This is a genomic window from Stenotrophomonas sp. TEPEL (genome assembly GCF_004348785.1).
Classification (GTDB): domain Bacteria; phylum Pseudomonadota; class Gammaproteobacteria; order Xanthomonadales; family Xanthomonadaceae; genus Stenotrophomonas; species Stenotrophomonas indicatrix.
Map to the genome: position 1 here is coordinate 2909071 of NZ_QQXJ01000001.1, position 48090 is coordinate 2957160.

Annotated in this window: 42 protein-coding genes; 28 read left to right on the forward strand and 14 right to left on the reverse strand. The window is 67.1% G+C overall.

Features of this window, described 5'->3' with window-relative positions; translation table 11 throughout:
* Nucleotides 1-242: 242 nt before the first annotated feature.
* The 3 genes from TEP_RS13215 to TEP_RS13225 all read left to right on the forward strand — a co-directional run bounded on the left by TEP_RS13215 (nt 243) and on the right by TEP_RS13225 (nt 3869).
* On the forward strand, nt 243-1721 hold the full coding sequence (locus tag TEP_RS13215) for a DNA-3-methyladenine glycosylase 2 (RefSeq protein WP_132825573.1): 1479 nt from the start codon (nt 243-245) through the stop codon (nt 1719-1721).
* The gene (locus TEP_RS13220; protein WP_088100443.1) at nt 1718-2209 is read left to right on the forward strand and encodes a methylated-DNA--[protein]-cysteine S-methyltransferase; all 492 of its coding nucleotides are present in this window, start codon (nt 1718-1720) and stop codon (nt 2207-2209) included. Before TEP_RS13215 ends, TEP_RS13220 begins: the two co-directional genes overlap by 4 nt.
* Nucleotides 2210-2603: 394 nt before the next feature.
* Complete coding sequence (locus tag TEP_RS13225) at nt 2604-3869, forward strand: ectonucleotide pyrophosphatase/phosphodiesterase (RefSeq protein ID WP_132825574.1); 1266 nt, start codon at nt 2604-2606, stop codon at nt 3867-3869.
* An 83-nt stretch (nt 3870-3952) separates the two neighbouring features.
* Here the strand turns inward: TEP_RS13225 and TEP_RS13230 are convergent, their stop codons facing one another.
* Nucleotides 3953-4135 carry a 30S ribosomal protein THX gene (locus tag TEP_RS13230; protein ID WP_025879339.1) on the reverse strand — a complete coding sequence of 61 codons (183 nt, stop codon included), beginning with the start codon at nt 4133-4135 and terminating at the stop codon, nt 3953-3955.
* A 110-nt stretch (nt 4136-4245) separates the two neighbouring features.
* Nucleotides 4246-4659, reverse strand: coding sequence for a MerC domain-containing protein (locus TEP_RS13235; RefSeq protein WP_025879338.1), 414 nt, complete (start codon nt 4657-4659; stop codon nt 4246-4248).
* Between the two features lie 133 nt (nt 4660-4792).
* Here TEP_RS13235 and TEP_RS13240 point away from each other — a divergent pair, with 133 nt between their 5' ends.
* From TEP_RS13240 to TEP_RS13255, 4 genes are all read left to right on the forward strand, one after another.
* Complete coding sequence (locus TEP_RS13240) at nt 4793-6991, forward strand: TonB-dependent receptor (protein ID WP_132825575.1); 2199 nt, start codon at nt 4793-4795, stop codon at nt 6989-6991.
* Between the two features lie 234 nt (nt 6992-7225).
* The gene (locus TEP_RS13245; RefSeq protein WP_025879336.1) at nt 7226-7792 is read left to right on the forward strand and encodes a TetR/AcrR family transcriptional regulator; all 567 of its coding nucleotides are present in this window, start codon (nt 7226-7228) and stop codon (nt 7790-7792) included.
* Nucleotides 7792-9465 (forward strand): MFS transporter, encoded by a 1674-nt coding sequence (locus TEP_RS13250; RefSeq protein ID WP_025879335.1) that lies wholly within the window; start codon nt 7792-7794, stop codon nt 9463-9465. The genes TEP_RS13245 and TEP_RS13250 overlap by 1 nt, the downstream gene beginning before the upstream one ends.
* Nucleotides 9466-9475: 10 nt before the next feature.
* Nucleotides 9476-10639, forward strand: a complete 1164-nt coding sequence (locus TEP_RS13255; RefSeq protein WP_132825576.1) for an HlyD family secretion protein — start codon at nt 9476-9478, stop codon at nt 10637-10639.
* 105 nt (nt 10640-10744) lie between these two features.
* Here TEP_RS13255 and TEP_RS13260 read toward each other — a convergent pair whose 3' ends face one another.
* From TEP_RS13260 to creB, 7 genes are all read right to left on the reverse strand, one after another.
* Entirely contained in the window at nt 10745-11230 is a 486-nt protein-coding gene (locus TEP_RS13260; RefSeq protein ID WP_025879333.1) for a Fur family transcriptional regulator, read from the reverse strand.
* A gap of 34 nt (nt 11231-11264) precedes the next feature.
* The gene (gene gltX / locus TEP_RS13265; RefSeq protein ID WP_132825577.1) at nt 11265-12668 is read right to left on the reverse strand and encodes a glutamate--tRNA ligase; all 1404 of its coding nucleotides are present in this window, start codon (nt 12666-12668) and stop codon (nt 11265-11267) included.
* Nucleotides 12669-12721: 53 nt separating this feature from the next.
* Nucleotides 12722-14278 carry a M20/M25/M40 family metallo-hydrolase gene (locus TEP_RS13270; RefSeq protein ID WP_132826537.1) on the reverse strand — a complete coding sequence of 519 codons (1557 nt, stop codon included), beginning with the start codon at nt 14276-14278 and terminating at the stop codon, nt 12722-12724.
* Between the two features lie 257 nt (nt 14279-14535).
* A complete protein-coding gene (locus TEP_RS13275) occupies nt 14536-14946 on the reverse strand; it encodes a hypothetical protein (protein WP_132825578.1) in 411 nt (136 codons plus the stop codon).
* A gap of 10 nt (nt 14947-14956) precedes the next feature.
* Nucleotides 14957-16270, reverse strand: coding sequence for a cell envelope integrity protein CreD (creD, locus tag TEP_RS13280; protein WP_132825579.1), 1314 nt, complete (start codon nt 16268-16270; stop codon nt 14957-14959).
* An 81-nt stretch (nt 16271-16351) separates the two neighbouring features.
* The gene (gene creC, locus TEP_RS13285; RefSeq protein WP_132825580.1) at nt 16352-17812 is read right to left on the reverse strand and encodes a two-component system sensor histidine kinase CreC; all 1461 of its coding nucleotides are present in this window, start codon (nt 17810-17812) and stop codon (nt 16352-16354) included.
* Nucleotides 17813-17815: 3 nt separating this feature from the next.
* On the reverse strand, nt 17816-18541 hold the full coding sequence (creB, locus tag TEP_RS13290; protein ID WP_132825581.1) for a two-component system response regulator CreB: 726 nt from the start codon (nt 18539-18541) through the stop codon (nt 17816-17818).
* Nucleotides 18542-18576: 35 nt separating this feature from the next.
* Between creB and rlmJ the strand changes: the two genes are divergently transcribed.
* The 6 genes from rlmJ to TEP_RS13320 all read left to right on the forward strand — a co-directional run bounded on the left by rlmJ (nt 18577) and on the right by TEP_RS13320 (nt 25714).
* A complete protein-coding gene (gene rlmJ / locus TEP_RS13295; protein ID WP_132825582.1) occupies nt 18577-19434 on the forward strand; it encodes a 23S rRNA (adenine(2030)-N(6))-methyltransferase RlmJ in 858 nt (285 codons plus the stop codon).
* Between the two features lie 95 nt (nt 19435-19529).
* Nucleotides 19530-20075 carry a GNAT family N-acetyltransferase gene (locus TEP_RS13300; RefSeq protein WP_025879325.1) on the forward strand — a complete coding sequence of 182 codons (546 nt, stop codon included), beginning with the start codon at nt 19530-19532 and terminating at the stop codon, nt 20073-20075.
* 126 nt (nt 20076-20201) lie between these two features.
* Nucleotides 20202-23666 (forward strand): transcription-repair coupling factor, encoded by a 3465-nt coding sequence (mfd, locus tag TEP_RS13305; RefSeq protein WP_132825583.1) that lies wholly within the window; start codon nt 20202-20204, stop codon nt 23664-23666.
* Between the two features lie 149 nt (nt 23667-23815).
* Complete coding sequence (locus TEP_RS13310) at nt 23816-24265, forward strand: hypothetical protein (protein ID WP_132825584.1); 450 nt, start codon at nt 23816-23818, stop codon at nt 24263-24265.
* 184 nt (nt 24266-24449) lie between these two features.
* Complete coding sequence (locus tag TEP_RS13315) at nt 24450-25055, forward strand: HD domain-containing phosphohydrolase (RefSeq protein ID WP_132825585.1); 606 nt, start codon at nt 24450-24452, stop codon at nt 25053-25055.
* Between the two features lie 98 nt (nt 25056-25153).
* Entirely contained in the window at nt 25154-25714 is a 561-nt protein-coding gene (locus TEP_RS13320) for a hypothetical protein (protein ID WP_132825586.1), read from the forward strand.
* Nucleotides 25715-25795: 81 nt separating this feature from the next.
* Here the strand turns inward: TEP_RS13320 and TEP_RS13325 are convergent, their stop codons facing one another.
* Complete coding sequence (locus TEP_RS13325) at nt 25796-27886, reverse strand: M13 family metallopeptidase (protein ID WP_132825587.1); 2091 nt, start codon at nt 27884-27886, stop codon at nt 25796-25798.
* A 158-nt stretch (nt 27887-28044) separates the two neighbouring features.
* The gene (gene gpmA / locus TEP_RS13330) at nt 28045-28794 is read right to left on the reverse strand and encodes a 2,3-diphosphoglycerate-dependent phosphoglycerate mutase (protein ID WP_132825588.1); all 750 of its coding nucleotides are present in this window, start codon (nt 28792-28794) and stop codon (nt 28045-28047) included.
* Nucleotides 28795-28888: 94 nt separating this feature from the next.
* Between gpmA and nfi the strand changes: the two genes are divergently transcribed.
* Nucleotides 28889-29569, forward strand: a complete 681-nt coding sequence (nfi, locus tag TEP_RS13335; RefSeq protein WP_132825589.1) for a deoxyribonuclease V — start codon at nt 28889-28891, stop codon at nt 29567-29569.
* A gap of 27 nt (nt 29570-29596) precedes the next feature.
* On the opposite strand, the gene TEP_RS13340 is transcribed toward nfi, so the two are convergent.
* Nucleotides 29597-30571 carry a cation diffusion facilitator family transporter gene (locus tag TEP_RS13340; RefSeq protein WP_025873771.1) on the reverse strand — a complete coding sequence of 325 codons (975 nt, stop codon included), beginning with the start codon at nt 30569-30571 and terminating at the stop codon, nt 29597-29599.
* Nucleotides 30572-30792: 221 nt separating this feature from the next.
* Between TEP_RS13340 and TEP_RS13345 the strand changes: the two genes are divergently transcribed.
* Nucleotides 30793-31719, forward strand: coding sequence for a hypothetical protein (locus tag TEP_RS13345; RefSeq protein ID WP_132825590.1), 927 nt, complete (start codon nt 30793-30795; stop codon nt 31717-31719).
* A 45-nt stretch (nt 31720-31764) separates the two neighbouring features.
* On the opposite strand, the gene TEP_RS13350 is transcribed toward TEP_RS13345, so the two are convergent.
* Entirely contained in the window at nt 31765-34011 is a 2247-nt protein-coding gene (locus TEP_RS13350) for a TonB-dependent siderophore receptor (RefSeq protein ID WP_132825591.1), read from the reverse strand.
* Between the two features lie 287 nt (nt 34012-34298).
* Between TEP_RS13350 and TEP_RS13355 the strand changes: the two genes are divergently transcribed.
* Nucleotides 34299-35714, forward strand: a complete 1416-nt coding sequence (locus tag TEP_RS13355) for a GGDEF domain-containing protein (protein ID WP_132825592.1) — start codon at nt 34299-34301, stop codon at nt 35712-35714.
* Nucleotides 35715-35754: 40 nt separating this feature from the next.
* On the opposite strand, the gene TEP_RS13360 is transcribed toward TEP_RS13355, so the two are convergent.
* Nucleotides 35755-36936, reverse strand: coding sequence for an MFS transporter (locus TEP_RS13360; protein ID WP_132825593.1), 1182 nt, complete (start codon nt 36934-36936; stop codon nt 35755-35757).
* Nucleotides 36937-37015: 79 nt separating this feature from the next.
* Between TEP_RS13360 and TEP_RS13365 the strand changes: the two genes are divergently transcribed.
* From TEP_RS13365 to TEP_RS13420, 12 genes are all read left to right on the forward strand, one after another.
* Nucleotides 37016-37465, forward strand: a complete 450-nt coding sequence (locus tag TEP_RS13365) for a helix-turn-helix domain-containing protein (RefSeq protein ID WP_032976028.1) — start codon at nt 37016-37018, stop codon at nt 37463-37465.
* Between the two features lie 74 nt (nt 37466-37539).
* Complete coding sequence (locus TEP_RS13370) at nt 37540-38664, forward strand: metallophosphoesterase (RefSeq protein ID WP_132825594.1); 1125 nt, start codon at nt 37540-37542, stop codon at nt 38662-38664.
* Nucleotides 38665-38795: 131 nt separating this feature from the next.
* Nucleotides 38796-39467 carry a response regulator gene (locus TEP_RS13375; RefSeq protein ID WP_025873777.1) on the forward strand — a complete coding sequence of 224 codons (672 nt, stop codon included), beginning with the start codon at nt 38796-38798 and terminating at the stop codon, nt 39465-39467.
* Entirely contained in the window at nt 39464-40843 is a 1380-nt protein-coding gene (locus tag TEP_RS13380) for a sensor histidine kinase (protein ID WP_132825595.1), read from the forward strand. Before TEP_RS13375 ends, TEP_RS13380 begins: the two co-directional genes overlap by 4 nt.
* A 79-nt stretch (nt 40844-40922) precedes the next feature.
* The gene (locus TEP_RS13385) at nt 40923-41759 is read left to right on the forward strand and encodes an alpha/beta fold hydrolase (protein ID WP_132825596.1); all 837 of its coding nucleotides are present in this window, start codon (nt 40923-40925) and stop codon (nt 41757-41759) included.
* 1 nt (nt 41760) lies between these two features.
* Nucleotides 41761-42120, forward strand: a complete 360-nt coding sequence (locus tag TEP_RS13390; RefSeq protein WP_025873780.1) for an EamA family transporter — start codon at nt 41761-41763, stop codon at nt 42118-42120.
* Entirely contained in the window at nt 42117-42515 is a 399-nt protein-coding gene (locus TEP_RS13395) for a DMT family transporter (protein ID WP_025873781.1), read from the forward strand. Before TEP_RS13390 ends, TEP_RS13395 begins: the two co-directional genes overlap by 4 nt.
* Nucleotides 42512-43714, forward strand: a complete 1203-nt coding sequence (locus TEP_RS13400) for a DegT/DnrJ/EryC1/StrS family aminotransferase (RefSeq protein WP_132825597.1) — start codon at nt 42512-42514, stop codon at nt 43712-43714. Before TEP_RS13395 ends, TEP_RS13400 begins: the two co-directional genes overlap by 4 nt.
* A 162-nt stretch (nt 43715-43876) precedes the next feature.
* Nucleotides 43877-44563, forward strand: coding sequence for an MtnX-like HAD-IB family phosphatase (locus tag TEP_RS13405; protein WP_132825598.1), 687 nt, complete (start codon nt 43877-43879; stop codon nt 44561-44563).
* A gap of 48 nt (nt 44564-44611) precedes the next feature.
* On the forward strand, nt 44612-46012 hold the full coding sequence (locus TEP_RS13410; RefSeq protein WP_132825599.1) for an aminotransferase class III-fold pyridoxal phosphate-dependent enzyme: 1401 nt from the start codon (nt 44612-44614) through the stop codon (nt 46010-46012).
* A gap of 32 nt (nt 46013-46044) precedes the next feature.
* The gene (locus tag TEP_RS13415) at nt 46045-47109 is read left to right on the forward strand and encodes a GNAT family N-acetyltransferase (protein ID WP_132825600.1); all 1065 of its coding nucleotides are present in this window, start codon (nt 46045-46047) and stop codon (nt 47107-47109) included.
* A gap of 3 nt (nt 47110-47112) precedes the next feature.
* Complete coding sequence (locus TEP_RS13420; RefSeq protein WP_132825601.1) at nt 47113-47997, forward strand: arginase family protein; 885 nt, start codon at nt 47113-47115, stop codon at nt 47995-47997.
* Nucleotides 47998-48090: the final 93 nt, after the last annotated feature.

A 48090-nucleotide genomic window follows, 5' to 3' on the forward strand; every position in this document is an offset into this window, starting at 1 on the left:
GTTGCAGGGGCGTGAGCGCCATGGATGGCGCGACCGAGCTTACAGGGACGTACTTGCAGCGTCCCCTGCAACCGGACCCACCCCGCCATCCCACGGATAGCCCGCTGTTGCCGTTGCCGTTGCTGTTGCTGTTGCTGTTGCTGTTGCCGCTGAGGGTGCCGGGCGCAGCCCGGCCAGGCCCCTCCAGCATCCATGTCCGAATATGGCGAGTACTACCGCCCGCAGGCGCCTAGACTGGCGACATGGATACCGCACTCGCCCTCGACACTGCCGCCTGTGATCGCGCCCGCCTGGCCCGTGATGCGCGCTTCGACGGCGTATTCTTCACCGCCGTGCGCAGCACCGGCATCTATTGCCGGCCGGTGTGCCCAGCGCCGCCACCGAAGCCACGCAACATCACCTATTTCCCCACGGCTGCTGCCGCTGCATCCGCCGGCTATCGCCCCTGCCTGCGCTGCCGCCCCGAGCTGGCCCCGCTGGCACAACAGGCGCTGGCCGGACAGGCCGTGCAGCGGGCCCTGGCGCTGATCCATGCCGGCTTCCTGCAGGACCAGCCGGTGGCCGAGCTGGCAGGAAAGATCGGCCTCAGCGCACGCCAGCTGCAACGCCTGTTCGTCGAACGGCTGGGCGCAACGCCAGGGCAGATCCACGCAACCCATCGCCTGCTGCTGGCCAAGCAGCTGCTGACCGAAACCACGCTGCCGGTGACCGACGTGGCACTGGCCGCTGGTTACAACAGCCTGCGCCGCTTCAATACGGCATTCCTGCAGGGCTGCGGAATGGCGCCTACCGTACTGCGCCGCCAACACCATCCCCTGGCCGCCGACGATGGCGGGCTGGTGCTGCGCCTGGGCTACCGACCGCCACTGGATTTCCCCCGCATGCTGGCCTTCCTGCGCAAGCGCAGCCTGCCCGGCATCGAGCTGATCGGGGAAGACAGTTACCAGCGCGTGTTGGGCACCGCCGAGCGCCCCGCCCTGCTGCGCGTCACCGCCGACCCGAAGCGGCCCGAGCTGCGCCTGCAACTGGGCGCGGTCGACCCACGCCTGATCCCGGACATCGTGCGCCGCGTGCGCCGCGTGTTCGACCTGGACGCCGACCTGCAGCAGGTGCACGCAGCGCTGGGCGATGAACCGCTGTTGGCGCGCGGCATCGCCGAGCGCCCTGGCCTGCGCGTACCTGGCGGGTGGGACGGCTTCGAGGTGGGCGTGCGCGCGGTGCTGGGCCAGCAGGTCAGCGTGGCCGCGGCCACCACGTTCGCGCGCCGGCTGGTCGATGCCTACGGTGCGCACCTGCCCGGCATGCCGTCCGAATTCGACCGTCAGTTTCCTGCGCCGGACGTACTGGCCGACGCGTCGCTGGAATCGATCGGCCTGCCACGCAGCCGCGCCGCCACCGTGCGCGCCCTCGCCGCAGCCTGCGCCAGCGGCCAGCTGGACTTCGGGCCGGGCCAGGCACTGGAGGAATTCGTCGCCCGCTGCGTGGCCCTGCCCGGCATCGGCCCGTGGACGGCGCAGTACATTGCCCTGCGCGGGCTCGGCCAGCCTGATGCCTTCCCCGGCGGTGACCTGGTGCTGCAGCAGGTGCTGGGCCACGCGCAGGGCCAGCGCCTCAGCGAACGCGCCACCGAGGCCCGTTCGCAATCATGGCGCCCGTGGCGCGCCTATGCCGTGCTGCATCTGTGGCACCTGTCCGGCACGTTCGTTGGAGAACCCTCATGAACCTGTTGTTCGATCGCTTCGATACACCGATCGGTGAACTGACCATCGCCGGGGACGAGAATGGCCTGGCCCACGTTCTGTTCCCGGAAAACCGCCATCCTGCGCGCGGCCGCGAGCACTGGCATTACGCGCCAGGCGCATTGCCGGAGGCGCGCGAGCAGTTGCTGCAGTACCTGCACGGTGAGCGCAGCGGTTTCGACTTGGTGCTGGCACCGCATGGCACGCCGTTCCAACTGCGCGTCTGGCATGCGCTGGCGTTGATTCCCTTCGGCCAGACCTGGAGCTACCTGCAGCTGGCGCAGCAATTGGGTCAGCCGACGGCGACCCGTGCGGTCGGCGCGGCCAATGGCCGTAATCCGTTGCCGATCGTGCTGCCGTGCCATCGCGTGATCGGCAGCAACGGTACGTTGACGGGCTTCGGTGGCGGCCTGGAAACCAAGGCAGCGTTGTTGCGGCTGGAGCAGCGACAGGCACCGCTGTTTGCATGAGGGTTGGAGGCAGGGCTGCGCCCTGCACCCGCTGAAGCCGGAGCAACAGCAAAAGCCGAAGCAACAGCCGGCTCGGGATTGACTGTGGGTTTGGCGGGGTGGATGAATCTGCGGGGGACGCCGCAAGTACGTCCCTGTAGGCTCGATCGCGCCATCCATGGCGCTCACGCCCCCACAGATTCATTCACCCCGCCTTCGACACCTTCCCGGTGACGGTAGATCCACGCCATGCGTGGATGGAAGCATCCGTAATCTGTCTGGAGAAGAGCCCCCTTGTTGTTCAAGGGGGCGCGCCAAAGGCGCGGGGATAAGGTGAAATGCGCGGACACGCCAGCACGCCACAGGCGCGATGGCGTGTCTTGGGTACGTCATTGCTGCGGATTATCATGGCCGGATGACTTCCGTACGCCTGACCTGCACGCTGGCGCTGCTGCTGCCCCTGGCCGCCTGCACCACCACGCCTTCGCCTTCGACAACCATCGCTGCACCTGCCGCGGGAGCGAATACGCCGCCCGCCAGCCCGCCGAAACTGTTGCTGATCTCCATCGACGGGCTGCGCGCCGATGCGCTGGATCGCGGGCTTACCCCGAACCTGCAACGAATCATCGATGGCGGCGTGCGTGCGCGCTGGATGACGCCCTCCTATCCCTCGCTCACCTTCCCCAACCACTACACACTGGTCACCGGCCTGCGTCCGGACCACCACGGCATCATCAACAACAGCATGGACGATGCCGCGCTCGGTCGCTTCGCGCTGCACGACCGCACTGCGGTGACCACCAGCGGATGGTGGGGCGGTGAACCGATCTGGGTGGGTGCCGAAAAGGTCGGTGTGCGCACCGCCACCACCTCATGGCCGGGCAGCGAAGCCGAGATCCAGGGCACACGGCCCAGCCAGTGGCGTATTTACGATGCCAAGGAACCGCTGGAGCAGCGTGCGCAGACAGTGCTCGACTGGCTGTCGCAGACCGATGCCGATGCGCCGCGCCTGACCACGCTGTACATGGAGCACGTGGACAAGGCCGGCCACAACTTTGGCCCCGAATCCAGGCAGTACACCGAGGCCATCGTGCGTGCCGACCAGATCATCGGCCAGGTGCTCGATGGCCTGCAGCAGCACGGCCTGGCCGACAGCACCAACGTGATCGTGGTCTCCGATCACGGCATGGCGTCGGTACCGGAGGGCCAGGTGATCGCCCTCGAATCGATGGTTGACCCTGCCATCGCGCGCAACGTCAGCGCAGGCCAGTCGGTCGGCTTCGCGCCGGAGCTGGGACGCGAAGCAGAGGCCGAGCGTGCCCTGCTCGGTCGCCACGCACACTACGAATGCTGGAAGAAGGAGAACCTGCCGGCCCGCTGGCATTACGGCACCCATCCGCGCGTGCCCGCCATCGTCTGCCAGATGGATGAAGGCTGGGACGCGCTGACGCGCGAGAAGATCGCCAAGCGCGAGCACGCCGATCGCGGCTCGCATGGTTACGACAACGCGTTGCCGTCGATGCGCGCAGTATTCGTCGCCCGGGGACCTTCATTCCGGCAAGGCCTGGTGATCGACGGTTTCGACAATGTCGACGTCTACCCGCTGCTGGCGCACCTGCTGCAGGTGCCGGAAGCAGCCAACGATGGCAACGCGCAGACGCTGCAGAAAACCCTGCGCTGATCGCGGCGCCATGCCCTGGCCATGGTCAAAAAAAAACGCGGCGCCGAGCGCCGCGTTTTTCTTTGGACCGGTCGGTCGGCGGATCAGCCGGCCTTGGCCACTGCCTTCTTGGCCACAGCCTTCTTCGCCGGAGCCTTGGCCACGGTCTTCTTGGCAACCGGGGCGGCGGCGCCTACGGCGACCTTGCTCGCGGTGTGCGAACGGGCGTTGCCGTAGCTGGCGTTGTAGCGCTTGCCCTTGGCGGTCTTGCGGTCACCCTTACCCATGTCTTCAACTCCTCAAATGTGAAATCTGGTTACCCCGTACTGACACGGGTTCGGCGGGGCCGCCTTGCTGGGCGCCCCCGCGCACGATCGGAAAGCCTACCACGGAGCGCCTAGTGCGCGCAGCTGGCGTCATGCACGTGGCCGTGGTTCAGGCGCAGGTTGACCAGGTGCGCGATGCCGACCAGCAGCCCGCCCAAGGTCATCACCACCGCATGCGGCACCGCGTTGTGGTGCAGCGGGTCGTACAGCACGCCGGCCCACAACGCGACCAGGCCGGGAATCAGGAATGCCAGCGCACGCAGCGCGCCGTGCCGCCGGTAACCCCAGACCAGGCTGAACAAGCCCAGCAGGGTCACGAACACCACCAGCGCCTTCTCCACGCCATCGCTGAGCCAGAAGGACAGGCCAAGCGAGGGGGCAGCGGCCAGCAGCAGCGGAATGACCGCGCAGTGCACCGCGCACAGCATCGAACCGGTGGCGCCGAAGCGATCGAGCAGGTGGCGCAGGCGTGAGGGCAAAGGCATGACTTCCAGCAGGGCGACGAATCGTTATGGAATAATATAACATCGTTTCCCGACCCGCACGGTTCCCTTCCCCCTGTCCCGCCGACGGGATTCGTGCGCCACCCAATTGATACAATGTAACAAAGGACCGCCCATGCCCTCCCGTCACCCTCGCCTCAAGCCGCATTCCCTGGCCCTGGCGCTCGCTGCGCTGCTGCCCTCGGTCGCCTTTGCGGCCTCCGACGATGATTCGCATCGTGACCGCCACCTGACCGAGCTGTCCGCGGTGCAGGTCACTGCGTCGCCGCTGCAGGGTGATGCCGAATCGTTGGCGCGCCCGGTTGACGTGCTGGCCGGTGAGCGCCTGGACGAGCAGAAGGCCGGCACCCTCGGTGACACCGTCGCCAAGCTGCCCGGCGTGCAGAGCACCTTCTTCGGCCCCGGCGTAGGCCGCCCGATCATCCGTGGCCAGGAAGGTCCGCGCGTGGCCGTGCTGTCCAACGGCATGGGCAACATGGACGCCTCCACCGTCAGCGCCGACCATGCCACCAGCATCGAGCCGTTCCTGGCCGACCAGATCGAAGTACTGAAAGGCCCGGCAACGCTGCTGTTCGGCAGCGGCGCGATCGGCGGCGCGGTGAACGTGGTCGATGGGCGCATTGCGCGCGAACTGCCGGACCGTCCGCTCAGCGGCCGCGCCGAACTGCGTGGCAATTCGGTCAACGACGAACGCAGCGGCATGTTCCGCCTGGACGGCGTGAGCGGCAATGTCGTGCTGCACGTGGATGGCCTGGTGCGCAATGGCGATGATTTCCGCATTCCCGGCTACGCGGTGATCGACGGCCTGGAGGACCACCACGATGACCACGACCACGCGGGCGAGGAAGGCGAAGAGCCGCGTCGCGGCCGCCTGGACAACAGTTCCATCCGCACCCGCGCCGGTGGCGTCGGCGCCACCTGGCTGGGCGAAGGCGGCTACTTCGGCGCCTCGGCCAGCACCTACCGCACCAACTACGGCATCCCCAACGGCGCCCACGTGCATGCCGACGGCGATGGCCACGACCATGATCACGACCACGACCATGGCGAGGAGGAGGAAGGTGAAGAGCACGACGTGCGCATCGACATGGTGCAGAACCGTTTCGAGACCAAGGCCGGCATCTACAACCCGGTATCGTTCCTGAAGAACGTCAACGCGCGCGTGGCCTACACCGACTACGAACACGTGGAGCTGGAAGCCGGCACGCCGTCCACCCGCTTCACCAACCGCGGCATCGAAGGCCGCCTGGAAGCGGTGCAGCAGCAGATCGGCGGCTGGGACGGCGCCTTCGGCCTGCAGTTCGGCAACAGCGATTTCGGCGCCAAGGGCGAAGAAGCGTTCGTGCCCGATACCGGAACCAGGAACATCGGCCTGTTCGTTCTGCAGGAAAAGCAGTTCGGCCCGTTCAAGCTGGAACTGGGCGGTCGCCACGACCAGGTCAAGCTGGACCCGACCGGCGACTACCGCCGCCGCAAGTTCGACGCCACCAACCTGTCTGCCGCCGGCATCTGGAAGCTCAACGATGCGGTCGACCTGCGCATCGGCGTGGACAGCTCCGAGCGTGCACCGACCAACGAGGAGCTGTACGCCGCCGGTGCGCACATCGCCACCCGTTCGCTGGAAATCGGTGATGCCAACCTGAAGACCGAGCGCGGCCAGCGCATCGAACTGGGCATCCACACCCACAGCGAGCGCCTGGACTTCTCTGCCGCGATCTACCAGACCAGATTCAAGGACTTCATCTACCTGGCCGACACCGGCATCACCGAGAGCCTGCCGGTGCGCACCTGGACCCAGCAGGACGCGGTGTTCAAGGGCGCCGAGGCCGAAGCGCTGGTGCACCTGTTCGAAGGCGGCGCCGGTGATTGGGACCTGCGCGTGTTCGGCGACTACGTGCAGGCCAAGCTGGACGGCAACGGCAGCCGTACCCTGGACATCGCCGTGCCGCACGGTGACCACAACCACAACTACAGCGTAGAACTGGCCAACACCGGTTACCTGCCGCGCATCGCCCCGGCCCGTGTCGGCGCCGACCTGCGCTGGGCGAAGGATGGCTGGCGTGCCTCGGTGGGCGCGGTGCGTTACAGCCGGCAGAAGGACGTTGCGCAGAACGAGGAGCCGAGCAACGGCTACACCCTGGTCGATGCGCACCTGGCCTACCGCTGGGACCGCAGCGACAGCAACAGCTACGAGTTGTTCCTGGATGGCAGCAACCTGACCAACCGCGAAGTGCGTCCGCATACCTCGCTGCTGAAGGATTACTCGCCGCTGCCGGGTCGTGGTGTCGCCTTCGGGATCCGCGCGTTCTTCTGATGAGGCATCCACGCATGGCGTGGATCTACTGAAGTGCATCCACGCATGGCGTGGATCTACTGAAGTGCATCCACGCAGGGCGTGGATCTACGGGGGGCCGCGTGGCCTCCCGTTTTTTTTGCGCCCCATCCGCCATCACGCATCCGTCACAAAGATGTGCGTACGACAACAAGCGGACAATCCCGTCGCCATCTGTCTCTCGCCATCCGGACATTTGTGTCCGAAAATAAAGCCATGACCACCCAACGTGCCGATGCCGCTGCCCGCCGAGCCCTCATCCTCGATGCTGCCGACCATGTGTTCGGCCAACACGGCGTCACCGCGCCGCTGGACCTGGTGGTCGAGCGCGCCGAAGTCGGCCGCGCCACCCTGTATCGGAACTTCCCTGACCGCACCGCGCTGATCCAGGCGCTGCTGCAGCGCACGGTCGACCGCATCCGCCGCCAGGTCGAGCAGCTTGGCGACCGCGACGACGCCCTGTTCGAGGTGTTCGAAGGCATGGCCCAGCGCATCGTCGATTCGCCGGCTCTGGCCGATTACTGGCGCGCGGTCGATTCGGACGTGCCGGCCATGCGCACCGCACGCGAGACCGTGCGCGACCTGCTGGAAGCCCCCATTGCCCGCGCCAAGGCCGCTGGCCTGTGCCGGCCCGACCTGGAGAAGACGGATATTTCACTGATCTCGGGCATGCTGGGGGCGGCCCTGCGCGGCAAGACCCGCGATGAGCGCGCCCAGCTGGCCGGGCGTGCCCTGCAGCTGCTGCGCGGGGGACTCCAGGGAGCAGCCAGCGGGGAACGCTGATGGTGCAGCCGTACCTCAAGCCAGTTCCGGATTGGGAGGAGCACGAAAAGCCGACCATGCCCGGTTCGGCGTCGATGCCCTGGCACCCGCCTTATCGGCGTGCAGCCTATGCACTGGTGTCGCTGCTGGTGGCCATCACCGGTGGCCTCGGCAATGCGCTGGTGACGGCCAACCTGCCCTTCCTGCAGGGCCAACTGGCGCTCACCCCCACCCAGGGCAGCTGGCTGGTGGCTGCCTACGCCATGGTCAACGTGACCGCCAACCTGCTGGCCTTCAAGTTCCGCCAGCAGTACGGCATCCGCCTGTTCGCCGAGATCGGCCTGGGGCTGTATGCGGCGCTGGCGGTGCTGCACCTGTTCGTCGGCAGTTTCGAGACCACCATGCTGACCCGCGCCGCCAGCGGTTTCGCCGGCGCGGCCTGTTCGACGCTGGGGACGCTGTACATGCTGCAGGCGCTGCCGCGGCGATTCACCGGCAACCTGCTGGTGATCGGCGTCGGCCTGTCGCAGCTGGCGGTGCCGATTGCCTGGATCGTCTCGCCCGGCCTGGTCGATACCGGCCAATGGCACCAGCTGTACTCGTTCGAAGCAGGGCTGGCGCTGTGCGCGTTTGCCGCCGTGGTCGTGCTGAAGCTGCCGCCAGGCATCCAGGTCAAAGCCTTCGAACCGCTGGATTTCCTCACCTTCGCCCTGCTCGCGCCCGCCGTCGCCCTGCTGGTGGTGGTGCTGGCCCAGGGCTACACGCGCTGGTGGTTGAACACGCCGTGGCTGGGCTGGGCGCTGATCGCCTCCATCGTGCTGACCACCACCGCACTGATCATCGAACACTACCGGCGCAACCCGCTGCTGCAGATCCGTTGGCTGTCGACCCTGCCGGTGATGCACTTCATCGTCGGCGCCTTCCTGATCCGCTTCCTGACCACTGAACAGTCCTACGGCGTGGTCAACCTGATGCGCACGCTGGGCATGGGACCGGACCAGATGCGGCCGCTGTTCGTGGTGATCCTGGCCGGCGTGGTCACCGGCATCGCCGGTGCGTCACTGACCTTCGGCCCGAAGCGCCTGATTGCGCAGTTGCTGATGGCGATCCTGCTGCTGGGTGCCGCCGCGTTCTTCGACCAGCACCGCACCAGCCTGGATCGCCCGCACGACTTCTACATCAGCCAGTTCCTGGCGTCGGTGGGCGCCGGCATGTTCATGGGCCCGCTGATCATGCTCGGCATTTCCGCAGCGTTGAAACAGGGCGTGGACCACATGATCACCTTCCTGGTGACATTGTCGATCACGCAGACGCTGGGCGGACTGGCCGGCTCGGCCGTGCTGGGAACGTTCCAGCTGCATCGCGAGCAGCTGTATTCCAGCGCGCTGACCAGCCAGCTCGATCCAGCCGACCCGGTGGTGGCACAGCGCCTGCGCATCCAGCAGCAGTTGTACGCAGCGCAGATCACCGACCCGGTGCTGCGCAGTGCCCAGGGCAGCGCGCAGCTGGCACAGACCACCCGCCGCGAAGCCAACGTGCGAGGCTTCAACGATGTGTTCACCCTGAGCGGCTGGCTGGCAATCGGTTTCCTGTGCTGGTTGCTGCTGCTGTCGCTGCGTACCGCCGTACGCAAACAATGGCGCAAGCGCCATCCTTCCTCCCCCGCTGCGGCTGCCACCGCGGCACCGCGCTGAGTCCACCGTCATGCCTCCCGTCCCGCCCCGTCCAGACGACACCGACGCTGCCGAGAACGTCACCCCGCCGCCGCCCACCGATGCGGCGCCGGCGGCGACGCCGGCCGCGCCCGCCGCCGCGCCGAAGTACCTCAAGCCGAGTTCGCGCAGCGTGGTGGTGATGGTGGTGGTGGCCCTGCTGGGCATCGCGCTGATCCTGCGCGCCTGGCACCTGTGGCCGTTCACCAGCAGCGTGATGGTGACCGACAACGCCTACGTGCGCGGTCAGATCACGGTGATGGCGCCGCAGGTGAACGGCTATGTGACCGACGTGCTGGTGAAGGACTTCCAGCACGTGAAACAGGGCGAGCCGCTGCTGCGCATCGACGACCGCATCTACGCGCAGCGGGTGGCGCAGGCGCAGGCCACGCTGGACAGCGCGCGCGCGGCCCTGGCCAATTCGGACCAGTCGCAGGCGCAGAACCGCGCGCAGATCGCTGCGGCACAGGCCGCGCTGTCGGCCGGCCAGGCCGAGCTGCAGCGCTCGCGCAGCGAGGCCAAGCGCTACGAGGAACTGGCGGCGCAGCAGCTGGTGTCGATCAACGACCGCGACAAGTTCCGCACCAGCCAGGCCTCGGCGCAGGCCAGCGTGCAGCAGTCGCAGGCGCAGATCCGCATCGCCGAAGAAACCCTGGTCTCGACCCAGGTCTCGCGCAAGAGCCTGGAAGCGCAGGTGGAAAGCGCGCAGGCACAGCTTGAGCTGGCCCGCATCGACCTGGCCAATACGGTGATCCATGCGCCGCGCGATGGACAGATCAGCGAAGCCAGCGTGCGCGTGGGACAGTACGTAGCCGCCGGTTCGCAGCTGCTGTTCCTGGTGCCCGATGCATTGTGGGTGGTGGCCAACTACAAGGAAGGCCAGACCTGGCAGATGAAGATCGGGCAGCCCGCCTCGTTCTCGGTGGATGCGTTCCAGGGCCAGGTGCTGCGCGGACGCGTGGAGCAGATCGCGCCGGCCACCGGATCGGAGTTCAGCGTGCTGCGCCCGGACAATGCCAGCGGCAATTTCACCAAGGTGGTGCAGCGGCTGCCGGTGCGGATCTCGATCAACGGGGACCAGGAACTGGCGGCGCGGTTGCGGCCGGGCATGTCGGTGATCGTGCGGGTGGATACCGCGACCAAGCCGATGGACTAGGGCGCCGGCCCGGTGGAGTCGAGCCATGCTCGGCTGCATTGTTGTGAAATGGGGCCAGATCCCTTTGCCACTGGCAAAGGGATCTGACCCCAATCCCGCCCTTCCTCAGCCTGCGCAGCGGGCGCAGAGCCCGTGCACTTCCAATGTCTGTGCCTGCGGCTGGAAGCCGAGCTCCTTCGCCCGCTTTTCCAGCTGGGTCACGATCTCGCGGTCTTCCAGTTCCACCGCGCTGTGGCAGCTGTTGCAGATCAGGAACGGCACCGAATGGGCCGCACTGCTGGGGTGGTGGCAGGCCACGAAGGCGTTGACCGATTCCAGCTTGTGCACGAAGCCATTGGCCATGAGGAAGTCGAGCGCGCGGTACACGGTGGGCGGGGCGTCAGCGCCCACCCCCTTGCCGTTGCGCACCCACTCCAGCAGCTCGTAGGCCTTGACCGGCTTGCCGGCCTCGGCGATCAGCTTGAGCACGTTGGCGCGGATGGGGGTCAGGCGCAGCCCGCGCTCGCGCGAGACACGCTCGACCACCGCCACGAAATCCGAAGCGTCGTGGACATGGTGGTGCGGGGCCGTACAGGCGGTTTTGGCGGACATGCGCGTTCTCCAGTTCGGGCGTGGGCCGCAGGGCTCAGGCCGTTGCTACCTTGGTGATGGCCACATCGATGCGTTTCAAGGCCTGCTCGCGGCCGGCCAGGTACACGGTATGGGAAATGTCAGGGCTGACCTGGGTGCCGGTGATGGCCACGCGCAGCGGCTGGGCGACCTTGCCCATGCCCATTTCCAGCGCGGCGGCTGCATCGTGCAGGGCCACGCCAACGGCCTCGGCGGTCCACTCCGGCAGGGCTGCCAGCAGCTCGCGGGCCTTGCCCAGCGGCAGTTCCGCGCCGGCCTTGAAGTGCTTGGCCACGGCCGCTTCATCGTATTCGTTCAGCGGCTGGTACCAGACCACAGCCTTCTCGGCCATTTCCTTCAGGGTCTGCACGCGCTCGCGCAGGGCGATCACCACGTCCACCGGCGCCGGGCCGGCGGACACGTCCAGGCCCAGCTTCTGCAGCTGGTAGACCAGGTGCGGTGCGATCGCGGCCGGCTCCTCGGTCTTCAGGAAGTGCTGGTTGACCCAGCCCAGCTTGGCCATGTCCAGGCGCGAGGCCTTGGAATTGCAGTCCTTCACATCGAACAGGTCGATCAGTTCCTGCCGGCTGAACAGTTCCTGGTCGCCGTGCGACCAGCCCAGCCGGGCCAGGTAGCTCAGCAGCGCATCAGGCAGGTAGCCGGCGTCCTTGTACTGCATCACGTCGGCCGCGCCGGTGCGCTTGGACAGCTTGGCGCCCTGCTCGTCCAGGATCATCGGCATGTGGCCGAACTTCGGCACCGGTGCGCCGATGCCTTCGTACAGGTTGATCTGGCGCGGAGTGTTGTTGATGTGGTCGTCGCCACGGATGACTTCGGAGATCTTCATGTCCCAGTCGTCCACCACCACCGCGAAGTTGTAGGTGGGGTAGCCGTCCGGACGGAAGATCACCATGTCATCCAGCTCGCTGTTGGCGATCTCGATGCGGCCCTTGATCAGATCATCGAACACCACCGTGCCTTCCAGCGGATTCTTGAAGCGGATGACGCGGTTCGGGTCGTCCCTGTACGGCAGGCCCAGATCGCGCGCGGCGCCGTTGTAGCGCGGCTTTTCCTGCCTGGCCATGGCGGCCTCGCGCATGGCATCCAGCTCCTCGCGGGTCTCGTAGGCGTAGTACGCCTTGCCCTCGGCGATCAGCTGCTCGGCCACTTCCCGGTAACGGGCGACACGGTCGGTCTGGTAGACCGGGCCTTCGTCGTAGTCCAGGCCCAGCCACTCCATCGCTTCCAGGATCGCGTCGATCGCGCCCTGGGTGCTGCGTTCGCGGTCGGTGTCCTCGATGCGCAGCACGAACTCGCCGCCACGATGGCGGGCCTCCAGCCAGCAGTACAGCGCGGTGCGGGCGCCACCGATATGCAGGTAGCCGGTGGGACTGGGGGCGAAGCGGGTGCGGCAGGTCATGGAGGACTCGAGGAACGGGTATCCCCCGATTTTACCAGCCCTCCGTCCCCTTTTCAGGGCTCGGGCTTGCGCGGGAACGGCTGCTCGCGCATGGCGGCGTGGTAGGCGAAGGAGGCGACGATGGCGGCGGCCTGCTTCAGGTCTTCCGGTTCGGCGTGGTCCCAGGTGTCCAGGTGGCTGTGGTGGACGTTGCTGAAGTAGTCCAGTCGGTCCTGGATGAACTGGAAGCCCGGCAGGCCGATGCGGTCGAAGCTGATGTGGTCGGTGCTGCCGGTGTTGCGGGTGGCCACGGTGGTTGCACCCACGTCATGGAACGGGGCGAGCCAGGCTTCGAAGATCGGCATCGCCACCAGGTTTTCCTGTGCGTAGATGCCACGGAAGCGGCCCGAGCCGTTGTCCATGTTGAAGTAGACCTGGAACTTGCCGTAGTCACGGGTCTTCTGCAGGGCACCGGTCGGTTCGCGCAGCGAGGCCGGCAGCGCCTTCTGCGCCGGGTCGGTGGGCTCGGGGAATCGACCGAAGTGCTTGGCCACGTAAGCCTGCGAACCGATCAGTCCCTGTTCCTCGCCACTCCACAGCGCAACCCGGATGGTGCGCTTGGGCTTGGCACCGCTGGCCTTGAGGATGCGCATGGCCTCCATCATCACCGCCACGCCGGCCGCGTTGTCGGCCGCGCCGGTGCCGCTGTGCCAGGAATCCAGGTGCGCGCCGATCATCACCACCTCGTCCGGCCTGCTGCTGCCACGGATCTCGGCCAGGGTGTTGTAGCCGGGCTGGTCGGCTTCGTCGGTGAAGCGTGCGGCCACATCCACGCGCAGGCGCACGCTCTGCTTGGCTTCCAGCGCGCGTACCAGCGGATTGAAGTGCTCGGCGATCATCGCCAGTTCGGGAATGCCGACCGCTTCACCGGCCTTGCGCGAACCGCCACTGGCCACGCGGATGATGCCGTTGTCCCAGCTGCTGATGCTGATCGAGGCCAGCGCGCCTTCTTCAACGAAGAATGCGTTGACCTTCGCCGCCAGCGCCTGCTTCTCCTGGTATTCCTTGACCCGCTTTGCGCGGTCGGCGGCCACGTCCTTGTCCTTGGGCAGGGTGAATTCCTGCAGGCCTTCCAGCGAGGTGGCGTCGTGCCGGTGCGAATCGGCGTCGGTGCCGCGCTTGTATTCGCGTGCCTCGCCCAGCAGCAGGATCTTTCCACGCAGCTTGCCGCGATATTTCTCGATGTCCTCGGGCTTCTTGATGTCCACCTGCAGCAGGTCGCCCTCGACCGGACCGTTGGTACCCGGCGTCCACGCCTTGGGCAGCGCATGCAGTGGCTGCACGCGATCGCCCAGCATTTCCACGCTGGCCGAGGTGAATTCCCAGCCACGGCCGAATTCGTCGAAGGCTTCGTCATGGACATTGTCCAGCTTCCATTCGCTGAACTTGCCGCGGGTCCAGGCGTTGGCCCGCCCCATCGCCGGCGAGTTGGTCAGGCGCGGCCCGATGCGTTCGGTGAGGTAGCTGAAGGTATCCATCACCTGCGACTTGTGGAACGCCTGCTGGCGGATCCTGCCGACCATGTCCAGGTCCACCGGCTCGCGCTGCTGCGCCACCGCATTGCCACCCATCGCCAGCGCTACTGCCAGCACGCCCCACTTCAGCCCGCTCCACGTCAACACGCCGCACCCCTGCCCTTCGGCTCGATCATCATCCGCTCGAGTCTAGCCAGCCGGGGCGCCCGGCCCCCGTCCCATCGGTCATGGGCATCGGGTAGATCCACGCCACGCGTGGATGGCGCCTTCCCACCGAAGAGCGGTGCGGACCAAGGTCCGCACCCACCGGAGGCCCCGTAGATCCACGCCACGCGTGGATGGGCCTTCCGCTGTCACCCCGTCCACCCCAGCCACAGCTGCGCGCGTTCGGGCAACAGCAGCAGCCAATGCCGCTGGTCGATGCTGCTGCAACCAAACACCGCCGCATGTTCCGGCCAGTCTGCCGGCAGCCCCTCGATGCCGATCTCCGACAACGCCGCCGCCCCGGCCTTCCATGGCCGGTAACGGGGCACCTTGCCGGCGAGCGCGCCGCGTCCGTGCCGCGCCTCCCGCAACCCGTCCAGCCCGCGCCGCTGCAATCCTTCGCAGGTGATGGCGGCCAGCTGGAAGCGGACCAGGCCGGGCGCGATCCGTGCCCCCGGCAAGGCCGCCAGTACCCCATGGGCCTGCAGCAGTGCATCCACCTCCAACAGCGCGGGAATGCCCTGTCGTGCCCGTTGCTGCAATCCTTGGCGCCAGCCCATGGCGTGCTCCTTACTTCTGTTCGGCCAGGGCGTACCAGTCAACCCGACGCGTCACCCACATCGCCAGCGCGAGGATCACGAACAGCAGCAACGAGCCCATCAGCAGTGCATTGTTTTCCGACACCAGCAACCCGTACAGCGCTCCGTACAGCACCGTCAGCATCGCGGCGAAGCCCAGGCCCCGCTTCCAGTGACCCAGCACATTGGCCAGGTACACCGCCTGCAGGCTGATGCAGGCCAGCGCGGAAACCAGGTAGGCCTGCCAGAAGGCGATGTGCTCGGACAGGCTGATCAGCAGCAGGAAAAAGATCGCCAGCGCCAGGCCGACCATCAGGTACTGCAGCGGATGGATGCGCAGCGACTTGATCAGTTCGAACAGGATGAAGCCAACGAACGTCAGCACCACGAACAGCACGCCGTACTTGGACGCGCGGTCGGCCTGGGTATAGGTATCGACCGGGTCGACCAGCGAAACCTGCACTGCCTGCGCATCCAGGTCATCGCCCTCGCGCAGTCGCTGCTGTGCGTCCGATGCCAGCGAGGACACCGCCCAGCGTGCATCGAAGCCTTGCGCATCCACACGCCGCTCGTTCGGCAGGAACGCACCGGCAAACGACGGGTGCGGCCAGCTGGACCGCAGCGCGATCTGGTTGTCATCGCCCACCGGCACCACCGACAGCGAGCGGCTGCCATCGAGCTGCAGCTCCAGTTCCACGCTGCTGGCCGCCAGGGTGCCTCCGGCGCGGGCGATGCCGGCGATCGGTGCATGCAGCCCACGGCCCAGTGCGGATGCGCCGGCCACGCCCGGCAGCAGCTTGACCTGCTTTCCATCAACCCGCAGGTTCGGCGTACCGACCAGGCCACGCGCATCGGACACGCCCAGCGCGATGTAGGCCTCGCCATAGGTCATGCCATCGTGCTCCGGGTAGTCGTCCTCGCTGAAGGTCGCCTTGAGCTGGCCATTCCAGCTGTACACCGGCACCTTGAACAGGCCGACCGAGCGCTGGCTGGGCAGCAGCTCGCCGCTGATCTGCAGGGTGGCCGGCGGCTGCAACCAGTAACCCTGGGTGGTCTGCAGCTCGGTCTTCTTGTTGCCCTGCGCATCGACCACTTCCACCTGCTCGCGCTTGGACCACGGCACCACGCGCACCGGTCCGACCACGCGCTGGGTACCGGCGCGGCTTTCGGCCACCCGCGAGTAGGCCTCTTCGCGATAGGCGCTGCGCTCGGTGATGACGCTGCGGATCAGGAACAGCGGGATCAGCAGCAGCAGGATCAGGCCGCCGACAATGGCGAACCGCAGCAGCATCTTCAGGGATTTCATCGTCCGTCCTCGTTGGAGAGGACTGCAGGATGGACGGCTGCGGTGAGCGGGGTTTGTGGCGAATTTGAAGCGGGTGTGAAGTCAGCGCCGCAGACGCTGGCCCGGTATCGCCAGCGGCAGCCACAGGCTGGCCACGGTGCCGCCGCCTTCGCGTGGCTGCAGGCTGGCGCGGCCGTCATGCAGGCGCACGACTTCCTGCACGAAGGGCAGGCCGAGGCCGGAACTGCGGCGGCCGGTGCCGGGCCGGGCCAGCGAATAGAAGCGTTCGAACACGCGCTCGCGTGCGTAATCGGGAATGCCCGCGCCACGGTCGGCAACCTGCAGGCGTACGCCCTGCCCGTCCAGCTGGGCATCCAGCTGCACCTGTGCCCCGGGTGGCGAGAACGCAACGGCGTTGTCGATCAGGTTGTGCAGTGCCTGTCGCAGCAGATAACCATCGCCCTGCACGCGCAGATCCGGCACCTGCTCGATATGCAGCTCGACACCCGCGGCCTGCGCGCGTACCTGCGCCGCCGCCGCGGCTTCCTGCAGCAGCACCGGCAAGGCGATCGGATCACGGGTCTGCAACCAGCCGTGCTGCTCGACCTCGGCCAGCGCCAGCAGCTTGTCGATGGTTTCGGTCAGCCGTTCCTGCTGGTCGACGATGCTGCGTGCGAAATGCGCGCGGTCGGCGTCGGCCATCGGCTCCTGCAGCAGTTCGGCGGCACCGCGGATCGCCGCCAACGGGCTTTTCATCTCGTGGGTCAGCGATTGCACGTACTGCTCGACGTACGCTTTGCCTTCCAGCTTGCGCCGCATGGTCTCCAGCGCCTGGCCAAGATCGCCGATCTCGTCGCTGCGCCGCTTCGGCGGCGGCACCGGTTCACCGGCGCTGACCGCACGCGCATAGCGGCTGAGCTGGCCCAGGCCGTTGGTCAGCCACATCGTCACCAGCACGCCCACCAGCGCCGACAGGCCGATCAGCCACGCACCGCGTTCGATGATGGCGCGCTGGCTGGCGGCGATGAACGGATCGATGCTGCGGTTGGGCTGGGCCAGGCTGAGCACGCCGATCAGCGTGCTGCCATCAGCCGGGTCGTACACCGGCGCGGCCACGTGCATCACCGTGTTGCTGTCATCGCCCGGCGTTTCCGGGCTGGAGCGCGCACCGTATTCGCCGCGCAGGGTGCGATAGACATCGTTCCAGCGCGAATTGTCGCGGCCCACGTCGCGGCCCAGCGAATCGTAGATCACGATGCCCTTGGCGTCGGTGATCGTCACCCGGTAGTCCAGTGCACGCTTGGGGAAGCGCCAGACCATCGCCTTCAGGTCGCGCTGCCGGGCCTTGGCCAGGTTGCGGGTGAAGGTGCCATTGCGGATTGTGCCGGCCTTGACATCGGCGGCGGCAATTTCCGCCAGCACGTTGGCCGCATCCACCAAGGTCGATTCCATCGCCTGGCGCACGCCCGGCTTCACTTCGTTGACGAACACGCGCATCACGAAGAACGCGGCGATGCCAACGATCAGGAAGAACCCCAGGAACAGTTTCAGGACCAGACGCACGCGTCAGACCTCCAGGGCGTAGCCGAGGCCGCGATGGGTGCGGATCGGCTCACCGCTGGCGCCGGCCGCACGCAGCTTGGCGCGCAGCGTCTTGACGTGGGTGTCGACGGTGCGGTCGGCGCTGTCGGCGGCGCTGTCCCAGCCACGGTCCATCAACTGGGCACGGCTGAGGATCGCGCCGGGGCGCTGCAGCAGCGCCTCCAGCAACGCATATTCGTAGCGGGTCAGGTCCAGCGCATGGCCCTGGAAGCGGATGCGGCGGCCATCGCGATCGATGGCGAAGGCACCGTGTTCCAGCCAGCCGCTCTCGACGGACGGCGCCACCGCAGCGGGCGTGGCACGCCGCAGCCGGGCACGCACCCGCGCCACCAGCTCGCGCGGCGAGAACGGCTTGGCCATGTAGTCGTCCGCCCCCAGCTCCAGGCCCAGTACGCGGTCGAGTTCGTCGTTGCGGGCGGTCAGGAAGATCACCGGCACCTGCGCCACCGGCCCCGGCAGGGCCCGCAGCCGGCGGCAGACCTCGAAACCACTGAGGTCCGGCAGGCCGACATCCAGCACCACCAGGTCGATATCGCCGGCCTGCAGCTGCTGCAGCGCCTGCCCGCCCAGCAGGCAATGGCTGGCAGCGTAGCCTTCGCTGCGCAGCGCATAGAGCACGGTTTCGGCGATGGCCGCTTCGTCTTCGACCACCAGGACATGGGTAACAGGGGCTGTCATGGCGCGCAGCATAGCCGCTGCGGCCCTTGCCCCGTACACTGCCGCCCATGAACTATCGCCACGCCTTCCACGCCGGCAACCACGCCGATGTCCTCAAGCACATCGTGCAGCTGGCCCTGATCGACAGCTTCAAGCGCAAGGACAGCCCGTTCTTCGTGCTCGACACCCACGGCGGTGCCGGCCGTTACCTGCTGGCCAGCGAAGAAAGCCGCAAGACCCTGGAAGCCGAATCCGGGGTCATGCGGCTGATGGCCCAGCCCAAGCTGCCCGAGGTGGTCGAGCGCTACCTCAAGGCGGTGCAGGCCGACAATCCAGTCGGCGCGATGATCGCCTACCCCGGCTCGCCGCTGCTCAGCGCGCAGGCCATGCGCCCGCAGGACCGCATGGCGGTGTGCGAACTGCAGGAGGATGAGGCCGCTTCGCTGAAGACCCTGTTCGCCCATGACAGCCGCGTCGGCGTGCACCCCGGTGACGGCTACGCGCTGCTGCGCTCGCTGCTGCCGCCCAAGGCCAACGGTGCCAAGATCGGCCGCGGCCTGGTCCTGATCGACCCGCCCTACGAAGCCCAGGACGCCGAGTACCAGGCGATCCTTGCCGCGCTGGCCGAGACCCTGGCGCGCTGGCCGCAGGCCACCTGTGCGGTCTGGTTCCCGATCAAGCAGCGCCGCACCATCCTGCATTTCCTGCGCAAGGCCACCGCACTGCCGGTGAAGTCGGCGATGACCATCGAGTTCCTGGTCCGCCCGGACGACTCCCCGCTGCGCCTCAACGGCAGCGGCATGCTGGTGCTCAATGCCCCCTGGCAGTTCGACCGCGTGGTCGGCCCGGCCCTGCCGGCCCTGCGCCAGCATCTGGGCGAACCCGGTGCCAGCACCCGCCTGGACTGGCTGAAGACGGCCGAATAGGGGCCTTCACGAGGCTGTACGACCGTGAGCCTTTCGTTCACGGAATGCAGCCCCGGTGATGACACAATCGATGGACCACCAAGGAATCACCCGGTATGGCCACTCGCAACCGCATGCCGCCCTGGCATGAGATCTTCAAGGCTCCCAGCGGCCACGAGCTGCTGATCCGCCCCATCCGCCCCGAAGATGGCGCGCCGCTGCAGGCCGCCTTCAGCCTGTTCGGGCCGGAAGAAATCCGCGACCGTTTCCTGCAATCGGTGACCGAGCTGTCACCGGAAACCACCCAGCGCCTGACCCATCCCAACCCGAAGACCGAGATCACCCTGGTCGCCGCCGAGTCGCTGCCGGCCGGTGAGGCCGTGGTCGGCGCGGTGGCCCGTGCCTCGATCATCCCCGGCACCCGCGAAGCCGAGTACGCGATCCTGATCAGCCGCTTCCTGATCGGCCAGGGCCTGGGCCGCCAGCTGATGCGCAAGCTGGTGAAATGGGGCCGCGGCAAGTACCTGGACCGCCTGTATGGCGATGTCGCCGCCGAGAACGAGCCGATGAAGCAGCTGGCCGCCTCGCTGGGCTTCAAGCCGGTCCCCCATCCGAACGGGGCCGAAGGCCTGGTGCGGATGGTGCTGGAACTGGACAACTGACGGCAGCGCCGGGCCCTGCCCGGCGATGTTGATCCGACCGCTGCGCTCGCCGGGCACGGCCCGGCGCTACCCCGGTCACGTAACGATCATGGGCCAGGCGGGGGCTTCTGCTAAAATCCGCGGTTCATGTCGCGTACTCAATACCCCGCCCCGCCGCTGCCACGTGCCGGCCAGCTTCGCGCCTGGTGGCGCGCCCCCGCCTCGCCCACTGCCCTGGCCTGGTATCTGGCCCAGGCAGCGCGCACGCATGACGCACCGCTGCTGGTGGTGGCCCGTGACAACCACGGTGCCAACCAGATCGAAGCGGATCTGCATACCCTGCTGGGAGGCGATCCAAGCCTGCCGGTGGTGGCGTTCCCAGACTGGGAGACGCTGCCCTACGATCGCTTCAGCCCGCACCCGGACATCATTTCGCAGCGCCTGTCGGCCCTGCATCGCCTGCCCACGCTGAAGCGCGGCCTGGTGGTGGTGCCGGTGCAGACCCTGCTGCAGCAGCTGGCTCCCCGCAGCTATGTCATCGGCGGCAGCTTCAATCTTGAAGTCGGCCAGCGCCTGGACCTGGAAGCGGAGAAGCGTCGCCTGGAAAGCGCCGGCTACCGCAACGTGCCGCAGGTGATGGACCCGGGTGATTTCGCCGTGCGTGGCGGCCTGCTTGACGTCTACCCGATGGGCGCCGACGAGCCGCTGCGGGTGGAACTGCTGGACGAGGACATCGATTCAATCCGCGCGTTCGATCCGGAAAGCCAGCGCTCGCTGGACAAGGTCGAAGCGGTGCACATGCTGCCCGGCCGCGAAGTACCGATGGACGACGCCAGCATCGCCCGGGTGCTGGCGACCCTGCGCGAGCGCTTCGACGTCGATACCCGGCGCAGTTCGCTGTACCAGGACCTGAAATCGGGCCTGGCCCCGGCCGGCATCGAGTACTACCTGCCGCTGTTCTTCGAGCGCACCGCCACCCTGTTCGACTACCTGCCTGCCGGCAGCCTGCCGGTGGTCTGCGTCGGTGCCACTGAAGCGGCAGAGACGTTCTGGACGCAGACCGGCGAGCGCTACGAGCAACGCCGCCATGACGTTGAACGACCGCTGCTGCCACCGTCGGCGCTGTACCTGTCGCCGGACCTGCTGCGCGAACGTCTGAACGACGCACCGCGCATCGAGGTATGGGCTGCCGATCACGCGCGCATCGCCGAGGCGCATGCGCTGGGCGACCGGCCGCTGCCGCCGCTGCCGGTGGCCGCGCGCGAGGCACCGGCCGGTGATGCGCTGAAATCCTTCCTTGGTCATTACCCTGGCCGCGTGCTGATCGCCGCCGATTCGCCCGGCCGTCGCGAGGCCCTGCTGGAAGTGCTGCAGGCTGCCGCGCTGAAGCCGCCGGTGGTGGCCGACCTGCTGTCCTTCCTGGCCAGCGACGAACGCTTCGCCATTGCCGTAGCGCCGCTGGAAGACGGCTTCGCCCTGGATGCGCCGCACATTGCGGTGCTGACCGAGCGCCAGCTGTTCCCCGAGCGCGCCGGCAGCACCCGCCGCACGCGCCGCGCCGGACGAGAGCCGGAAGCAATCATCCGCGATCTGGGCGAGCTGACCGAAGGCGCGCCGATCGTGCACGAGGACCATGGCGTCGGCCGCTACCGCGGACTGATCGCGATGGACGTCGGCGGCATGCCCGGCGAGTTCCTCGAAATCGAGTACGCCAAGGGCGACCGCCTGTACGTGCCGGTCGCACAGCTGCACCTGATCAGCCGCTATTCCGGCGCCTCCGCCGAAACCGCGCCGCTGCATTCACTGGGTGGCGAGCAGTGGAGCAAGGCCAAGCGCAAGGCCGCCGAGAAGGTGCGCGATGTGGCCGCAGAATTGCTGGAGATCCAGGCCCGCCGCCAGGCGCGTGCCGGACTGGCACTGCAGGTGGACCGCGCGATGTACGAGCCGTTCGCCGCCGGTTTCCCGTTCGAGGAAACCCCAGACCAGCTGGCCGCCATCGACGCCACCCTGCGTGACCTGGCCAGCAGCCAGCCGATGGACCGCGTAGTCTGCGGCGACGTGGGCTTCGGCAAGACCGAAGTCGCCGTGCGCGCTGCGTTCGCTGCGGCCAGTGCCGGCAAGCAGGTGGCAGTGCTGGTACCGACCACGCTGCTGGCCGAACAGCATTACCGCAATTTCCGCGACCGCTTCGCCGACTATCCGATGAAGGTCGAAGTATTGTCGCGCTTCAAGAGCACCAAGGAGATCAAGGCCGAGCTGGAAAAGGTCGCCGCCGGCACCATCGACGTCATCGTCGGTACTCATCGCCTGCTGCAGCCGGACGTGAAGTTCAAGGACCTGGGCATGGTCGTCGTCGACGAGGAGCAGCGCTTCGGCGTGCGCCAGAAGGAGGCGCTGAAGGCGCTGCGCGCCAACGTGCACCTGCTGACCCTGACCGCCACGCCGATCCCGCGCACGCTGAACATGGCCATGGCCGGCCTGCGCGACCTGTCGATCATCGCCACCCCGCCGCCGAACCGGCTGGCGGTGCAGACCTTCATCACCCAGTGGGACAACGCGCTGCTGCGCGAAGCGTTCCAGCGCGAACTGGCACGCGGTGGCCAGCTGTATTTCCTGCACAACGACGTGGAGAGCATCGGCCGCATGCAGCGCGAGCTGTCCGAGCTGGTGCCCGAAGCGCGCATCGGCATCGCCCATGGGCAGATGCCCGAGCGCGAGCTGGAAAAGGTGATGCTGGACTTCCAGAAGCAGCGCTTCAACGTGCTGCTGTCGACCACGATCATCGAATCGGGCATCGACATCCCCAACGCCAACACCATCATCATCAACCGTGCCGACCGCTTCGGCCTGGCCCAGCTGCACCAGCTGCGTGGCCGCGTCGGTCGTTCGCATCACCGCGCCTACGCCTATCTGGTCGTGCCCGACCGTCGTTCGATCACGCCGGATGCGGAAAAGCGCCTGGAAGCGATCGCCTCGATGGACGAACTGGGCGCCGGCTTCACCCTGGCCACGCACGATCTGGAAATCCGCGGCGCCGGCGAACTGCTCGGCGAGGACCAGAGCGGGCAGATGGCCGAAGTGGGCTTCAGCCTGTACACCGAGCTGCTGGAACGCGCAGTGCGCAGCATCCGTCAGGGCAAACTGCCCGACCTGGATGCCGGTGAAGAAGTGCGCGGCGCCGAGGTCGAGCTGCACGTGCCGGCGCTGATTCCGGACGACTACCTGCCGGACGTGCACACCCGCCTGACGCTGTACAAGCGCATTTCCAGCGCGCGCGACAACGATGCGCTGCGCGAGCTGCAGGTGGAGATGATCGACCGCTTCGGCCTGCTGCCGGATGCGGCCAAGAACCTGTTCGCCATCGCCGAACTGAAGCTGCAGGCCAATACGCTGGGCATCCGCAAGCTGGACCTGGGCGAGAACGGCGGCCGCATCGTGTTCGAATCCAAGCCGAACATCGACCCGATGGCGGTGATCCAGCTGATCCAGAAACAACCGAACCTCTATGCCATGGACGGCCCGGACAAGCTGCGCGTCAAGCATCCGCTGCCGCTGCCCGAGGACCGCTTCAATGCCGCGCGGGCACTGCTGTTGACCCTGGCCCTGCGCTGATCGATCTGCAGGGTGCCGGTCCGCCGCGGGCGGCAGGCCGGCACCCTTTCCGTTTCCTGCGCCCGCGACAAGGAGTGTTGCCGTGAATCGTTTCGCCCCCCCTTCTGCTCGCCACCAGCCTGGGCCTGCTGGCGGCCTGCCACAGCGGCATGAGCAACCGCGATTACCTGCATGAGAATGTCGCCAGCTGGAACGGCACGGTCAGCATGGTCGAGCAATGGACCAACGGCCCGAACGGCCAGTCCTTCCATGCCTCGCTGCAGGACGGCAAGAGCATGCAGCAGCATCGCTTCGGCCTGAAGAACGCGCACAAGGAAATCGCCGACCGGCTGGTCTTCGTCCAACAGTTCACTCATGGCAAGGACGCCGATGCACTGCACCAGAACCTGCTCGATTCCTTGAAGAGCACCGAACACATGTTCGCCGTGATGGAACAGCTTGCCGCCCTGCCCGATGGCTACAGCGAAGAACAGGTCACCCCGCTGCTGCAGACGCTGGATGAGGCCGTGACCAGAATGGGCGAAGACATGCAGACCCTGAGCGACGCGCAGGACGCCTTCGCCAAAGCCCATCGCATCCACCTGCAGACCAGCGGCTGATCCGCGCAGCCCCGGTCGCCGATGCGGCCGGGGCCAAAATACTGCATGCGACTGAACGCACAGCCCCGCGCGGGGCCATCGATGCCCCCCGCGTGACACCGATGCGGGTACCCTATGCGCCGCCCCGGCCCGCTCTCGCGGGCCTTTCCGTTTTCTGCGCAGCTTCGCCGCGCCTCCAGTTCCGATGCCCCAGCCCAGACCTCCCGACCTCCTGCACGCGCAGGCCTGCCTGATCGACGCCCTGTCGATGTCGCTGCAGATGCGTGATGCCTATACCCGCCACCACTGTGACCGCGTGGGCCTTCTTGCGCAGCACCTTGCCCTGCACTGCGACCTGGATGAGGACGCCTGTGCGCAGGTCGGCCTGGCCGCGCGCTTCCACGACATCGGCAAGATCGGCATCCCCGACGAGGTACTGCTGAGCCCGCGCCGGCACGGCGACGAAGAGCGCGCGATCATGCGCGAGCACCCGGTGCGCGGCGAGCACATTTTCCTGGCCACCGGCCGCAGTGATGCCGCGCCGGTCGCGCGACTGATCCGTGCCCATCATGAAGCGTTCGATGGCAGCGGCTATCCCGATGGCCTGCACGGCGAGGCCATTCCGCTCGGCGCCCGCATCGTCACCATTGCCGATGCCTACGATGCAATGACCAGCGTGCGCCCTTACCGCGCGGCGATGGAGCACGAGACGGTGCTGCGCATCCTCGATGAGCAGGCCGGTGGCCTGGTCGATCCCTACGTGCTGCAGCGTTTCCACGGCATGCTCAGGAACGAGCCGGCGCTGGCCTGAGCCTTCACCGGCTGGACGGCGCCTCGCTTGCGCAGCCGCGGCGATCCCCGCAAGCTGAGGATCGCCGCAGACGGCCCTGCTTACGAGGAGCATCACCCATGAAAGGAAACACCCGTATCGCCGCACCGCTGGGCCCGTTGCTGTTGGCCCTGGCGCCATTCGCGCAGGCCCAGCCGGATGGCACCGCGCCAGCCGCCGCATGCCTGTCGCGCAACCAGGTCACCGCTGGCACCTCACCTGCCACCCTGATGAATGCCCTGCCCCGCTGCGTGCAGGATGGACGCATGCAGGACGCCATCGATCTCTACAACATCGCCAGCGTGTTCGCCCATTTCGATCGCCAGCGCGTCGCAGACGAGACGGGACACGGTGCCTACAACGCGCTCAAGGCGATGGCCGGTTCGGCCATGGGCGAGGACAATCTCGGCCGCTTCGACAGCGCATTGAAGGCGCAGCTGAGCCCCGACAAGGCACCAGCCTACGTCGCTGGCATCTGCACCGTCAGCAAGCGCATGGGGCCGCCCTCGTACACCCCGACCTACATGCTGGCCCATGGCATGTCCAATTTCACCGGCAAGGGCGGTGGCCTGGTGCCAGGCTTCGACCCGGCCAGCGCATGGCAGGCCACATTGTCTCAGTACCTGAAATGCCCGGGCTGATCTGCTGCCTGTTTCAGCCGACTGCAACGAGAAGGCCCGGCATTCGCCGGGCCTTCTGCTTCACGCGTTAGCGGCGACCGCTTACCAGATCACCACGCGCTTGTCGTCCGCACGGACCATCGCATCACCGGCCTTGCACTGGAACGCGGCGGCATAGGACGGCATGTTCGACGGCGCGCCGTTGGCACGGAAATTCGCCGGTGCATGCGGATCGGTGTTCAGGCGCACGCGCAGCTCACCGTCGGTGAAGTTGCGACGCCACACGGTGGCCCAGTTCATGAAGAAGCGCTGGTCCTGGCTGTGACCGTCCACCTCGACGTTCGCCTTCGGGTTCTCCTTCAGCGCCATCTGCAGGGCATCGTAGGCCACGGTCAGGCCACCCAGATCACCAATGTTCTCGCCCAGGGTCAGCTTGCCCTTCACGAACACACCCGGCACCGATTCATAGCCGTCGAACTGCGCGACCAGCTGGTCGGTGCGTTCGGTGAAGGCCTTGCGGTCGCTGTCGGTCCACCAGTTGTCGAAGTTGCCGTTGGCGGCGAACTGGCTGCCCGAGTCGTCGTAGCCGTGCATCATCTCGTGGCCGATGACCGCACCGATGCCACCGTAGTTCAGCGCCGGATCGGCCTTGGCATCGAAGAACGGTGCCTGCAGGATCGCCGCCGGGAACACGATCTCGTTCTTGGTGGCGTTGTAGTAGGCATTGACGGTCTGCGGAGTCATGCCCCACTCGGTCTTGTCCACCGGCTTGCCGATCTTGTCCAGCATGTAGCGGTAGTTGAACGCGCGCGCTGCCTGCATGTTGCCCAGGTAGCTGTCACCGTTGGTCTGCAGGCCCGTCCACTCACGCCACTTGTCCGGGTAGCCGATCTTCGGGGTGAAGCTGGCCCACTTTTCCAGTGCCTTCTTCCTGGTTTCCTCGCCCATCCACGGCAGCTGCTCCAGGCGCGCCTTCAGCGCCACCGACAGGTTCTGCACCAGGTGCTGCATGGCCTCCTTCGATTCGGCCGGGAACACCGCGTCCACGTACAGCTGGCCGAGGGCTTCGCCCATGCCACCGTTGACCGACTCCAGCACGCGCTTCCAGCGCGGCTGCATTTCCTGCTGGCCGCGCAGGGTCTTGCCGTAGAACTCGAAGTTGGCCTTCTCGAACTGGCTGCTCAGGTACGGCGAGGCGTCGTCGATGGTGTGGAAGCGCAGGTAGGACTGCCAGGTGGCGGCCGGTACGTCGGCCAGCATCTTGTCCATTTCGCTGAAGAAGCCCGGCTGGGCCAGCGAGAACTTCTGCGCAGCCGGCACCTTCAGGGTGTCAAACAGCGCGGTCCAGCTGAAGTTCGGGGTCAGCTTGTCCGCGTCGGCGGCGCTGAGCGGGTTGTAGCGCTTGGCCGGGTCACGCATTTCGATGCGCGACATCGAAGCCTTGGCCAGGCGGGTCTCGAACGCCATCACCGCCTTGGCCTGTTCGGCAGCCTGCGCCGCGTCCACGCCGGACAGGGTCAGCACCTGCGCGATGTAGGCCACGTAGGCGTCGCGGATCTTGGCCTGCGCGTCGTCGAAGTAATAGCCCTTCTCCGGCAGGCCCAGGCCGCCCTGGCCGACGTAGGCAATGACGTTGGCCGAATCCTTGTAATCGGCATTGGCGAACAGCGAGAACAGCACGCCCTGGCCCTGCGCCTGGCTGTCGCGCAGGTACTGGGTGATGGCGGCGGTGTCGTTGAGCGCAGTGATCTTGTCCAGCGTCGGCTGCAGCGGCGCCAGGCCGGCGGTCTCGATCTTCGCTTCGTCGTTGCCGGTCTTCCAGATGTCACCGATCTTGGCTTCCACCGAGCCGGCCTTGGCCTGGCTGGCCGCGGCCTGCTGCACCAGCGCGTGCTGCACTTCCAGCGAGCGCTCGCGCAGGATCTCGAAGCTGCCCCAGGTGGTCTGGTCGCCCGGCACCGGGTTGGCCTTCAGCCACTTGCTGTTGACGAAGCCATTGAGGTCGGTACAGGCCGAAATGGCCGGATCGAGGTCGGCGCTGTTGAGGCTGATCAGCGCGGTCTTGATCTGCGACTGGTCGAACGCCGGCTTGGCGGCGTCGGCAGCGGGCGCGGTCTCGTTCTTGCCACAGGCGGCGAGCGAAGCGGCGATGGCGATGGTCAGGCCCAGCGGGACCAGATTGCGGACGTTCATGGCATGTCTCCAACGGCGAATCGTCCAGCGTAGCCGCTGCGGCGATGGTGGGGACCGGCCAAAGGTCACAGGGGGAAACGCCCGTGGTCGCAACCGGTCAGGTGCGGACCGTTGGTCCGCACCTACCCAGCAGGGGAATACCCACCAACGGTGGGTATCTACCGCGCCTTGCCCTGGTTGGCCACGGCTTCGGCGGCCTTGCGTGCCGCTTCAGGATCACCCAGGTAACGGAACGACTTCACGGTGAGGTCGTCGTTCAACTCGAACAGCAGCGGAATGCCGGTCGGGATGTTCAGCTCGAGGATTTCCTCGCGCGAGACGTTGTTGAGGTACTTGTACAGCGCGCGCAGCGAGTTGCCGTGGGCGGTGACCAGCACGGTCTTGCCCTCCTTCAACTGCGGCGCGATGGCGTCGTGCCAGTACGGCAGCACGCGGTCGAGCGTCGTGGCCAGCGATTCGGTGCCCGGCAGCGCGTTGCGATCCAGCCCGGCATAGCGGCGGTCGTGGATCGGGTGGCCCGGATCTTCCAGGTCCATCGCCGGCGGCGGGATGTCGTACGAACGGCGCCACACCTTGACCTGGTCTTCGCCGTGCTTGGCGGCGGTCTCGGCCTTGTCCAGGCCCTGCAGGCCGCCGTAGTGGCGCTCGTTGAGGCGCCAGGACTTGTTCACCGGCAGCCAGTCCTGCTCCAGCTCGGCCAGCGCCCCCTGCAGGGTGTGGATGGCGCGCTTGAGCACGGAGGTGTGGGCGACGTCGAACTGCAGGCCTTCCTCGCGCATCAGGCGGCCGGCGGCAGCCGCTTCCCGGCGCCCCTGCTCGGTCAGGTCGACATCGACCCAGCCGGTGAAGCGGTTGTCCAGGTTCCACTGGCTCTGGCCATGGCGCAACAGTACGAGTTTACGGGTCACTGCAGGGTCTCCAACGCGAGGAAAGGCAGGTGGCCATTGTAGCCCCGGCGCCCGCTCACCGCGCCGTGGCGGTATGGATGTCATCCTGCGGCCGATGAATACACTGATCGACCCCGGGCGCTGGGAAGGCAGCGTCAGCGCCGCCCGCGAACAGCAGAAGCAGCTGGCCACCCGCGTGCAGCGGCAGGACCGGCTGCCCGCTACCGTGCGCTGGCTGGCCGGGCTGGATGTCGGCTTCGAGGAAGACGGCGCGATCACCCGCGCTGCGGCCGTGTTGCTCGACGCGGACACCCTGCAGCCGGTGGCGCAGAAAATCGCCCGCATCCCCACCGTGATGCCCTATATCCCGGGCCTGCTCAGCTTCCGCGAACTGCCGGCGCTGCTGGCTGCGTTGGCGTTGCTGCCGCGCGCACCGGACCTGGTGTTCGTCGATGGCCATGGCATCAGCCATCCGCGCCGGCTGGGCATTGCCGCACACCTGGGCGTGGTGACCGACCTGCCGAGCATCGGCGTGGCCAAATCGAAGCTGGTGGGCCGCTTCATCGAGCCTGACCCCGAGGCCGGCGCGCACGCGCCGTTGCTGGACGGCGGCGAGCAGCTCGGCTGGGTGTTGCGCAGCAAGCTGCGCTGCAAGCCGCTGTTTGTCGCCGGTGGGCATCGGGTCAGTGCCGATACCGCGCTGGCCTGGGTACAGCGCACGCTGCGCGGCTATCGCCTGCCCGAGCCGACCCGGCTGGCGGATCGGCTGGCCTCGCGGCGCGACGAACGGAGGTAGCGCCGGGCACCGGCCGCCACACCCGCTTCAGCGATGCACGTGACCGCGATGGCCCTGCGCATCGGCAGCGGCATGGTCGTGCCCGGCGTGATCGTCGTCCTTGCCCGCCGACGGCTGGCCACAGGCTTCGCCGCAGTGGTCGGCTTCGATCTGCAGGGTCACGTGTTCGATACCGAAATCATCGTGCAGGCGATCACCGAGTTCGCGCCGCAGGCGGTCGGCGTCGTCGCCTTCGCGCATCACGATGTGCGCGGTCAGTGCCGGCGTGCTGGACGCCAGCGCCCACACGTGCAGGTCATGCACGTCCAGCACTGCGTCGTGGTCGGACAGGCGGTCGCGGACCCTGGCCACGTCCATGCCCTTGGGCACGCCTTCCAGCAGCACGTTGATGGCCTCGCGCATCAGCACATACGTGCGTGGCAGCACCCACAAACCGATCAGAACGGCCAGGATCGGGTCGATCGGCTTCCAGCCGGTCCATTGGATCAACAGCGCGCCGGCGATCACCGCCACCGAGCCGAGCATGTCGGCCCACACTTCCAGGTAGGCGCCCTTCACGTTGAGGCTCTCGCCGCTGCCGGCCTGCAGCAGGCGCATGGAGATCATGTTGATCACCAGGCCGACCGCGGCAATCACCAGCATGCCGGTGGAGGCGATCTCCTGCGGTTGGCGGAAGCGACCGATGGCTTCCCACAGGATGTAGCCCGCAACCACGAACAGCATTGCGCCGTTGATCATCGCGCCCAGTGCTTCAAGACGTGCATAACCGTAGGTGCGGCGCGCGTCCGGCGGGCGCCGGCTCAGCCGCACGGCCACCAGCGCGATCATCAGCGCCAGGGTGTCGGTAGCCATGTGCGCGGCATCGGACAGCAACGCCAGACTGTTGGTCCAGAACGCACCGACCACCTCCACCACAAGGAAGGTGGAGGTCAGGCCGAGCGCCCACCACAAGGGTTTCTCGTGGCGGATCTCGGATGGCAGGTGATCGTGGTCGTGCCCCATGGCAACAGCTCCTTGGTGATGGGAGTCAGGCTACGCCGGCGGGTGTCGGGAAACTATCACGCTGTTTATAACATTGCAGAATCCGCGACGCGGGTCGCTGCGGCTTGCGCCCGTGCCGCGTCACACTATGATGGCCGCATCCCCTCTGGACGGGGACGGGCAGCCGGATCGCCTCGGCGCCGCTGCCCGCAATGGACATACAAGCACAAGGAATCCGGAACATGTGGACTACCAAGACTCCCTGGGTCGCCGTCGCCGTGGCCTGTGCGCTGGGCATGGCCGCAAGCGCCTCGGCAAAGACGTGCCAGCAGAATTTCCGCTCGGTAGGTGACCCCCGCAACGGCCAGTTCTTTACCTCCGAGGTCACTCTTCCCGGCCTGAAGCCGCGCAGTGCGCTGGGCCAGCTGCGCAAGGCGGCACTTGATGAGGGCAACAATTTCGTCAGCGGTGACGTCATCACCGAGACGGAAGGCCAGATGTACGTGCTGCAGACCGACACGAAGGTGCCGCTGGTCAGCGTCATCACCGCCTCCAATGGCGGCAACGTAGCGGTCGGCACCAAACTGTCGCGGGGGCAGACCGCCAAGGAAGAGGACGCACGCAGCGCGCTGTGTGGCTGGCTGGACAAGCTCAAGACCGGCCCCGAGGGCGAGGCGATCGCCGAAGCCGTGCGTATCTCCAGTGGCTTCGACAAGCCGATCCAGGCCACTGCGGTCGGCATGTCCACCGAAATGGGCAAGGACTCCAAGCGGCTGCAGCGGGAAATCAACACCGCACCGCTCAAGGCGCTGTTCTCCGGCGCCAGCACCCCGCCCGACACGGAAGCAATGTACCAGCCATTGCTGATCAAGTATTTCGGCCGTCGTTTCATCATCGATGGCCAGGTCTACACCGCCCAGCCCAACCGCTTTAGCAACACCATCGAGGTGGGCTATCTGGTCACCAAGATGAAGGGCATCGGTGGCATCGGCGGCCGCCAGTCGAATGACAGCAACAACGCCAATTTCACCGTGAGCTGTGCGTTGGCCCCGGATCAGATGGCGCTGGGCGCCACCCTGCGCGAGAACGACTGGGTGAAGCTGGAAGGCGTGGTCGACAGGATGGACACCGGTGGTGTCCACCTTCGCGATTGCCGCCAGGTAAAGTAAGCCACCAGGCTGCGCCGGAACCGTCCCGGCGCAGCGCTCATCGGGTCAGAAGCCGAAACGCAGGCTGGCCCAGTACGCGCGGCCGGGCTCGTTGTAGGTCGCCGCACCGGCGTCACTGCTGTTGGCCTCGCGGAACAGGCGCTTGTCGGCCAGGTTGTTGACGCCGAAGCCCACGCTGACCGTGTCGGTCACCTTGTAGCGCGCGCTCACGCCCCAGACGTTGTACGCGCCGCGGGTCTGCAGCACGGTGGACGCATCGCAGTTGGCGGTGCAGCGCGGATCGTTGTTGATGTTGGCCGTGGCCGGTTCCTGCTTGCCGTAGAAGGTGCCGGTCAGCAGCAGCGACAGCTGCTCGGTGGCCTGCCAGTCCAGCATGGTGTTGACGGTGTACTTGGGAATCACCGACAGCGGCTGGCCGGTGCTCTTGTTTTCGTTCTCCACCATGTAGGTGAAGTTGTTGCTCCACTTCAGGCGGTCGCCCTGCTCGCCCAGCAGCGGGATCACCAGGTTGCCCTCGAGCCCCTGCACGATGGCCTTGGGTGCATTTTCCCAGCGGAAGATGCGGCCCTTGCGGTCGGCCGTCAGGCCGATCTGGGTGTAACCGGCCTGGATCTTGTCCTTGTAGTCATTGTGGAAATAGGTCAACGAGGCCTGCCAGCCGCTCTGCGGTGCCCACTCCACGCCCAGTTCCTTGTTGAGGCTGGTCTCTGCTCTGAGATCCGCATTGCCCTGCATGTAGCAGCCGGCGCCCAGGCTCGGCAACGCGTTCGGGCAGCCGTTGCCACGGGTGTAATACAGATAGTCCGGGTTGGACTGGTAAAGGTTCGGCGCCTTGAACGCGCGCGCGATGCCGCCCTTCACCACCCAATCGCCGTTGAGCCGGAACTGCGCGTTGAGGCTCGGACTGGTGTTGTTGCCGAACTGGCTGTGATGGTCGAAACGCAGGCCCGGGGTCACGATCCAGCGCTCACCGAGGTAGATGTTGTCTTCCACGTAGACGGCGGTGGTCTGTGCATCGGCCTTGCCGCGTGCGCGATCGGCCGAAAGGCCCGGAATGCCCCCTCCGCTGCTGCTGGACTGGCTCATCGAATAGGGATCGGTCAACCGGCTGTCGAGGTATTCGAAGCCCAGCGTCCACACGTTTTCCGCACCGCCGAGGGTGGTCGGGAAGCTCACCTCGCCGTCAAGCTGGTAGTTGCGCAGGCGCGAGGTCGACCAGTCGGTGCCATTGAAGCTGCCTTCCGGGCCGCCGGCCAGGCCTTCGTTGATGCGCGAATTGTTGACCCCTTCCACCGCTGCCGTCAGCCGCGAGCTGACATCGCCCCAGCGTCCGCGATGGGTGATCGCGCCGGTGGTGCGGTACATGCGGTTGGTCTCGGCCTGCTGCTCGGCCAGTGCGGCCAGGTCGACGCCGGTGGAGGTACCCGTGGTACTGACCGCACGATCGCCGGCATAGATGTTGCCCTGGCGGCTGGTACCGGCCTCGAACTCGACCACCTGGTTGGCGGTGACGTCCCAACGCAGCAGCGCGTTGACGTCGCGGTTCTTGACGCCTTCGCGGCCCGCCGGCGGTACCGCATTGGCACCGGTGGCGAAGTCGCGGTTGAGATCCAGCGAATCGGCATCGGTCTTGTTGAGGTTGCCGTACAACCGGAACGACAGCGTGTCGGTCATCGGCCCGCTCAGCTGCAGGCCGAGGCGCTCGCTGCCGCCCTCGGCACTGTGTTCGGGCACCAGGCCGTACAGGTCGACCGCACCGGTCAGGTCGCCGGTCGGGCGCTTGGTGATGATGTTGACCACGCCACCGGAGGCACCCGAGCCATAGCGTGCCGCTGCCGGGCCGCGCAGCACTTCGATGCGTTCGATCATTTCCGCCGGCACCCAGTTGGTATCGCCGCGCGTGTTGCGCTCGCCACTGCGGCCCATGCGCACCGCGTCGCGCGCACCCACGCGCTTGCCGTCGATCAGGATCAGGGTGTTTTCCGGCCCCATGCCGCGCAGATCGATCTGCCGGTTGTTGCCGTACTGGCCCGATGCACTGTTGCCGGTCAGATTGACGCCGGGCATCGTCCGCAGCAGTTCGGCGATGTCGTTGACCGGCGGCCGCTTGGCGATGTCCTCGGCGGTGATGGTGGACGTGCCCAGCGCCTGCCGCGCGATCTGCGAGGCAGTGACATGCACGGTGTCGATATCGGTGGCATCGGTTTCCGCATGGGCGGTGACGGCAGCGGTGGCCAGCAGCGCAGCGACGGCAAGCGCCAGCGGGCGCGGTGACAGAGTGTTTGCAGGCATGTTCTGAACCTTCTGGCAGGGCAACGGAAGCCTCTGGCATAGGGCACGAGGCGGCGACAGGGGAGGCGGAACGATCACTGCGGGATGCCCGCATGCCGGTTCCTGCCGTCATTTTTTCATAAATGCGATTGATTCTCAAATGCGTCAACGCATTGCGGCATCGGCCGGCATGTGCTTCATCCGCGTTTTTCGGCCTGCATGGCGCTTAAACTGGCTGGCTTCCCTGCCATCAACCGTCGACAGTCGCGGCCGATACCGTGGTCTGTTGTCCGCCGTTAGAGATCGATGTGGATACACCCCAACTGGACGAAGCCAGCCAACCGCTGGCTCAGGCCTGGCAGCAGTCTCTGCAGCTGGCCGGCCCCGCCGCCGCCGCGCTGCTGCATGCCGTGGCCGCCGATGCACCGCCGACGCTGGCGCAGCGCTTCTACGAAGTGCTGCTGCAGGACACGCGTGCGCGCCGCTTCCTGTCCCACGACCAGGTCAAGCAGCGCCTGCAACCGGCGATGCAGCGTTGGCTGGCCCAGCTGCTGACCACCGATGCGGATGGCATTGCCGCTACCGTCGCCGCACAACGGGTGATCGGCGATGTGCACGCACGGGTCGGTATTCCGGTGGACCTGGTGGCCCGCGGTGCGCGCGTGCTCAAGCACGAGCTGTTCATCCGCCTGCGCGCCGATGCCGCTGACAACGACACCGCCTTCGCCGCCATCGATTGCCTGAGCGCAATCATGGACATCGCCATGGAAGGCATGACGCTGGCCTATACGCACGCCCGTGAGCGCTCTTCGCGCACCGATGCGGCGTACCGGCTGTTCTCGCTGGTGCAGAACGTCAGCACCGAGCGCGAGCGCCAGCGCGCCCTGCTGCTGGATTGGGAAAACAGCCTGCTGTACACCCTCGCCGGCCATGCGAGCGGTGCCGACAACGCCAGTCTGGCGAGCTCGGAATTCGGCCTGTGGTTCACCCACAAGGGCATTCCCAGCTTCGGCGAAAGCAGCGAGACGCAGCAGGTGGGCCAGCTGATGGCACGCATCGACAGCCGCCTGCAGCGCGCCACCGATGAAGATCCGGCACGGCGGCTGACCGCCCTGCCGATGATCCGCGAAGACCTGGCCACCATCCGCAACCTGATGACCCTGCTGTTCGAACGCATCGGTGAACTGGATGCGGGCAGCGATGCGTTGACCAACCTGCTCAACCGGCGCTTCCTGCCGACCGTGCTGCGCCGTGAGATCGAGTTGTCCACGCGCAACCACACGCCGTTCTCGTTGTTGCTGCTGGACCTGGACCATTTCAAGGCGATCAATGACGGCCACGGTCATGACGCCGGCGATCGCGCGCTGCAGCACGTCGCCGCCCTGCTCGGCCAGCAGACCCGAGGCAGCGACTACCTGTTCCGCTACGGCGGCGAGGAGTTCGTGGTGGTGCTGGTGGCGGCAAGCGAGTCACAGGCGGAGGTGATCGCCGAAAGCCTGCGCCGGCAGATCGCACAATCGCCGATCACCCTGCCCAATGGACAGACGCTGGCGCTGACCGCGAGCATCGGCGTGGCCGGACACGATGGGCATCCCGATTACGAGCGGCTGATGGCGCGCGCCGATGCGGCGATGTATGCCGCCAAGCGACAGGGCCGCAACCGGGTGGTGGTGGCCGACGACGCACTGCCGGACGCGCCGGGACGACGCGCGCTGCAACGTTGAGCCTGCAGCGCGCGTGACGTGGCGTCGGACGGTCTGGACGCTACGCAGCGTCCTTGCGCGGTATGCGCCACGTCGCCCACCACGTCAGTGCCAGCAGCGCGATGCCCGCGCCCAGCGCGCACACCGCCGGCCACCCATGGCGCGCCTGCGTCCAGGTGCCTGCCGCAGCCCCCACACCGCTGCCCACGGCATAGAACAGCATGTACAGCGCCACCAGGCGTCCATGCTGTTCGGCCGGTGCACGCAGCAGCAGGGCCTGGTTGGACACATGCAACGCCTGCCCGCCCAGATCCAGCACCACTACGCCCAGCAGCAACAGGGCCAGCGAGTGCGGCAGGCCCAGCAGCGGCACCCAGGCGACCAGCAGCAGCAGCAGCGCCCCCAGGCTCACCCGGTGGGCAAGGCCACGATCCATCCAGTGCCCGACCCGCGCTGCCAGTAGTGCGCCGATGATGCCGGCCAGGCCCAGCGCGCCGATGGCGGCGGTCGACCAGTTCAACGGCGGCGCCGACAACGGCAGTGGCACCGCGGCCCAGAACACGTTGAGCCCGGCAAACAGGAACAATGCCAGCGGCCCGCGTTCGCGCAGCGCGCGATCCTGCCGCAGCATATCGGCCATCGAACGCAGCAGGTTGCGCCACGACGGCGGCATTGCGGGCACCGGCACGTGCGGCAGACGCCGCCACAGCAGCAGTGCCAGCGCCGCCATCAGCAATGCCGACAGCAGGTACACCGCGCGCCATCCCGCTACGGCGGCTACCGCACCTGAGACCACGCGTGCCGACAGGAGGCCGATGAACACGCCGCCCTGGACCATGCCGACCACCCGCCCGCGTTGCTCCGGTGCAGCGAGGTTGGCGGCGTAGGCGATCAGTCCCTGGGTGAGCGCGGTACCCAGCAGACCCGCCAGCAGCATGCCCGACAGCAACCACGCGGTACTGCGGGCGGCGGCCAGCCATAGCAGTGCCACCACCAGCGCCAGCAGTTGCACCCGCAGCAGTCGACGGCGGTCGCCACGGTCGGCCAACGGCAGCAGCCCGAGCAGGGCCAGCACGCTGCCGGCCTGGGTGGCGGCCAGCACTGCACCGGCTACGGCGGCATCCAGGGCGAAATCGTGGGCCAGGCGCTCCAGCAGCGGCTGCGCGAAATAGACATTGGCCACGCTGGCACCGGCAGCAATGGCGAGCAGGCCCAACACGGGGCGGGACAGAGAAGGCTTCATCAGTGTAGTTGCATTTTGAAACCAGGTGCACGGTAGCGCCACTGGTTTTAAACTGCAACCACAATCGAGGGAGTCCGCCATGCACGCCAACAGCCCCTGCCCCGTGGCCCGCAGCGCCGATCTGCTCGGCGACCGCTGGGCGTTGCTGGTCATCCGCGATGCCTTCGATGGCGTCAGTCGCTTTGGCGATTTCCAGCGCAGCCTGGGCGCGGCGCGCAACATCCTCAGCGACCGCCTGCGGCGCCTGGTCGAGGCGGGGCTGCTGGTGCAGCAGCCCGCCGCCGATGGCAGCGCCTACCACGACTATGTGCTGACCGCAGCCGGCCAGGACCTGTTTCCGCTGCTGGTGGCCCTGCGCCAATGGGGAGAACGGCATTGCTTCGCTGCTGGCGAAGCGCACTCGCAACTGATCGAATCCAGCAGCCGCCGGCCACTGCCCTACATGCAACCCCATGGCCGTGACGGCCAGCCCGTGCGCGCCGCCGATACCCGCGTGCGCAAGCTCAAGGGGGAAGGCGGCCGGGCCTGATCCGCCCGTTCGCGCACACCGGTGGCGTCCGTGGGCGGTTAGCATCGCTCGTCTCCTGCCGCTGGATGCCGCCGATGCCGAACCACGCCCGAACCCTGTCGATCCTGCTGCCACTGGTCCTGCTGCTGGCCGCACCACTGGCCTCTGCCCGCGACGTGGCAGCACCCGCAGAGCACGTGGACAGCGACGGTCCTTACCTGTTCCGTGAAGGCGCGCAGCTGAAAGCGCAGTGGATCTGCCAGGACCAGGTGGAAACCCACAGCGTGCAGGCCGGAACCGATGGCACAGAGGTTGCCGCGCGCTGCGGCTACCCGCATGCGGTGCATGTGCTGCCACCGAACGCGCCGTCGGCATCGGTGCTGCCGGCGGTGCCGCGCATCGTCGCCGTGTCCGACATCCACGGCCAGTACGCGCTGCTGGTCCAACTGCTGCGCGCCAACCGGGTGATCGACACGCAGGACCGCTGGGCACTGGGCACGGATACGCTGGTGATCGCCGGCGACGTCTTCGATCGCGGCCCGCAGGTGACCGAAGCGTTCTGGCTGCTGTATGGCTTGCAGCAACAGGCAGCCGCCGCCGGTGGCGCGGTGCATTTCGTGCTCGGCAACCACGAGACCATGGTGCTGTACGACGACCTGCGTTACGTCAATCCGAAGTACCTGCGCAGTGCGCAGCTGCTCGGTCGCAGCTATCCGCAGCTGTATGCTGCCGACTCCGTGATCGGCCAGTGGCTGCGCACGCGGCCGGTGCTGCTGCAGATCGGCGATACCCTGTTCCTGCATGGCGGTATCTCGCCCGAAGCGGTGCAGATGGCATTGCACCCGGCCCGCACCAATGCCGCCTACCAGGCCTCGCTGGGCATTCCCAAGGCCGAGGTGAAGGCAGACCCCGCCACCGCGCCGCTGTACGACGGCAAGACCAGCCCGATCTGGTACCGCGGCTACTTCGACGGGCGCCTGGACAGCCAAGGCGTACAGGCGGTGCTCGACCGTCTCCAGCTCAAGCGCATCGTGGTCGGCCACACCTCGATGCCACACGTCAGCAGCTTCCACGACGGCCGCGTGATTGCCATCGACAGCAGCATCAAGAATGGCGAGAACGGCGAACTGCTGTTCATCGAGGACGGCAAGCTCAGCCGCGGCCTGCTGGACGGATCGCGGGTGCCGCTGGCCAAGGGCCAGCCTGGCCTGCAGGACTGAACGAAGGGCCAGCGCCGGGTGCGCCTGGGCCCCCCGCGCCTGCCACCTCCACCCCGTTTGCCGCTACCCTCGGCAGCCGAGAGGCCCGCCCTGTCCAGCGGGCGGCCCATCCGCCCCCAGGAGCCCCGCGCATGCGCGTACTCATCGCAGAAGACGACCCGGACATCGCCTCTGGCCTGTGCGCCTCGATGCGCCGGCAGGGCCACGTGGTCGACCACGTGGACAACGGCGCGCATGCCGATGCAGCCCTGAACTCCACCCAGTACGCGCTGCTGGTACTGGATCTGGGCCTGCCGCAGCTGGATGGCCGCGACGTGCTGCAGCGGTTGCGCCAGCGCGGCGATGGGCTGGCCGTGCTGGTGGTCACCGCACGTGATGGCCTGGCCGAGCGCGTGCGGGTGCTCGACCTGGGGGCCGACGACTACCTGGTCAAGCCCTTCGCGCTGGACGAATTCGAAGCACGCGTGCGCGCACAGCTGCGCCGGGTCACCAGCAACGGCAACCCCGACCTGCGCATCGGTCGGCTGCGCCTGGACCTGACCGGCCACCGCGTATGGATAGACGAGCAGACACTGGAGCTGACCGCGCGCGAATTCGGCCTGCTGTCCGCCCTGGCGGTACGTGCCGAGCGCATCGTCTCGCGTGCGCAGCTGGTGGAGGCCCTGTGCGACTGGGGCCAGGACCTGACCGACAACGGCCTTGATATCGCCCTGCACCGCCTGCGCCGCAAGCTGCAGCCGGGCGGCATGGGCATCCGCACGGTGCGCGGGCTGGGTTACATGCTGGAAGACGCCAGCGCGTGATCAGCGGACCGCCCAGCCTGCGCCGGCGCCTGCTCGCCTTCCTGGCGCTGCCGATGCTGGGCCTGCTGGCCTTCAACACGCTGCTGGCCTACTACATAGCGCTGGACTACTCCAACCGCATCCACGACCGCAACCTGACCGACGACACCGTATCGTTCGCACAGATGCTCAGCACGATGCCGGTCAGCAGCGACCTGTCTCCGCAGGCACGTTTTCTGATCGAGTACGACCCCGACGGTCATCGCTACTTCAACGTCGACAGCAGCCGCTTGGGCACCATCGCCGGCAATGCGGATTTCAGCGCCTATGCGCCCTCGCAGGACTGCAGCGGCATCCATCCGGCGCTGTACGAGGGTGAATTGAACGGCCAGCAGGTGCGCATGTCGACGGTCTGCACGCAGGCGATGAACGATCCGCAGGACCAGCTGGCGGTGACCGTGGCCGAAAGCATGGCCGACCGCCGCCAGCGCGCACGCGAAATCCTGATGATCGTCATTCCGCTGATGGCCATGCTGGCGCTGGGAATGGCCGCGCTGGTCTGGTTCGGCGTCACCCACGGCCTGCGTATCCTGACCCCGCTGACCTCGCGCCTGGCCCAGCGCCGCGGCGAGCTGGCACCGATTTCCGACGCGGACGTGCCCGAGGAAATCCAGCCCCTGATCAGCACCATCGATGGCCTGTTCGCGCGGCAGGCGGAAATGATCACGCTGCAGAACCGCTTCATTGCCGATGCCGCCCACCAGTTGCGTTCGCCGCTGGCGGGCATGGCACTGCACGTGGACCAGGCACTGGCGCACGGCGATCCGGAGACCGTGCGCGAAGCGCTGCAGAACATCCGCCGGCTCAACCAGCGCACTGCACGCGTCAGCACCCAGCTGCTGGCATTGAGCCGTGCCCAGACCGTGCCGGAGACGGTGGAGGCGCTGGATGTGTCCGAGTTGGTGCCGCAATGGGTGGGCATGCGCGTGCCCGAAGCGATCCGCGATGGCATCGACCTGGGCTACCTGGGTCCGCAGCAGCCGGTGCGGATACTGGGCAACGGTGCACTGCTGCACGAGGCGCTGGACAATCTGATCGACAACGCCCTGCGCTACGCCGGCGCGGATGCGACCGTCACCGTCGGTGTGCAGGCCCTGGACGACAACGATGTCGAGCTGTACGTCGAAGACAACGGCCCGGGCGTGCCCGAGGACGTGATGTCGCGGCTGGGGGAGCGCTTCTTCCGTGCGCCCGGCACTGCAGCCAGCGGCACCGGCCTGGGCCTGGCCATCGCCCATGAGGCCGTCGAACACCTGGGCGGACGCCTGGGCTACCTCAACCGCCCCGCCGGTGGCCTGAAGGTGTCCATCACCATACCGTTGCTGAAGGGCCCTTGATCCAGACGGATCGTTGAAAGGTTGCCGAAAATCGCGCTTGCGATGCTGACCTTCCCGACTGCCGCGCTGGAGCCGACTGGTGCCTGCATCCCATGAGTTCTTTCTTCCCGGTGGCCCGCAGGGTGTGCTGCTGATCCATGGCCTGACCGGCACGCCCGCCGAAATGCGCATGCTCGGCAAAGGGCTGAACAACGCGGGCTTCAGCGTGCATGGCGTGCAGTTGCCGGGTCACTGCGGCAGCGTCGAAGACCTGCTGCAGACCCGCTGGGAACAGTGGTACCAGGGCGTGGAAGACGCGGCGGCGGACCTGCGTGGCAAGGTCGACCAGCTGTTCGTCGGCGGCCTGTCGATGGGCGCGGTGCTGGCGCTGGCGCTGGCCGCGCGGCGGCCGGACTGGGTCTGCGGCGTGGGGGTATACGGCGCCACCTTCCGCTACGACGGCTGGAACATTCCGGCGGTCGCTCGCTTCTCGTTCCTGCTGCCGTGGTTCAAGCGCCTGGGCATCGGCCGCGACCGCATGTTCATGGAAGAGCCGCCGTACGGCCTGCGCGACGAGCGCCTGCGTGCACAGGTCAGCGCCGCCATGCTCTCTGGTGACAGTGCCGCTGCCGGCCTGCCAGGCAACCCGTGGCATGCCCTGGCCGAAATGCGTGCACTGAGCACCTGGACACGACGTCACCTGCACCAGGTCACGGCACCATGCCTGGTGATGCACGCCCGCGAGGACGACGTGGCCAGCATGGGCAACGCAGAACTGGTGATCTCGCGCGTCAGCGGACCGACCGAACTGGTGGTGCTGGAAGACAGCTACCACATGATCACCATCGATCGCGAACGGCGCGAGGTGATCCGCCGCAGCGCGCGCTTCTTCAGCGACATCGGCGAACGTGCGGGCGTGCTGCAGGCGGTCGCCTGAGATGGGATCGCTTGCGACCCTCCTGTGGCTGGTCAACGTGGTGCTCGACACCGGCGGCCAGTTGGCCTTCAAGGCGGCCGCCAGCGACCCGCAGGATGGCGAAGGCCTGCAGCGCTGGAAACACATGTTCGGCCGTCCCTGGCTGTGGCTGGGCATCGCCTGCTATGTGCTTGAATTCGTCGCCTGGATCGCTTTCCTGTCGCTGGTGCCGTTGTCGCAGGGCGTGCTGCTCGGCTCGATCAACATCGTCGCGCTGATGGTGGCCGGCCGCATCCTGTTCCGCGAGCGGCTGACGCCGCTGCGGGTGACCGGCATGCTGCTGGTCAGCGCCGGCGTTGCCGTGGTCGGAGCCGGAACATGAGGCGGCTGTACCTGGTCGGCTTCCCGCTGCTGATGGCCTTCGACACCCTGGCCCAGCTGTGCTTCAAGTACGCCGGCGACGCCGCGCTGCCGGTCGAAGCCAACAGCGCATGGCTGCTGCGCGTGCTGTCACAGCCCTGGGTATACGGCGCGATGCTCGGTTATGTCGGCGCGTTCTTCACCTGGATGAGCCTTCTGCGGCACGCGCCGATCGGCCCTGCGTTCGCGGCCTCGCACCTCGAAGTGATCAGCGTGCTGCTGCTGTCGGCGTGGCTGCTGCACGAACCGTTGACGCTGCATCACCTGATCGGTGCGGTGCTGATCGTGGCCGGCATCATCTGCCTCGGCCGCGCCGAGGCCGATGATCCGCATGCTGTTACCGAAGCAGCCCCGTGAGCCTGCTGTCGCGCGAGTTGCCTCCCACCGCTGGGCTGCCCCTGCAGGCCGGCGATTTCCTTCCCGGTGGCGGTGACCTGTGCACGATTCTCGCCGGGCAGCTGGGCACGCCGCCGCTGCAGCTGACCTGCTCGGGCACCCATGCCCTGCTGATCGCCCTGCGCACCCTGCGCAGGCGCGCGCCGCAGCGCGATACGGTGATCCTGCCGGCCTATACCTGTCCGCTGGTACCGATTGCCGTGCACAGCCTCGGCCTGCGCATACACCTGTGTGACACCCGCCGCGACCATTTCGATTTCGACCCGGTGGCGCTGCACGCCGCAGCCGATGCACGCACGCTGGCGATCGTGCCGACGCATCTGGGCGGGCGCATCGCCGATGTTGATCGCGCATGTGCCATTGCGCACCGCGTCGGTGCGTGGGTGATCGAGGACGCTGCACAGGCACTGGGTGCACGCGTGGCCGGCAACAGCGTCGGCCTGCGCGGCGATATCGGCTTCTTCAGCCTGGCCGCCGGCAAGGGCCTGAGCCTGCATGAGGGCGGCCTGCTGCTGACACGTGATGAAGCACTGCGCGCGGCGTTGATCGAGCAGGCCGCACGACACACGCCCTTCAACCCGCGCTGGGAATTGATCCGCAGCCTGCAGCTGCTGGGCCTGGCGGCCTGCTACCGCCCTTCCCTGCTGTCGCTGGTGTATGGAAATCCGCTGCGGCGTGCCCTGCGCCGTGGCGACCTGGAAGCTGCGGTGGGTGATGTGTTTCCGTTGGCTATTCCGCAGCATCGCGTCAGCCGCTGGCGGCAGAACGTCGGTGCACGCGCAGCACAGCGCCTGCCCGCCTTCCTGCAGGCCGCCCGCCTGCGCGCGCTGCAGCTGCGCGTGCAGCTGGAATCGCTGCCTGCCGTTGAAGTGGTGGATGGGATGCCTGGCACTCTTGGCACCTGGCCGATGCTGATGCTGCTGCTGCCCAGCGAATGTGCGCGCGACAAAGCGCTTTCATCGCTGTGGCAGCGCGGCCTGGGTGTCAGCCGCATGTTCATCCATGCATTGCCGGACTATGCCTATCTGCGAGGCGTCGTTGCAGACGCGCACGCACCCAATGCCCGCGACTTCGCCGCCCGCTCCCTGACCGTGGGCAACAGCCCTTGGCTGACCCACGAAGACGCCTGCGAGATCGTGAAGGTACTGGCTGGCCAGTAGTGGCTGAAGCCGGGCAAAGACTGCTTCGCGCTCACTGGCTGAACGCTTCCCGAGTGCCTCCGTTCGGGCTTTCAGGTGGAAAGGAACGAGAAAGACGGCCTGCCTACATTGGCCCCGTCGCCGGCATCGTGCCAAGGCTTCTCTTCATCGACGGAGCTGCCCATGCAATGGAGCATCCTGTGTGACTTCGATGGCACCATCAGCCTCGAGGACGTCATCGATTCACTGCTGGAAAACTTCGGCCAGCCCGGTTGGCAACAGCTGGAAGACCAGTGGCGCTCCGGCGAGATCGGTTCGCGTGAATGCATGCAGGGCCAGGTCCGCCTGCTGAAGCTGGATCCGGCCACCCTCGATGCACACCTGGACCAGGTACGGATCGATCCGGGCTTCGCCGCCTTCGTCAATCGCGCGCAGGCGTTGGGCCTGCCACTGCGCATCGTCAGCGACGGCCTGGACTACGCAATCCATCGCATCCTCGCCAACCACGGCCTGCCGCCGCTGCCTGTGGTGGCCAACCACCTGCGCTGGTGTGACGACCATTGGCAGCTTGAATCCCCTTACCAGGCCGAAGGCTGCCGCAGCGGCACCTGCAAGTGCACCTGCGCGGCGCAGGCGCGTGCTGACGAAGCTCCCCGCGTGTTGATGATCGGCGATGGCGCCTCGGATTTCTGCGTGTCCGAACACGCCGACTTCGTGTTCGCCAAGCGTCGCCTGATTGCCCATTGCACCGACGCCGGCATTCCCCACGCTGGCATCGATACCTTCCACGACGCTACTGCGCTGCTGCCGCGCCTGCTCGACGGCACTCTACTTCACCCCTCGCTTCCGCGGCTGCTCGCCACCGCCTGATCGCTCCGCCCGTTGCTTCCTTCGAATGCCCTCTCCGGAACCGAACCGATGAATATTTTTGACAAGAACGCCGATGCCGCCATCACCGATGCCCAGCTGCTGGCAGACGAAGCCCGCTACAGCTCCTTCGGCGACACCGTGCACTACGTTGATCCGCCGAAGATCTTCCAGCGCTGCGAAGGCAGCTACATGTTCGATGCCGCCGGCACCCCCTACCTCGATCTGCAGATGTGGTACTCGGCGTGCAACTTCGGTTACGCCAACCAGCGCCTGAACAATGCGCTGAAGGACCAGATCGACACCCTGCCGCAGGTCGCCAGCCAGTATCTGCACCCCACCCGTGTGCAGCTGGCCAGGACCATCGCGGTGGACATGCACGAGAAGTTCGGCCTCGATGGCCGCGTGCACTTCAACGTGGGTGGTGCGCAGGCGGTGGAGGATTCGCTGAAGATCGTCCGCAACGCGCGCAACGGCAAGAGCCTGATGTTCGCCTTCGAAGGCGGCTACCACGGCCGCACCCTCGGCGCCTCGTCGATCACCTCCAGCTACCGCTACCGCCGCCGCTATGGCCATTTCGGCGAACGCGCAATGTTCATCCCGTTCCCGTATCCGTTCCGTCGCCCGAAAGGCATGACCCCGGACGAGTACTCCGACCAGTGCGTGCACCAGTTCGAGCGCCTGTTCGAAAGCGAGTACAACGGCGTGTGGGACCCCAAGGTCGGCCAGGCCGAGTACGCCGCGTTCTACGTCGAGCCGATCCAGGGTACCGGCGGCTACGTCATTCCGCCGCGCAACTTCTTCAAGGGCCTCAAGCGCGTACTGGACAAGTACGGCATCCTGATGGTCGTCGACGAGATCCAGATGGGCTTCTGGCGCACCGGCAAGCTGTGGGCCATCGAACACTTCGATGTCACCCCGGACGTGCTGGTGTTCGGCAAGGCGCTGACCAATGGCCTCAACCCGTTGTCGGGCCTGTGGGCGCGCGAAGAGCTGATCAACCCGACCGTGTTCCCGCCGGGATCCACCCACTCCACCTTCAACTCCAATCCGCTGGGCACGCGCCTGGGCCTGGAGGTGCTGAAGCTGGGCAAGGAGATGGACTACGAGCGCACCGTGCCGGAGAAGGGCGCCTACTTCCTCGACGGCCTGCGCGGCCTGCAGAAGCGCCATCCGGAAATCGGCGATGTCGATGGCCTCGGCCTGGCACTGCGTGCGGAAATCTGCGCCGCCGATGGCTTCACCCCGAACCGTGAACTGCTCGACCGCATGGTCGACATCGGCCTGGCCGGCGACCTGCTGCACGACGGCAAGCGCATGGGCCTCGTGCTTGATGTGGGTGGCTGGTACAAGAACGTGATCACCTTCGCGCCCTCGTTGAACATCACCTACCAAGAGATCGACCTGGCGATCACCCTGCTGGACCAGCTGCTGACCAAGGCCAAGGGCTGAGCGGGAATGCGCTGCCGGTTCCCGTGCCCCGCATGGACATGATGCCGCGTGTATCCAGCACCGCGCTGGAACCGGCCGCGCTGCTGGACGGCTTCCTGGCCCACCCGCCCCTCGGGTTCGATGCCAGCCGCCTGCCCAGCGGCCTGCCCAGTTTCCGTGCGCCATTGGATCTGACCACAACCCTGGACGATGCACTGCGCTCGCGCCTGCTGGGGCTGCCGCTGTCGCGCCTGTGGCGGCCGTGGCTGACCTGGCAGACGCGGTTCATCGGTGCCACCAGCACCGAGTACACCCCGCTGCCGGGGCGTGTTTCTGCGGCAGCACTGGCCGACGACGTGCTGCGCCATGGCGTCGGTGACAGCCGGCTGCTGGTGGTCAAGGATCTGGCGGTCGAGTCGCCCTTGCTGGACGATGCCGCCAACGCACACAGCCGCGCCTTCCTGCAGGCGCTGGAAGCACGCGGTTTCATCCCGCTGGAAGGCATGCCGCTGGCATGGGTGGCGATCGATTTCGATTGCATCGACGCCTATCTGGCGCGCCTGTCCGCAGGGCGTCGCAAGAACATCCGGCGCAAGCTGCGCTCACGCAGCAACCTGCAGATCGACTGCATCGCCACCGGTGACCCTGCCCTTGCCGAACCACGGCTGCAGGCCGAACTGCATGCGCTGTACCTGCAGGTGTATGCACAGAGCGTCGTGCATTTCGACCGGCTCGACCTGCCCTTCTTCCAGCACCTGCTGGCAGACACGCAGGGACAGGGGCGCTTGTTCCTTTACCGCCACAACGGCGAGCTGATCGGCTGGAACCTGTGCTACGTGCATGCCGGCAAGCTGGTGGACAAGTACATCGGCCTGTCCTATCCGCAGTCGCGCGACCACAACCTGTACTCGGTCAGCTGGATGCACAACCTGGAATACGCGTTGCAGCACGGCCTCAGCCACTACGTCGCCGGCTGGACCGATTCACGCATCAAGGCTGAACTGGGTGCTCGCTTCACCTCCACCGTACACGCGGTACATGCGCGTTCGCCGCTGCTGCGCGCCGTCCTGCGCAGGCTGGCCCCGCACCTGCAGGCTGAGCCGGATGGAGGAGGCTGACCGATGCAACTGCGTCCGCCGCTGATCCTCGACCTCGACGGTGGCGTCCTGCCATTGCCGCAGGCACGCACGCTTGCGCTGCAGCACTGGCATGACCCGCTGCGCTTTGCCTGCCGCAACGCCACGCTGTCACGCTTCGCCACTGAAGTTCTTCGGCCGCTGCCGGCACAGCTTGGCACGGTCATGCTCGGCAGCGGCGACTTCCACCATCTCAGCCTGCCGCTGCTGCAGCGCCTGCACACGCGTGCCCCGTTCCAGCTGGTGGTGCTGGACAACCATCCGGACAACATGCGCTTTCCCTTCGGCATGCACTGCGGTTCCTGGGTGAATGCCGCCTCCACGTTGTCGCAGGTATCGCATGTGCATGTGCTGGGCATCACCTCCGCCGATATCGGCCTGGGCCACGCGTGGGAGAACCACTGGCGGCCCCTGCTGGGGCGGCGGCTGACCTACTGGTGCATGGATGTGGATGTGGGCTGGGCCGGTCGCATGGGCATGGCAGATGCCTTCCGCCGCTTCGACCATCCCGAGGCCCTGGTCGCCGCGTTCGCCGCCGAACAGGCGCAGGCCCCTCGGCCGACCTACCTGTCGATCGACAAGGACGTGTTCGCTGAAGATGTTGCGCGCAGCAACTGGGACCAGGGCCGCTTCCAACTTGAACACGCACTGATGGTGATCGAGGCCCTGCGCACCGGTGGACTGGTGGGCAGCGACATCACCGGCGAGGTTTCACTGGCCAACTACCAGAGCCGTTTCAAGCGTTGGTTGTCATCGCTGGATGGGCAGCCCGACGTCAGCGCCGATGATCTTCCGGCATGGCAGCAGCAGCACCAGCAGGTGAACCGCGAACTGCTGGCGGTGATGGCCGCAGTGCCGGTGGCCTGCTGAGCAGGGGTAGTGCCGGCCGCTGGCCGGCATCGCCAACCAAGGTTGGCAACTACCGGACCCAGGCAGAGTCGGTAGTGCCGGCCGCTGGCCGGC

Bases quoted from the DNA above. Each gene is read 5' to 3' on its own strand.
- TEP_RS13320 (WP_132825586.1), top strand. From the start codon at position 25,154: ATGAAAGGAAACACCCGTATCGCCGCACCGCTGGGCCCGTTGCTGTTG.
- TEP_RS13275 (WP_132825578.1), bottom strand. From the start codon at position 14,946: ATGGGCTGGCGCCAAGGATTGCAGCAACGGGCACGACAGGGCATTCCC.
- TEP_RS13215 (WP_132825573.1), top strand. From the start codon at position 243: ATGGATACCGCACTCGCCCTCGACACTGCCGCCTGTGATCGCGCCCGC.
- creB (WP_132825581.1), bottom strand. From the start codon at position 18,541: ATGCTGCGCGCCATGACAGCCCCTGTTACCCATGTCCTGGTGGTCGAA.
- TEP_RS13390 (WP_025873780.1), top strand. From the start codon at position 41,761: ATGGGATCGCTTGCGACCCTCCTGTGGCTGGTCAACGTGGTGCTCGAC.
- TEP_RS13325 (WP_132825587.1), bottom strand. From the start codon at position 27,886: ATGAACGTCCGCAATCTGGTCCCGCTGGGCCTGACCATCGCCATCGCC.
- TEP_RS13225 (WP_132825574.1), top strand. From the start codon at position 2,604: ATGACTTCCGTACGCCTGACCTGCACGCTGGCGCTGCTGCTGCCCCTG.
- TEP_RS13310 (WP_132825584.1), top strand. From the start codon at position 23,816: ATGAGCAACCGCGATTACCTGCATGAGAATGTCGCCAGCTGGAACGGC.
- TEP_RS13245 (WP_025879336.1), top strand. From the start codon at position 7,226: ATGACCACCCAACGTGCCGATGCCGCTGCCCGCCGAGCCCTCATCCTC.
- TEP_RS13350 (WP_132825591.1), bottom strand. From the start codon at position 34,011: ATGCCTGCAAACACTCTGTCACCGCGCCCGCTGGCGCTTGCCGTCGCT.
- TEP_RS13360 (WP_132825593.1), bottom strand. From the start codon at position 36,936: ATGAAGCCTTCTCTGTCCCGCCCCGTGTTGGGCCTGCTCGCCATTGCT.
- TEP_RS13340 (WP_025873771.1), bottom strand. From the start codon at position 30,571: ATGGGGCACGACCACGATCACCTGCCATCCGAGATCCGCCACGAGAAA.
- TEP_RS13420 (WP_132825601.1), top strand. From the start codon at position 47,113: ATGCAACTGCGTCCGCCGCTGATCCTCGACCTCGACGGTGGCGTCCTG.
- gltX (WP_132825577.1), bottom strand. From the start codon at position 12,668: ATGACCTGCCGCACCCGCTTCGCCCCCAGTCCCACCGGCTACCTGCAT.
- TEP_RS13375 (WP_025873777.1), top strand. From the start codon at position 38,796: ATGCGCGTACTCATCGCAGAAGACGACCCGGACATCGCCTCTGGCCTG.
- rlmJ (WP_132825582.1), top strand. From the start codon at position 18,577: ATGAACTATCGCCACGCCTTCCACGCCGGCAACCACGCCGATGTCCTC.
- TEP_RS13270 (WP_132826537.1), bottom strand. From the start codon at position 14,278: ATGGGTGGCAATGCGGTGGCGCAGCAGCGCGAGCCGGTGGACCTGGAC.
- mfd (WP_132825583.1), top strand. From the start codon at position 20,202: ATGTCGCGTACTCAATACCCCGCCCCGCCGCTGCCACGTGCCGGCCAG.
- TEP_RS13315 (WP_132825585.1), top strand. From the start codon at position 24,450: ATGCCCCAGCCCAGACCTCCCGACCTCCTGCACGCGCAGGCCTGCCTG.
- TEP_RS13240 (WP_132825575.1), top strand. From the start codon at position 4,793: ATGCCCTCCCGTCACCCTCGCCTCAAGCCGCATTCCCTGGCCCTGGCG.
- TEP_RS13415 (WP_132825600.1), top strand. From the start codon at position 46,045: ATGGACATGATGCCGCGTGTATCCAGCACCGCGCTGGAACCGGCCGCG.
- TEP_RS13405 (WP_132825598.1), top strand. From the start codon at position 43,877: ATGCAATGGAGCATCCTGTGTGACTTCGATGGCACCATCAGCCTCGAG.
- TEP_RS13345 (WP_132825590.1), top strand. From the start codon at position 30,793: ATGTGGACTACCAAGACTCCCTGGGTCGCCGTCGCCGTGGCCTGTGCG.
- TEP_RS13370 (WP_132825594.1), top strand. From the start codon at position 37,540: ATGCCGAACCACGCCCGAACCCTGTCGATCCTGCTGCCACTGGTCCTG.
- TEP_RS13395 (WP_025873781.1), top strand. From the start codon at position 42,117: ATGAGGCGGCTGTACCTGGTCGGCTTCCCGCTGCTGATGGCCTTCGAC.
- nfi (WP_132825589.1), top strand. From the start codon at position 28,889: ATGAATACACTGATCGACCCCGGGCGCTGGGAAGGCAGCGTCAGCGCC.
- TEP_RS13410 (WP_132825599.1), top strand. From the start codon at position 44,612: ATGAATATTTTTGACAAGAACGCCGATGCCGCCATCACCGATGCCCAG.
- TEP_RS13260 (WP_025879333.1), bottom strand. From the start codon at position 11,230: ATGTCCGCCAAAACCGCCTGTACGGCCCCGCACCACCATGTCCACGAC.
- creD (WP_132825579.1), bottom strand. From the start codon at position 16,270: ATGAAATCCCTGAAGATGCTGCTGCGGTTCGCCATTGTCGGCGGCCTG.
- TEP_RS13255 (WP_132825576.1), top strand. From the start codon at position 9,476: ATGCCTCCCGTCCCGCCCCGTCCAGACGACACCGACGCTGCCGAGAAC.
- TEP_RS13235 (WP_025879338.1), bottom strand. From the start codon at position 4,659: ATGCCTTTGCCCTCACGCCTGCGCCACCTGCTCGATCGCTTCGGCGCC.
- TEP_RS13300 (WP_025879325.1), top strand. From the start codon at position 19,530: ATGGCCACTCGCAACCGCATGCCGCCCTGGCATGAGATCTTCAAGGCT.
- TEP_RS13250 (WP_025879335.1), top strand. From the start codon at position 7,792: ATGGTGCAGCCGTACCTCAAGCCAGTTCCGGATTGGGAGGAGCACGAA.
- TEP_RS13365 (WP_032976028.1), top strand. From the start codon at position 37,016: ATGCACGCCAACAGCCCCTGCCCCGTGGCCCGCAGCGCCGATCTGCTC.
- TEP_RS13230 (WP_025879339.1), bottom strand. From the start codon at position 4,135: ATGGGTAAGGGTGACCGCAAGACCGCCAAGGGCAAGCGCTACAACGCC.
- TEP_RS13220 (WP_088100443.1), top strand. From the start codon at position 1,718: ATGAACCTGTTGTTCGATCGCTTCGATACACCGATCGGTGAACTGACC.